We start from the raw sequence: 48246 nt of genomic DNA, 5'->3' as shown, positions 1-48246 counted from the left end.
ATATTGGCGCGGTCTCGATTTGAATCCGTCGGCAGCGTCTGAAGCGGCTGTACTTGAGGTCACCGTTGATGCTTGATTGTGCGCCATGGCCGTAGGTGGCTGCGCCTGGACTTGTGCTGTAACACCGGTTTTCGGTGTGGGTTTACTTAGCCGACGAAAACCGACACAGCGGTCTCGTAGCTGCGGTGGCGCCGATATCGGCGCTGTTCAGGTCGGCTATCCGGGCGCGACCGGCGACGGGACCCGGCGTGTAGGCGGCGGCGCTCTCCGGGGCTCGGCCGCAGGGCGAGGTGGTTTTCGGCGTGCCCGATCAGATCAGCTAGACGCCACGAGCGTGGTCAGCGTGTGGTCAGCAGCCGGGACGGAACTCGTGCGAAGCGGGAATTACTCGCATGTATTTCCGCATTTCAGCGGCTTGCGAGGTGCCGCGGATCGAACTCCTAAAGCGGGTGACGGCAGTTCGAATCTGCCCAGGCGCACAGTGTGTCGTTGCAGGTCAGAGCATTCGCCGCTGCTCGTCGTAGGACCCGCGACCCGGGCGTAAAGCCGTCGGTCGGGGACGTCGGATGGCTCGTCGGCGACCATCAGTACCAACTAGGGGCTGACCGTCGTCGGGTACTTCCACGTCGAGACCGCCGACGAGCGCCGACGAGCGCTCGCCCCCTGTGCAGCGGCGGACATCCCAGACCCCGGCTCCGTCGCAGGGTCAGCCAGTCTCGTCGGTCCTTACCGCCGGAAGTATCCGTGCGCACCAGCCCCCGGGCGGTACGTCGAGCGGCGGCGGCTAAATGGCCGGATACGCCTGATCAGGCTCGCGCGGCCACAAGACCTGCAGCGTCTCGACCGCAGCTCGAAGCGCTTCGGCATCCACGGTGAGACTCGACCCGTCCACGTCGAGGCCGGGTCGGCCACGACGAGCACCGGGTCTCCGGGCCGCGGCGCTGGGGCCAACCACAGAGTGCTCGACCACTCGCAGCCAGCACCACCGCCCCAGTGGGTGAGCACCCTCTGGTCTGCTGTGGGCCCGTTGTTCCGGCTGTAGCGCCCGCCTCCGGCGGCGGCGTGTCCATCGGGGAACTCCACTCCGGCGAGCAGTCCTGCGTCGACTGTCGAGTGCATGCGATCGCCGAGGTCGGGATCGATACGACACCGGGTTGCCAGCTCGATCTGGAGCCCGGTGGTGTAGCGAGCAAGGCCGACCAGGAGGATCGCCACGTCAGTGGATCGTCCGACGACGCCAACAGCGGAGGCGGCCTCGTCGTTGAGCGGGCCGAATCCGGATCTTCCCTGGGCAACGTCGTCCACGTCGCCGGAGAAGCCCATGGCCGAGTACATGAGCCCGACCCTCGTCCGCATCCGTCAGCCGGTCAACGGCTTTCCTGGCGACTCCGGCGCGTCTACTCGCCTGAGTCACGTGCTGCTGGCACGGCTTGTCAGCCGAACCCGGCGATAGCCCGGCTCGGTCAAGGCATGGGCACTGCCGGGCGCCGCAAGGGCGCACGTGCGTCGTTCCACGTCAGCCGGGCATTCGACGCAGAGCCGGCCTCTCCTTCTCAGTACCGTGGTGCGCGATCGCGCCCGACCGGGGCGCGACGTGCAGAGGAGGCCCCGTGGTGGAGACCGGCGCAATTCTTTCGTGGACCTTGCAGAAGGAGATCCCGGTACCTGACGACGTGCAGCAGCTGCTCGTGGAGGGAGAGACAGCGGTGGCGTCCTTCAAGACATTCCGTGACTCGGCGACTTTCACGACGAAGCGGCTCATTGTCAGGGACGCGCAGGGCCTCACGGGGAAGAAGGTCGAGATCCACTCGCTCCCCTACAGCTCGATCGAGATGTGGTCCTCGGAGAACGCAGGCGGGATGCTCGACCGCGATGCAGAGATCGAGCTCTGGACCAAGGTCGGCCACATCAAGGTGAAGCTCACCAAGGGCGCGGACGTCCGTCGCATCGACACCCTCCTCGCCTGGGCGATTCTCAAGGGCCACTGACGGCACCGCGGCCGGAGTCCGATGAGCAGATCTGAGCGTCAGTGGCGCTCGGTCGGGTCTCCCCGGAATCGTCTGACGGCGTTCTCGATCGGTTGCGGTGATGTCGAGTCCGAGGACGCGATGGGGCCGGGGAATGCCGCGCGCTCGTCGCGGTGCCACCGGACTGCTGGTCAGGGAGCCATGAACGCCGATGGCGCGTGAGCCTCCGGGCCCACGCGCCACCGGCGCCTCCACCGAGCGGTCTTACTTGTTCAGGCCCGGTGCCGTGCGCGGCGACTTGCCGGGCGTGGCGTCGGTGAGGCTCTCGAGAAGCGCGTAGTACGCCGGCTTCTTCACGAAGTCCTCGGTCATGATCGTCGCGTAGCCCTCGGGGAAGACGCCCGGGACCCAGGAACGCCCGTCGTCGAAGCCCCAGACCGTGAAGCTCTCGCAGGCGGGAACGTTGAGGCACGCCTGGAGCATCTTGTCGTACCGCTCCGCCTGGAGCGCGATCTGTGCGGCGTCCGGCTCCCCGTCCTCGCCGAGCGGCATGCGGACGTCGGCCTCGGTGACGGCCACCTTCAGCCCGAGCGCGGCGAACCTCTCGAAGTTCGCCTGGATCGACTCGTCGAAGCCGTACATGAGGCTCAGGTGGCCCTGAGCGCCGAAGCCCTGCAGAGGCACGCCGTCGGCGAGCAGCTCCTGCGCCAGGGCGTAGTAGGCGTTGGTCTTGTTGTTGATGCCCTCGGCGTTGTAGTCGTTGAGGAAGAGGACAGCCTCGGGGTCTGCCTCGTGCGCCCACCGGAAGACGTCACCGATGAGGGCGACGGGGTCCGCGGCGCACGCCTTGAGGAACGGGTTGGCCTCGGTGCGCAGGCGCACACCGCCGGCGTCCCAGTCGTCCTGGAAGATCTCGTTGGCCACGTCCCACTCGTAGATCTCGCCGGCGTAGCGGCCGACGACGGTGCGGACGTGGTCCTCGAGAACGGCGCGCGCCTCCTCGCAGGTCCAGTTGGCGCTGGCGTCGATCACCCACTGCGGGTTCTGGCTGTGCCAGAGCAACGTGTGCCCGCGGACCTCTTGGTGGTTGGCCTGCGCGAAGGCCACGACGGCGTCCGCACCCGAGAAGTCGTAGACGCCGGGCTCCGGGTGGACCTCGGCCCACTTCATGTCGTTCTCGGGCGTCAGCGAGCTGAACTCGGCAGCGAGGATGCGCTGGAACTCGGTGGGGTTCTTGCGGTCGTAGTCGAGGAGGTCGCGCTGACCCCACACGGCGCTGCCGATATGGAGATCGCGCGGCGCCTCGGAGCGCAGGGTCGCCTCCGGGGCGGCGGCCTGCGCGAAGGGGGCGGAGAGTGCGAGGGCGGTGAGTGCCGACGCCGCGACGGCGGCGACACGCCTCATGGTTGGTGGATGGGACATCGTTGTTCCTTCCGAGCGGGTTCCGAGGGCTCTTTCCCAGCCATCGGTAACCGATCCGAGCACGATAACGATGTCGATAACGTTCTCGCAATGGGGCGCGGTGCTTTCGTCGGCGGCTCCTCCCGCTCCGCCTCGGTGCGCCGACGACCAGCCTCACACCACCGCTCCGCCGTCGTGGCCCGCGCGATCACCCGTCTGTCATCAATGCGACGACGGAGGACACCTAGCCCGCCCGTGCAATCCAGGCGAGCGCGAGCGCGGTGACCTCGCTCGGGGCGTCGTCGGTCACGAAGTGTGCGGCGTCGTCGACGAACGCGAGCTCGTAGCGGTCGGCGTAGCGCGTGAGATCCCCGCAGAGGCGGCGGATCACGGGCTCGTCCCAGGGGTGGTCGAGCCGCCCGAAGACGGCGAGGGTCGGCGGCTGGAGTCGCTGCTTGGCGAAGGTGCCGCGCGCGAGCTGCAGGGACACCGGAATGACGAGGCCGCGGAACAGCCGCCGGACGGCGCCGTCGATCTCGGGGCGGGCCATCGGTGCGAGGTAGGCGTCAATCGTCTCGGTCGGCAGCGGGTGGGCGATGTGGCTGGGGTCGAACAAGCCCGCGAGCGAACGGCCGGGACGGTGCCAGATCAGGGCCGGCATGTGGCGGAACCCGCCGATGAGCTTGAGGCTGAACGGCATGAATATGGGCGGCACCGAGAGCTGCACCAGTGACCGCACCCGTTCGGGATGCGCGTACGCGAGCTGGTTCGCGCTGATCGCGCCCAGGTCGTGCGCGACGAGGTGTGCCCGCTCGATGCCGAGCGCGTCGAGCAGCGCGAGCAGGTCGTGATGGTGAGTCTCGCGCTCGATGCGGGGGTCGTCGGCCGTGGTCCATCCGGCGCCCCGCAGGTCGGGGCAGATGACGCGGTGGCCGGTGCGGGCGATGACGGGGGCGATCTCGCGCCACTGCCACCAGTGCGCCGGGAACCCGTGCAGCAGCACGACCGGGTCACCCTCGCCGATGGTCACGACATGGCTGCGCACTCCAGGCGTCTCGACGACGAGGTGCTCGACGCCGGACGCCTCGGGCATCGCCGGGTACCAGGTGGACGAGTCGGCAGCGACCTCGCGGACTTGGGGCGTGTTCATGGCGACTCCTCTGTCGCAGTGCAAATACTATGTTCATAGTTGCACTACGTTCATAGTAAGACTGCGTGGGAGAGGTGTCCATGCCGACGACGAAGGAGCGCGCGCTCGACGCCGCCGTCGAGCTGCTCGGCGCCGAGGGGGTACGGGCGCTGAGCCACGCGCGCATCGACGCGCGGGCGGGGCTGCCGGCCGGCTCGACGTCGAACTGGTTCCGCACCCGCCGGGCGCTGCTCGCCGGCATCGTCGACTGGATGGCCGAGCGTGAGCGTGCCGACTTCGATCCCTCGGGCCACAACGGCGCAACCGACGTGGACGGGCTGATCGAGGGTATGTGCGCGATGGCCGAGCTGGAGACCGGCCCCTTCGCGGCGCGCACGAGGGCGCGCTACGCGCTCTTCCTCGAGCTCGCCTCGGACCCCGAGCTCGGGGCGCCGCTGAGGCGGCAGCGGCACGAGTTCGAGCGCTGGACCGAGCAGCTGGTGACCGCGGTGGGCATCCCCGACCCCGTTCCCGCCGCCCGCGCGCTGATGGCGCTCGGCGACGGACTCGTGCTGCACCGGCTCACCGTCGACCCCGCGCTCGACATGAGGCCAGCCGTCGAGCGGGCAGTGCGCGCACTCATGGGGACGACGTAGCGCGCGAGGGCGGCGTTCTCCCCCACGCGACTGACCGACTCGGTGGCTCCGCTCGCACGGGTCGAGGCGCCCGGCGGTAGGCTCCTGGTTCGTCGGCAAACACGCCGGCCTCGATGAGTCCCCGGTGATTCAACGAGACCCCCGGCGGCGTGTCACCATCAGCGTGAGCACGGGGTGCGGGCGGCGCAGACCGAGAACGTCGCGGCCATCAGGCAGGCACCCCGGTCGGGCGGCCCTGCCCGCATGTCAAGGGGCCCGGGTCCGGTGACCTGAGCCTGACGAGTTTCGGGTGCGCGCCCGGCGCACTGCGCCGCGGTCGCGGCGCGGAGCGACGAAGGAGGAGATGTGGCACGAGGCGGCCAACGCGGGTCCGGTCGCGCGCGCACCGATCCCGGCGCCCAGCGCAGCCGCGCCCCGCGCCCGTCCGAGCAGGGGATCATCCCGGTGCTTGCCGAGGTCGCCCGCGATGTCGACCGAGCGGTGCAGCGACCGCCGACGCGCCCGGCGGTCCGCACGAAGTTCCAGGTCGTGGCGCTGCTCGTGCGCGAGGAGCGGGCTCGCGTCAAGGACGACGCCGGCCTGACCGCGTCGCGACGCGGCGAGCAGCTCAAGCGGCTCGACGGGGTGGCGACGCAGCTGGCCAGGACCGCTGCCCGGGACACCTCGCTGCTCGAGCTGCTCGCCGACGATGCCCGGGTCTCCGACGCGGCGCGCGCCTACAAGGCCACGCTCATGCGCGCCGGCGGGCTGGAGCCGCCGGAGGAGCCCGCGCCCGCCGCGCCGACGGCGCCCGCGACCACCGCCGCGCCGCGGGTGGTTCCCCGGTCCGTGATCTCGCGCCAGCTGGCCAACCCGTTCCTGGCCCCGGACTACGAGGCTGCGGCCGAGCGGACCGCGACGAAGGCCCGACGCCTGGCCGGCTGGGAGCTGCTCGAGCCGCTCTTCTCGTCGTTCGAGCGGGCCGCGACGGGCGCGCCCGCCTGCATGGCGCTGCCCGAGCCCCGGCGGGTGCCCACGCCCGCCGGCCGCGAGCTCATGCCGCACCAGGCCCAGGTCGTCGCTGCGACGGCAAACGGCCATCGCACGTTCCTGCTCGCCGACGAGCCAGGCCTCGGCAAGACCGCCCAGGCCCTGCTCGCCGCCCAGGCGGCCGACGCCTACCCCCTGCTGGTCGTGGTGCCCAACGTGGTGAAGACGAACTGGGCGCACGAGGTCGGGCTGTGGACGCCGTTCCGCCGACCCACGGTGGTCCACGGCGACGGCGACCGGATGGACGGCTTCGCGGACGTCGTGATCGTGAACTACGAGCTGCTCGACCGGCACGTCGGCTGGCTCGGCGACCTCGGCTTCCGCGGCATGGTCGTCGACGAGGCGCACTTCATCAAGAACAAGACCTCGCAGCGCTCCCAGCACGTCCTGACGCTCTCCCGGCGGATCCGAGAGCGCACGGCCCGACCGCTGCTGATGGCGCTCACCGGCACCCCGCTGATCAACGACATCGAGGACTTCCGGGCGATCTGGCAGTTCCTCGGCTGGATCGACGACGAGAAGCCGCTCGGACCGCTGATGGCCGCCCTCGAGGAGACCGGGCTCACCCCGGCCGAACCCGGGTTCTACGCCGCCGCGCGGGCGAGCGTGATCGACATGGGCATCGTGCGTCGCCGCAAGATCGACGTGGTCGCCGACATCCCCGCCCGCCGGGTGGCGGACCTGCCGGTCGAGCTCGACGGCGCGGTCGGCCGCTCGATCCGCGCCGCCGAGGCCGCGCTCGCCGGCCGGATGGTCGGGCGCTACCGGGCCGCGGTGGAGATGCGCGGTGCCGACGAGGACGGGATCGACCCCGAGCTCGTGCGCCGGGTCGCGGCGGCGGAGCTCAAGGACTCGAGCTCGAAGGCCGGTGGCGAGAACGTCTTCACGATGGTCCGTCGGATCGGGCAGGCCAAGGCCGGGCTGGCGGCCGACTACGCCGCGCAGCTCGCCCGCAACGTCGGCAAGGTCGTGTTCTTCGCGAAGCACGTCGACGTGATGGACCAGGCCGAGCAGACCTTCGCCGACCGCGGCATCCGCTTCGCCTCGATCCGTGGCGACCAGACGACGAGGACGCGCAACAAGAACATCGCCTCGTTCGTCGACGACCCCGAGGTGCAGATCGCCGTGTGCTCCCTGCTGGCCGCCGGCGTGGGGCTGAACCTGCAGGTCGCGTCCAACCTGGTGCTGGCGGAGCTGTCCTGGACCGATGCCGAGCAGACCCAGGCCATCGACCGGATCCACCGGATCGGCCAGGACGAACCCGTCACCGCGTGGCGGATCATCGCCGCGCAGACCATCGACGCCAAGATCGCCGAGCTGATCGACAGCAAGTCGGCGCTGGCTGCCCGGGCGTTGGACGGTGCGTTGGACGAGGACGTCTCGTCGTCGACGGACGTCCAGCTCGACACCCTGGTCGGGCTGCTCACCGATGCGCTCGCCGCGGAGGGCGTGGGCTGACGCGTGGTGCGCGGTACCGACGGAGCGGTCGCGTTCCGGCTCTGGCCGCCGGTCGCGATCGGCGCGCCGCTGCTGATCGGCTGGCTATCCACGCAGGCCTGGGGCGACCCGGTCGACCTCGGCGCGTGGCGGATCCCGCTCGGTGGGGCGCTAGTGGTCGGGTTCGTCGGGTGGAACGGCTGGTCGTTGTGGCTGTTCGGCCGGCACGCGACCGGTCTGCTGCCGGGGCAGGCGACGCGCGTGATGATCGAGGAGGGGCCGTTCCGGCTCTCCCGCAACCCGTTGTACGTGGGCCTGCTGGCGCTCTACCTCGGCTTGGCTCTGCTGGCACCGACGTTCTGGGGACTGGTGCTCTTCCCGGCCGCTGCGCTGCTCGTCCTGTGGGGCGCGATCCTGCCCGAGGAGCGATTCCTGCACGAGCAGTTCGGAGCGCCGTACGACGACTACCGGCGGCGGGTTCCTCGCTGGCTGGGCCGTGTGCGGCGTTGATCCGGCGCGCGCTCCGGGTTGCCCGCGTTCACCGAACACGCTGGGGTAGGCCTGGACGCCACACCGATCCATCTCTGGAGGCATCGTGAAGCTGCTCCTCACGTCCGCGGGCGTCACGAACCGGAGCATCCGCGAGGCGCTTGTCGATCTCCTGGGCAAGCCGATCGCCGACTCGACCGCGTTGTGCATCCCCACCGCGCAGTACGGCCACCCCTGGGTCGGCCCGGGCGTCAAGGCCTGGGAGTTCATCAGCGGGAACTCCACGAACCCCATGGTCGACCTGGGCTGGAAGTCCGTCGGGGTGCTGGAGCTCACCGCGCTGCCCAGCATCGACGAAGAGCGCTGGGTGCCGCTGCTCCGCGAGACGGACGTGCTGCTGGTGGCGGGTGGCGACGCCCTCTATCTGCACCACTGGATGCGGGAGTCCGGGCTGGCCGACCTGCTCCCGTCGCTGCGCGACACGGTCTGGGTGGGGCTGAGCGCCGGGAGCATGGTGATGACCCCCAGGATCGGTGAGGACTTCGTCGGGTGGAGACCGCCGACCGGCGACGACGGCACGTTGGGCGTCGTGGACTTCTCGATCTGTCCGCACCTGGCCACCGACGGCATGCCGGGCAACTCCATGGCCGCGGCGGAACGATGGGCGGCGCGCATCGCAGGTCCGGCGTACGCGATGGACGACCAAACGGCGATCATGGTGGTCGACGGCGCCGTCGAGGTCGTCACGGAGGGGCAGTGGCGGTACTTCCCCGCCTGAGCTCTCGGAGCGCGCACCTGACGCGGGGCGAGGATGGACACGGCCGAACCACCGCCGCAAGACTGGACGCTCGCATCCGACGGCAGCACCGGCCCGCCGAGCCGCTCGACGAGGAGAAGCCATGGCAGACACCCCGGAGCTGTTCGTCGGCCGCAACCTGCGGGGGGCCCGCTTCGTCGCCAGCGACCTCTCCGACGTCGTGATGCGCGGGGTTGACGCCTCCGGAGCGGACATCGACGCGCCGTGGCTGCTCGACGGCGAGAGCTCGTTCCGCGTGAACGGGGTCGACGTGGTCCCGTTCGTCGAGGCCGAGCTCAACCGGCGCTTCCCCGGCCGCGCCGACAAGCGCGCGGGCGATCCCGACGGTCTGCGGGCCGCGTGGGCGATCCTGGAGAGCACGTGGGCGGGCACGCTCGAGCGCGTGTCGGCGATGCCGCCCGGCACGGTCGACGAGTCCGTCGACGGCGAGTGGTCGTTCGCGCAGACGCTGCGCCACCTGGTGCTCGCCACGGACATGTGGTTGGGCAAGGCGATCCTGGAGCGCGAGCAGCCGTTCCATCCCCTGGGGCTGATGGACGCCGGATCGGCGGGCGAGGACGGCGTCGAGATGTCGATCTTCCGGACGGACACGCCGCCGTACGCCGAGGTGCTCGAGGCCCGCGCGGGCAGGGTCACGATGGTGCGCGACTTCCTCGCGACCGTCACCCCGGAGCTGCTGGCCGAGGCGCGGAAGAACCCGCACGCTCCCGAGTACCCCGAGAGCGTCCGCTCGTGCCTGCACGTGATCCTCGAGGAGGAGTGGGAGCACTACCGGTTCGCCGTCCGCGACCTCGACCTGATCTCGACCGCCGACTAACCCTCGACGAGCCCCTCCAGCAGGTCCGCGGCCGCGGACGTCCCGCCGAGCGACCGCAGCTCGGCCCCGAGGCGGGCGGCCGTGGCCCGGTAGCTCGGGTCGGTGGTCACGCTGCGATAGGCGTCGGCGATCGCCGCCGGCTTCGGGCGGCCGGTACGCAGGTTGACGCCCGCGTCGTGCCAGCCGATGCGCGCGGCGACCTCGGGCTTGTCCAGATCCCCGCCGGCGACGATGAGCGGCAGGTCGTGCCGCAGGGCCTGCAGGACACCGCCGTAGCCGCCGTTGGTGAGGACGACGGACGTCCGGGGGAGCAGGTCCGGGTAGGGGATCATCGGCGCGACCCGGGCATTCGTCGGCAGCGGGCCGGGCAGGGGGCCGGTGCGRTCGCCGAGCCCGACGACGACCAGGACGTCTTCGCCCGCCAGGGCCTCCAGCGCAGGCAGGATCAGGTCGTGGGGATCGACGTTGGCCGTTCCCTGGGTCACGTGCACGACCGGCACGGCCGCACCCGCCACGTCGGCCCACCAGTCCGGCAGCGTCGACGTGGTCGGGCTGCCGTCATCGGTCAGGTCGCCGACGAAGTGGATGTGGTCGGGCAGGTCCGTGCGCGGGTAGTCGAGGCCGGGGGAGCCCGCGCCGACGACGAGCCGCGGCGAGTACCACATGGTCGCGAACGTCTCCCGGTCGGGCGCGAGCCCGGCGTCGGTGCGCGTGCGCTGGTAGAGGCGGGTGAGCCGCGCGGTCCCGGCGCGGGAGACGGTGCCGAGCACCGCGTCCCGCGTCCGCCCGAGCGCGCCGCGCCCCGGCGTGAGGCCCAGGCCCGTCGGCGGGATGCCCTTGCCGGGCAGCCACACGGCGATGGGGGAGACCGTGGCCCGGGGCGAGCCCAGCTGCTCGGCGGCGAACCGGGTGCCGATCGCCATCGGGTCGCCCGCGAGGAGGTCCCACGGCTCGCGCGCGTGCTCGGCGCGCAGGTCGGCCGCCTGCGCGGCGGCCGTGCCCAGGAACAGGTCCTGCAGGTTGACGAGGACCTGCCGGAACCCCTTCTTCCCCCGCAGGCGAGGGAACGTGGCCTGCAGATCGCGCTCGTCGAAGTCGGGGGCCTCCCGCCACGGGACGGCCCGCGCGCCGACGGCCTCGAACATGCCCGCGGCGGACCGACCGGTGTAGACGCGCACGTCGTGCCCACGCCGGACGAGCTCGCCGGCGACCGCGCGGATCGGCCGGGTGTGGCCCGAGAACGGCATCGCCGTCAGCATGATCGAGGCCATGTGCCGCACGATAGCCAGGCCGGCCGGACGGGTCGACGGCCGGCCGCTGCGGTGCCGCGATGCGGTTCCCCGACGAGCTCGGCGCCTTCCCCTGCTCTTCGTCCCGCTCGCCGCCGCGATCCTCGTCCTCATGGTGTCGACGGACGGCCGGGCCCGGATCACGCTGGCCGGCGTCGTCGGCGGCATCTGGTCGCCGGTGTGCGCCGCGGGGCGTCGCGTGGCCCGCGCGGCCGACCGGCTCGCGGTGACGCACCCGGGCTGGCAGTCGTCCACCGACGCGCGGGTCCCGCGCCCACGCCAGGAGCGGACGGAGGATGAGCGGCTAGGGGCGAGGCTCTGTGCGCGGCTCCTCGACCGGCGCCCGCGGCTCCTCGACGGTCGCCCGCGGCTCTTCGACGGTCGCCCGCGGCTCTTCGACGGTCGCCCGCGGCTCTTGGGCGGCCGCGCGCGGCTCCTCGACGGTCACGTCGGGGTCGATCCGGTCCGCGGTGCTCAGCCGCTCGTCGAGCTCCGAGCGCGCGCCGGTGGCCTCCGCACTGCGGGCTCGGGCCTCGTTCTGGAGGGCTGCCGCGTCGGCGGCACGGGCATCCGCCTCGGCCTGTGCCAGGCGTGCCTGCGCGTCCAGTCGCGCGGCCTCGGCCTCGCGCCTCTGCACCTCGACCTGGTCGGCGGCGGCCTTCTCGCGGATCTGCTGCGCCTTCGCCCGTTCGGCGTCGGCACGGCGCGCGCCCCCGCGTCGGGTGAGCGCGACGGCCACGACGACCACCAGCACGACAACCACGATGGCCACGATGATCCAGCCGGTCTGATCCATGGTGAGCTCCTCCTCGGGGACGGCCCCCTCGCAGGAATTGGACTGCCGTCTGGGTCCGGTCGCAACCGGAGAAGGGGGGCGCCCGAGAACCGGCGCCCGGCCCGCGCGTGTTCATCCCGTGGGCACGCGTCGCTCGCTCCGCGTTCGCGCCCCTCGAGCAGAGTCGACGACGTCGCACCCCACGAGCGAGCGGGAGCGGCGTCCCTCATGTCGACATTCGCCCCCGCCAGCGGTCGACGTGCGCCTGCCGCCAGTGAGAAGGTCGAGCGAGGAAGTACCGCGGAGGGGCACCAGTGCTCGTGTCACGACGGAAGACCACCGGCCGTCATCGCGCGCGCCCGCAGCCCGGGAGGCGGCGGCGGGAGTCCGTCGCGGTCGTGTCGTCGGTGGCGATCCTCACGGCGGCGCTCGCAGCCACCCCGTTCCTCCCCTCCCGGTCGGCCGACGCCCAGCAGGTGGCCGCACCCCCTGCGGTCAGCCAGAAGCAGGTCCCGCCGGAGCCGTCACGCGGGGCGCACCGGTCGGCGCTGGACCGGCTGCACGAGCGGGTGACAGCCGTGGAGACCGCGACCGTCACCCTGGTCGGCAGGCCGCTGGGGCTGGTCGAGGCGCCCGAGGTGGCCGCCGGACCGGCGTCGCTGCCGGTCGACTCCGACATCGTGGGGCCGGTGTTCGCCGCCGTGCCGGCGACCGCGCCGGAGCTCACGGTCGAGCGGCTGCCGACCCGCGTGCTGGACGCCCGCCAGGAGGTGGCCTTCGGCGACGTCTCCACCGCCGCGCGAGCGGTCAAGGGCGTCGAGACGGACGTGCTGCTCGTCGCGCTCGACCTTGCCGACCAGTCGGCGCAGAACGCGGCGCTGGCCCGGCTGCTGGTCGGCGCGGACCCGAACGTCGCTGCCCTGGACGCGGCCGTGGGCGCCGCGCACACGGCGGCAGCCACGCGCGACGTCGTCGCCACTGCCTCGGCCGCGACCCAGGCCCGCGACGCCGCCGCCGGCATCACGGCCGCCGCTCAGCAGGCGGCGACGTCCGCGGACGAGACGACGAAGGCGGCGATCGCGAAGGCCGAGCAGCAGGCGCACTCGACCGACGGCTTCACCAACGGGAACATCCCGCTCGAGGCGCTCTGCGCGGTCGAGTTCGCGCCCCAGCAGCACCTGCGATGCGACGCCGCCGAGGCGCTCGTGCGGATGAACGCGGCGTACCGCGAGGAGTTCGGCCACGACATCGTGATCAGCGACTCGTACCGCAGCCTGGCGGAGCAGGTGACGACCAAGGCGGCCAAGGGTGGGCTCGCCGCCGTGCCCGGAACGTCCAACCACGGCTGGGGCCTGGCGATCGACCTCGGCGACGGCGCGGGCAGCTACCGCTCGGCGCAGTACGCCTGGCTGAAGGCCAACGCCGCGCTCTTCGGCTGGCACCACCCGACCTACATGGACGAGGGCGGTCGCGGGCCCCATGAGCCGTGGCACTGGGAGTTCGGCACGACCGACGACCGTGGCAACGGCACCTCGACGCCGATCCTGGTGAACGGCCAGCCGAACGCCTCGACCCCTGCTGTCCCGCCGGCGCCGGTGGCCGAGCAGCCGGCACCGACGAACACGCCGACGCCAGACCCGAGCGCGACCGCGACGCCCACCCCGGAACCGACGCCGTCGCCGACCGAGACGCCGACCGCGACGCCGACGCCGACAGAAACGTCGACGCCGACCGAGACGCCGACGCCGACGCCGACCGACACGCCGACCCCGTCGTCGACACCGCCCGAGACGCCCGCGCCCAGCCCGACGGACTCCGCCAGCCCGACGGAGACGTCCTCTGCCGGCTGACCTACAGCAGCAGCGCGACGCCCACGCCGGCGAGCCACAGGGACCACGCCACGTAGACCACCGGCACGAGCGTCCCCGCCAGGCGCCACCCGACCGGCTCGAACCGCCCCACGAACTCGAGCGAGCACATCATCAGCAGGGCACCGACGGCGATGCCCAGGACCCCGAGCCACGTCGGCGCGGTCGATCCCTGCGTGAGGGCGACTCCGACGAGCACGCTCCACGCGCCGGTGAGCAGGTAGCCGAGGTGCTCGCCCACCGCGACGCCGAGGTAGCGGTGGAAGGCCTGGAAGACGATGTCGACGGCCTCGCGCCGTGCGGGGGAGGCGTCGACGTCCTCGCGCGCGAGGTAGGGCACGAGGAACGGCCAGCGCAGCAGGCCGAGCAGCTGGACGAGGCCGGCGAGCACCCCGACGGCGGCGGCGAGGCGCAGGACCGTGGGGTTGCCGTCGACCACGTCGGAGACGAGCACGGCCACGGGGACGAAGGTGAGGGCCGTCATCGCGAACGCCCACCAGAGCGTGACCAGCCGTGAGCCGCCGGCGCGGAACCGGTCGAGGATCTCGCTGGTCGGGCGGCGCAGGATGTCGGGGTAGTCGAACGCCTTGGCCAGCGCCGCGAACGCCACGTTGAACGCGACCGGCAGGACGATCAGCAGGATGCCGGTGAGGGTGGTCATGAGACGGCCACGACGGGCGCCCAGGGGCGGACTGCGCGGATCACGCGGCCCTGGGTCGCGCCGGCGATAGCCCCCGAGCGCGCACCAAGGGCGGGGGAGTCGATCGGTCCGAGGGCCACGGCCACGAGCAGCCCGGCCGGCGGGAAGGCGAGGAAGGTGGGCAGCCACCGGATCAGGTACCGGGCCGTGGTCATGGGCGTCGCTCTCGTGTCGTCGGAAAGCGTACTTAGTACGCCACGCGATAACGTACGCTGTACACCATGACGACGTCAACGCCCCGTGCCCGCCGCGCGCGTGGCTCGCTGACGGCGGACGCGATCCTCGACGCCGCCGAGCGCGCGGCCGCCGGTGGCATCGAGGCGATGACGGTCCGCACCATCGCGGCCGAGCTCGACGCCTCCCCGATGTCGCTCTACCGCTACTTCGCGACGAGGGACGAGCTGGTCGACGGCCTGCTGGACCGCGTGCTCGGCCGGTTCGTCGCCCCCGCCACCACGGACGACTGGGTGGCGGACCTCGGCGCGTTCGCCCAGGCGCACCGCGCGGTCCTCGTCGCGCACCCGTGGGCGGTCCCGGCCCTGTTCACGCACCCCAGCCCGGGCCAGAACGCGACCCGGATCGGCGAGGAGGCCCTCGCGATCGTCGGGCGCGGTGGAGTCACCGGGACGGACGCGGTCGTACTGTTCAGCGCGGTCCTCGCGCTCAACTACGGCTGGAGCGCGTTCACGTCCGCCCGCTCCCGCGTCCCGCAGGACGCGCTCGCCGCGGGGCTCGCGGCGATCCCCGCCGACGTCTACCCGCGCACGGCAACCGTCGCCGCCGAGCTCGCCGACTACGGCAGCGACGCGCACTACGACGCGGCGCTGTCCACCCTGCTGCGGGGCGTCGCGACGCGCTGACCGGTCAGGGGCGGGTGGCGACCCAGAGCTCCTCGGCCGGCCACTGCCGCGCCCAGTCGGCCGAGACGATCTCGTAGAACGCGTGGTCCCCGCCGTCGGCAGGCGCGTAGATCTCGCGCAGGGCGTCGACCACGAACCCGGCCGCGCGAAGCAGCCGGACCCAGTCCCCGTGGGAGGGGTGGAACTCCACGCCTCCACCGGGCCACTGCACCTTGTAGGCCTCGCGCTGGCCGCGGAGCAGCTGCTCCTGGGCGACGCCCTCGTCGGCCGGGACGCAGAGCGCGGACAGGTGGCTGTTGGTGAGGAAGGCCAGCCGGCCGCCCGGCCGCAGGAGGCGGGCGGCCTCGGGCAGCCAGCGCTCGGGGTCGCACCAGGCGGCGGCGCCGTGCTCGCTGACGACGAGGTCGGCGCACCCGTCGGCGAGCGGGACCCGCTCCGCGTCCGCCTGCACGAGAGGAAAGGTCGGGCCGAGCTGGCGCTGGAGCCGGCGGGCGGTGACGAGCTGCTCGCCCGAGAGGTCCAGGGCCACGGTGCGCGCGCCGGCCCGGGCCAGCCAGGCCGAGAAGTACGCGGTGCCGCTCGCCAGCTCGACGACGTCGAGCCCGCGCACGTCGCCGAGGACGCCGAGGTCGCGCTCCGGGACGGCGAAGAGCCCCCACACCACCTCCGGCCGGACCCACATGTCCAGCGCCGCCGCGTCGGTGAAGCGCTCGTTCATCACCGCCCAGAGCGCTCGGTTCAGCGCAGTCTCGGAGGCTCGTCCGTCGGTCACGTGCCGACTCTAGGTGGCCTTGGCGAGCGGGACCGTTGGGCCGTCCGGGGGGACTGCCCGACGGGCCGTCGGGAAGCCGTTACGCTTCGCGATCACCATGGCAGCAACGATGCGTCCGACCCTGCGCCGCCCCGCGTCCCGTGCGGCCGTCGCCGCCGCGGCGGCCGTCCTCGTCCTCGTCGCGGCGCTGGCGGCGCTCGACCCGTCGGGCGGCCTGCTCGCTCCGGTCGGCGGCCACGGGCTCCCGCTGCTCGGCTCCGGTGGGGCATACCGCTGGGCACCGCTGGTGGTGGGGCTACCCGTCCTGCTCGCCGCCACGGCCGCGCCGGTCTACGCGATCGCCCGCCACCGACGTGCCGGGCGCGTGTTCGTCGTCACCTGGGTCGCCACGGTCGGCGCGACCGCCGTGGCCGCCGCGGCGACCGGCCTCGCCGCCGCGCTCCCGCTGGTCGGGCCGCACCTGTCGTTCGGGTCGGCCGTGCAGGACGCAGTCACGACCAGCGGCTGGGCGGGGCTCAAGGGCCTCGTCGTCGGTCCGCTCGTCGCGCTCGCCGCCGTCCTCGCGCACCGGTTCGGGCCGCGGACGGCGGCCGACGACGAGCCCGAGCCAGGGCCCCGGGCGACGGGGATCGCGCTGGCGGTCGTGCTCGGCGTCGTGGCGCTCGCGGCCGTGTGGTTCGCCGGCACGGTGTGGCGGGGCGGTCCGGTCGGCTACGCCTTCGCCGGGACCCTGCTCGCCCCGACGCCCGCCGCCGGGGTGCTCGGCACCCTGGCCGGGATCGCGGTGTTCGTCGGCACCTTCTTCCTCGCTGTCCGACGGGCGACCGGGCGCGTCGTCACCGTCGTTGCCGCGGTGTGGCTGGCCGCGATCGTGGCGGGCCTGGCCGTCGGGGTGGTCGGCGCCGTCGTCGCCGCGCTCTCGTCGGACCTGCCCGACGCCGGACCGGACAGCTGGTGGATCGCCACCACCCTGATCGGCGTCGCGACCGGCATCGGGTACGGCGTGGCCGTCGGACTCCTCGCGACGGTCGTCACGGCCGTCGCGTGGCGCTGGCGCGCCCGCCTGCCGCAGCCGCCGCACCCGCGGTCACGGCTCGTCGTCGGCGGCGTGCTGGCCGTGCTCCTGCTCGCGGTCCCCGTGCTGATCGAGGCGCCCGCCGCGGCCGGGCCGCCGGAGGTCGCCCCCGTCGCGGCGACCGGTGGGATGGAGCGCCTGACCGTGCTGCCCGCGCCGGAACCGGGCGGGCTGCCGGTCATCGGGGACGTCACCGGGCGGCAGGTGGTGCTGCGGGGCGTCAACATGAACCAGCTGGTCGACTACTACCTGCGGGACCCTGAGGTGCCGGCCACACGCCCGCCCACCGACGACGACTTCGCCGAGATCGCGGCGATGGGCTTCGACGTCGTCCGCCTGGGGCTGTCGTGGTCCCGGCTGGAGCCCACGCGCGGCGAGCTCGACCAGGGCTACCTCGACCAGATCCGTGCGGCGGTGGCGTCCGCCAAGAACCACGGCATCTACACCGTGCTCGACCTGCACCAGGACGCCTGGGGCAATGCCCTGGCCCAGCCCGAGCAGGAGTGCGGCGGCGGGACGTCGGCCACGACCGGCTGGGACGGCGCGCCCGCGTGGGCGACGATCACCGACGGCACCCTGCACTGCCAGTTCCTGGCCCGGGACCTGGCGCCGGCCGTCGCGACGGCGTTCGGCAACTTCTACACCGACCGCGACGGGATCCAGACCGCGTTGGTGCAGACGTGGGCCAAGGTGGCGACCGCCTTCGCCGACGAGCCCGCCGTGGCCGGGTACGACCTGCTCAACGAGCCGGGCATCGGCGCCACCCCGCCGATCAGCTCCGGCCTGCTGCTCGGGCGGTACTACTCCGCGGCCCTCACCGCGATCCGGGGCGCCGAGACGGCGGCGGACGGCTTCCACCACCTCGCGTTCTTCGAGCCGAGCGTCCTGTGGTCCGGGCTGGCGTTCGACGTGACGCCGCCGCCGGGCTTCACCGACGACCGCCAGCTCGTGTTCGCGCCGCACCCGTACAGCGAGTCGATCACGATGGACCAGAGCTTCGGCCTGACGATCGCCTCGATCGAGCGGAACCTCACGGTGTCCGCCCGCGCCGCGGCGAGCTACGGCGCCGCCCTGTGGCTGGGGGAGTGGGGCTGGTTCGGGGACCCGACGGTGGACGGTGCCAAGGTGCAGCGCTTCGTGACCGCGCAGAATCGGCTCGGCGTCGGCGGGGCGTTCTGGGTGTGGCGGCAGGGGTGCGGGTCCCCCGAGACCGGCTCGGACGCGACGTCGTCGGGGAACCTCGTCTCGGTGGACTGCGCGACGGGGGAGCTCACGCCGCCGCCCGCCGGTTTTGCCGAGCCGTTGATGCGGGCGTACCCGCGGGCGGTCCCCGGCCGGCTCGAGCAGCTCACGTCGAGCACGAGCGGGCGCGAGCTCGAGGTCGTCGCCACGTCCGGCGGGGACGACGTCAACTGCGCGATCGACGTCTGGGTCCCCGGCGACACCGAACCGGTCCTGAGCACGACGGGTGTCGACGACGCGGCGGCGGAGGCAGTGCCCGGCGGGTGGCAGATCACGGGCTGCGCGCACGGCACCTACACGATCTCGGTCACCGAGTAGCGGAGCTCGGCTGTTTGTCCGAGTCATCCTGATCCCGCGCGGAAACCGCGTGTGACCTGCGTCAATTCGTTTCGTCGGCACGGATCGTATCGATACGATCGAAGCGCGACGCGACCGGCACCACCGACACCGCGGACGTATCACCCTGTCCCTTCGGTTCCCAAGGTCTCGCTGTGCCCAAGGTCCTCACCGCCGGTCGCCCCTGGCGGGTCATCCTCCTGTTCGCCGTCCCCCTGCTCGTCGGCAACGTCGTCCAGCAGCTCTACCAAGCGGCCGACGCCGTCGTCGTCGGCCGCGTGCTCGGCGTCGACTCGCTCGCCGCCGTCGGTGCCACCGGCAGCCTGCTGTTCCTCCTGCTCGGGTTCGCGTGGGGAATGACGAACGGTTTCGCCATCCCGACGGCCCAGGCGTTCGGCGCGGGCGACCACGCCGCGGTGCGTCGGTCGGTCGTGGCCGGGACGCTGCTGACCGCCGCGACGAGCGCCGTGCTCACCGTCGGGGCGCCGCTGCTGGCCGGCCCGGCGCTGCGCCTGCTGAAGACGCCGGAGGAGCTGCTGCCGGAGGCGACGACCTTCGCGGTCGTCAGCTTCCTGGGCGGTAGCACCGTCATGTTCTTCAACTACCTGTCGGCCATCATCCGGGCGATCGGTGACTCGCGGACGCCGCTCGTGTTCCTCACGCTCAGCTGCGTCCTCAACGTCGTCCTGGTGGTCGGCGCTGTCGCCGGCCTGGGTATGGGCGTGGCGGGCGCGGCGCTGTCCACGGTCTTCTCGCAGGGTGTCTCGGTGATCCTGTGCCTCGCCTACGTGCGGGCGCGGGTGCCCGTGCTGCACGTGCGCCGCGGCGACTGGCGGCTCGACCGCGCGGACCTGGGTCGGCACCTGAAGCTCGGCCTTCCTATGGGGTTCCAGGCGTCCACCATCGCGATCGGCACGCTCGCCGTGCAGGTGCGGCTCAACGAGCTGGGCTCCGAGGCCGTCGCCGCCTACACCACGGCCACCCGGGTCGACGGGCTCGCGGTCGCGCTGCTGGCGTCGCTCGGCCTCGCCGTCTCGATGTTCGTCGCGCAGAACCTGGGCGGCGGCCGTCCCGACCGGATCCGGCACGGGGTCGTGCAGGGGATCGGGATGTCGCTCGCGGGCTCGGTCGTCCTCGGCGTCGTGCTCGTCGCCGGCGGGTCCGCGATCATCGGGCTCTTCGTCGGCGAGGGGGAGCAGCGCGTGGTCGACATGGCCGCGCACTACCTGCTGGTCAACGGGGTGCTCTACGCGGTGCTCGCCGTCCTGTTCGTGCTGCGCGGTGCCCTCCAGGGGCTCGGGCAGACCGTCGTGCCCACGGCGACGGGGGTCGTCGAGCTGGTGTGCCGGGTCGGCGCCGCGGCCGTGCTCGGCGCCGCGTACGGCTACGACGGCGTCGTCTGGGGCAACCCGCTGGCCTGGATCGGCGCGGTCGTCCTGCTGGTGCCGGCGTACCTGGCGGCGAGCCGCCGCCTCGCGCTGCGGTCCGTGAGCGGCACCGAGGCGGTCGTCGTCAGCGAGCCCGCGGACGAGCTCGCGATGGCCACGCACGCGCGCTGACGGCTGTCGTCAGGTGGCGCCGAGCGCTCCGTCGAACGTCGAGGCGTCGCCCTCGAACGGGCGGAGCGCGGCCGGCGCGGGGAACGGCAGCACATAGCTGCGGGTCACCACGTCGACCGCGCCGAAGTCGTCGCCCTTGACGACGACCCGGTCGGGCGTGACCTCCACGATGCGCACGCGCTCGCGGGTGCCGTCGGGCAGGTCGAGCTGCCACAAGTCGGCGAGCCAGTGCAGCCCGCGGTCCTCGAGCGCCTCCTCCGCGGCCAGCCAGTCGACCGTGCCCGTCACGGCGCGGCCCAGGGCGTCGAGCGCGACGAAGCCGTCGCCGTCCGGGCGGATCCAGCCGAGGCGCTCGCGGTCGCCCGGGCGGTGGTGCGCGATCCAGTCCTCGTGCGTCATCGGCTCGTGAGTGCGCGGAGCAGCCCCGCCGTGAGCCGGACGCGGTCGACGACGGTGTCCACCAGCACGTGCTCGGTGTCGGCGTGCGCACCGCCCCCGACCGCCCCGAGACCGTCTAGGGTAGGGACCCCCAGCGCCGCGGTGAAGTTGCCGTCGCTGCCGCCGCCCACGGCCACGCCCCGGATCCCCGGCTGCAGGCCCGCGGCCAGCGCGAACAGCTCCGTCGAGGCCGACTCGGGCATCGGCGGGCGGCCGATCGACCCGTGCACGCTCAGCGTCGCGCCGGGCAGGTGCGGTGTGAGCGTGGCGAAGGCCGTCTCGATGCGCGCCTTCTCGTCGACGTCCTCCACCCGGACGTCGACCACCACGGTCGCCTCCGCGGGCACGACGTTGCTCTGGTTGCCCGCGTGCCCGATGGTCGGCGTGACCGTCGTGCCGACCTCCGGCCGACCGAGCGCGGCGATCTGCAGCACCTGGTGCGCGGCCTCGACCAGGGCGTTGATGCCGGCCTCGGGCTCGAGACCCGCGTGCGAGGCCCGGCCCGTGATGTCCACCTCGAACGTGCCGGTGCCCTTGCGGCCGGTCTTGAGGTCGCCGCCGTCGGCGCCGCCCTCGAGGACGAGGACCGCGCCGCACGCGAGGGCGCGCTCCTCGAGGATCGCCCTCGACGCGGCGCTGCCGTTCTCCTCGTCGGAGGTCACCAGGATCTCGACGCCGGACCGGTCCTCCAGCGTGGCGACGGCGTGCACGGCCTGCACCAGCCCGCCGAGCATGTCGAACACGCCGGGCCCGGTGACCCGCCCGTCCGCGACGGCGAACGGCCGGCGCGCCAGCGTGCCGAGCGGGAACACGGTGTCGTGGTGCCCGAGGACCAGGACGCAGGGATCGCCGCCGCCCGACCAGTGGACGTGAGGTCCCGCCTCGCTCTCCAGCAGCACGGCGTGGCCGCCCAGGCGGCGCTCGAGGAGGTCGGCGACCGCCGCGGCCGAGGCGGCCAGCGCCACGACGTCGCCCGACGGGGACTCGACCTCGACCAGGGTCCGGAGGTCCTCGAGGATCGCGTCGAGGCTCACGTCCAGGGTGCTGTCCAGCGTCATGGGGACACGATAACCAGCGGTCCGCGGGCCTCCCGTGACACATTCGTCCCGTGACCGAGATCCCGGCGGACGTCCGAGCGGCCGTGGCGCCGGCGCTCGAGGGCCTCGACGGCGCCCGGCGCGAGCTGTTCGAGCTGCGGCTCGAGCGCTGGTGGCCCGACCTGCGCGACGGCATCGCGACCGTCTACCCCGGCGCCACCACCCTCCCGGCGAGCCTCGTCGCCTCCGCGGCGCGTGCCTACGCCGAGCGGGACCCGGAGCTGCACCGGCTCGACCAGCAGCGCACCCTGGCGCCGGACTGGTTCCAGGACCCGCGGATGCTCGGGTACGCCGCATACGCCGACCGGTTCGCCGGCGACCTCGACGGCGTGCGGGGGTCGGTCGACTACCTGCGCGAGCTCGGCGTGACGTACCTGCACCTCATGCCGCTGCTGCAGCCGCGCGAGGGCGACAACGACGGCGGCTACGCGGTGGCCGACTACCGCACGGTCCGCGCCGACCTGGGCAGCATGGCCGACCTGCGCGCGCTGGCCGCCGAGCTGCGGCAGGCGGGCATCAGCCTCGTGCTCGACCTCGTGCTCAACCACGTCGCGCGCGAGCACGAGTGGGCCGGCCGGGCGCGCGCCGGCGAGCAGCGCTACCGGGACTACTTCCACGTCTATCCCACCCGCACGCTGCCCGACGCGTACGAGCGGACGCTCGCCGAGGTGTTCCCGGACTTCGCGCCGGGCAGCTTCACCTGGGACGACGACCTCGACGGCTGGGTGTGGACCACGTTCCACTCGTGGCAGTGGGACCTGGACTGGTCGAACCCGCAGGTGTTCGCCGAGCTCATGGACGTCGTGCTGCACCTGGCCAACCAGGGCGTCGAGGTGGTCCGGCTCGACGCGATCGCGTTCCTGTGGAAGCGGATGGGCACGTCGTGCCAGAACGAGCCCGAGGTGCACGCGATCACGCAGGCCATGCGCGCGGTCGCCCGGATCGCCTGCCCCGCGGTGGTGTTCAAGGCGGAGGCGATCGTGGGGCCGGCGGACCTGGTGCAGTACCTGGGCGCGGGCCGGCACCACGGCAAGGTGAGCGACCTTGCGTACCACAACAGCCTCATGGTGCAGGTGTGGTCGATGCTCGCGGCCAAGGACGCGACGCTGGCCAGCCACGCGCTGCGCGCTCTCCCGCCCATCCCGTCGACCACCGCGTGGGTGACGTACGTGCGCTGCCACGACGACATCGGCTGGGCGATCGCCGACGAGGACGCCGCCGCGGTCGGGCTGGACGGGTACCGGCACCGCCACTTCCTGTCCGACTGGTACGCGGGGGTGTTCCCGGGTTCCGACGCCCGCGGCCTGGTGTTCCAGGAGAACGCCGCCACGGGAGACCGACGGATCAGCGGGACGACCGCGAGCCTGGTCGGGCTGGCGGCGGCGCGCGCGGCCGACGACCCCGCGTGGGTCGACGCGGCCGTCGCCCGGCTGCTGCTGGCGCACGCCGTCGTCCTGGGCTGGGGCGGCGTGCCCGTGCTCTGGTCCGGCGACGAGCTGGCCCTGCCGAACGACCCGGGGTGGGCCGACGAGCCCGGGCACGGCGACGACAACCGGTGGGCCCACCGGCCCCGGCTCGACCCGGCCGTCGCGGCGCGGCGGCKGGACGTCGGCACGGTCGAGGCGCGGGTGTTCGAGGGGCTGCGGCACCTCGCGCGGAGCCGGGCGTCGCTCCCGCACCTGCACGCCTCCGTCGCGAGCGAGGTGCTCGGTCCGGACGACCCGGGGGTGCTCACGGTGGTCCGCCGGCACCCGCTCGGACCGTTGCTCGCCGCCTACAACGTGACCCCCGACTGGCGACCGGTGCCGGGGTGGCGGCTGCGCGAGCTCGGCGTGACCCACGACGCGCTGACCGGCACGGACGTGCGTCCGGGCGACGACGACAACCTGTGGCTGGAGCCGTGGCGGGCCGTCTGGCTGACGTGACGGGCGTCAGGGAGCGACGGGCGCGAGCCGCACCGGCACGCTCTCGACCCCGAAGACCAGCGAGAGCGGCCGGTACTCGAGCTCGCTCTCGGGGACGGCGAGCGTGAGGTCGGGGAAACGCCGCGCGAGGCGGCTGTAGGCCGACCGCAGCTCCAGGCGGGCGAGCTCGGCGCCGACGCACCGGTGCACGCCGTAGCCGAACGCCAGGTGCGCGGGCATCGCGCGCCGCGGGTCCAGGTCGTCCACGGGCGAGGACTGCCCGGCGATCCGTGGGTCGCGGTTGGCCAGCGACAGGGAGACGAGCACGACGTCCCCGGCGCGGATGCGGCGGCCGCCGACGGTCACGTCCGCCCGGGCGAACCGGGGGAACGCCACCTGGACCACCGTGAGGTAGCGCAGGAGCTCGTCCACGGTGGCCGCACAACGCTCGGGCGACGCCCCGACCTCCGCGAGGGCGCCGGGGGAGCGGAGCAGCACGACGGTCCCGAGCGCGAGCATCGCGGCCGACGTCTCGAGCCCGCCGGTGAGCAGCCCGTCGGTGAGGCCCGCCAGCTCGCGGTCGGTGAGCTCGTCCCCGTGGTCGACGACGAGCCGGCCGAGCAGGCCGTCGCCCGGGTTCTCACGCTGGCGCTGGACCACCGGGACCAGCGCCTCGACGGAGACCGACACCGCCGCGAGCGCCCCGCCGGCGCCGGCCGTGGCGTCGAACCGGGCGGCGCTGAGGGCGGCGAGCGCGGTGTGCTCGGCGGGGTCGACGCCCAGCAGCTCGGTGATGACGCGGGTGGGAACTGGCCACGCGAGGTGGCGGGCCAGGTCGACCACGCCGTCGGCGTCGGCCGCGGCGGCCATCGCGTCGAGCTGCTCGTCGACGATCGCGTCGATGCGACCGGTCAGGCGTGCGAGGCGGTGGCTGGTGAACTCCGGCATGAGCAGCCGACGCAAGCGGGTGTGGTCGGGGGCGTCGGCCATCCCGAGGCCGCCCGGGTCGCGCTCCGGGGCCGCGCCGACGGCTCCGACCACGTGCGCGTAGTCGTTGCTGAACGACGCGGTGTCCGCGAGCACCGCGCGGGCCTCGTCGTACCCCGCGACGAGCCAGCCGCGCAGGCCGAACGGCAGCCGGAGCGCGCTGACCGGCTCACGGTCCCGCAGGGCAGCCATGGCCGCGCTCGGGGCGACGCCCTCGCGACGCAGGGGCGCGAGGGTCGACTCGGGGAGCTGGGCGAGCAGCGCCGACGGGTCGCTCGAGCCGCCGGGTCGCGCGCGCAGGGCGAGCCCGAGCAGCCACCGTCGGACGGCGGCAGGCAGGCGCTCCAGCATCCGGCCACGGTCGCACATGCGCGCGAGGATCGGGTCAAATGCGGACGAAACGTTTCCGAACGACCCACTCGGGCGGCATCATGGCGAGGTGGGCACCGGCGCCGACCTGGTCGTCGAGAACGTGAGCGTGACTTACCAGTCTGGCGGCGGGGTCGTCCGGCCGTTCCCGCGCGTCGACCTGGTGGCCCGCGACGGCCAGCTGCTCGCGCTGCGCGGGCCCAGCGGCAGCGGCAAGACGACCGTGCTCTCGGTGCTCGCCGGCCTGCTCACGCCCGCGTCCGGCACCGTGACGTTCCGCGGAGCACCCGCGACCGGCCTCGTGTACCGGCAGCGCACGGTCGGCCTCGTGTTCCAGGCCTTCAACCTCCTGCCCAGCCTGACGGCCGCGGAGAACGTGATGGCGCCGCTGGTCCTCACCGGCACCTCCCGCCGCGCGGCGCGTGCGCGTGCGCTGGCGCTGCTCGACACCCTCGGGCTGTCCCACCGAGCGGGCCACCGACCCGGCACCCTGTCGGGCGGCGAGCAGCAGCGGGTCGCGTTCGCCCGGGCCCTGGTCCAGGACCCGCCTCTGCTCCTCGCCGACGAGCCCACCGCCCACCTCGACGGCGACCACGTGCACACCGTCCTCGACCTCCTGCGCGACCTCGCCCGGTCGGGGCGCCTCGTCGTCGTCGCGACCCACGACGACCGCGTCAGCGACCTCGCCGACGTCGTCGTCCACCTCGGCGACCCGGTGGTCGTACGGTGACAGCCGGCCTCGCCCGTGGCACCCCGCCGTGGCTCGCACTGGTGTGGGTCGCGGTCCTCCTGCCGCGGCGACCATTCCTCCGCGTGCCGGCCGTGCTGGTCGCCGCCGCCTGCACCTGGTTCTTCCGGGACCCCGATCGGCGTCCCGCCGACGCCGCCTTCGTCTGCGCCGCCGACGGCCGCGTGACGCTGGTCGAGCGCCACGGCGAGCGCTGGCTCGTCTCCACCTACCTCGACCTGCGCGACGTGCACGTGACCCGCAGCCCGTGCGCGGCGACGGTGCGGGTGCGGGTCCGCGTCGACGGCGGGCACGTGCCCGCGTTCCGGCCCGCCGCCCGCGGGAACGAGCGCGTGCACTGGGACCTGGACTCGCCGCACGGTCCCGTGGTGCTCACCCAGCTGGCCGGCGTGCTGGCCCGGCGGATCGTCCCGTACGCCGGCGTGGGCGACGCGCTCGCGGTCGGCGAGCGCGTCGGGCTGATCCGCTTCGGCTCCCGCGTCGACGTCCTGCTGCCGGCGGGGGTGCGGCCCGTCGTCGCGGTCGGCGACCGGGTGCGCGCCGGCCGCACGACCCTGGCGGTGGCCTGACATGGTCGGCATCACGCGCCCGCGGGTCGCCGACCTGCTCACGCTCGCCAACGCGCTGTGCGGGGCGGCGGTGATCCTGCTGGTGACCACGGTCGAGGCCGACCCGGTCGGCCTGCTGCGGCTGGTCGCCGTGCTGCTGCTGTGCGGGACGGTCCTCGACACCGCGGACGGGCCCGTCGCGCGCCGATGGGGCGGATCGCCGCTCGGTGCCCCGCTGGACAACCTGGCCGACGGCGTGACCTTCGGCGTCGCACCCGCGGTCGCGCTCGCGGTGCTCGCGTCGTCCGGCGCGACGCCGCTCGAGAACGGCCTGCTCGTCGTCGGCGCGCTCGTGTACGTCGCCGGCGCGCTGCTGCGGCTCGCCGACTTCAGCGCGGTGCGCCACGACCAGCCCGGGTTCACCGGACTGCCGTCACCCCTGGCTGCCACGTGCGCGATCGTGTTCGGCTTCCTCTCGCCGACGCCGTGGGCCGCGGCGCTGGCTCTCGTGGTGCTCGGTGTGCTCATGGTCAGCCGCGTGCACTACCCCGCGCAGCGTGGGGCCGCCCTCGGCATCTCGTCCGTCGGCTGGGCGGTGTGGCTGGGCGGCGCGATCGGGCTCTACCCGATGCGGGTACCGGCCATCGCGGGCCTCGCGGTGATCCTCGTCGCGGTCCCGGTCGCCCACGGTGTGCGGTGGAGCGGCCGGCAGCCGGTCGTGGTCCCGGCGAGCGTCGACCCGTGATCTGGCTGACCCTGCGCGACCTGCGGTGGCGTGCTCGCCGCGTCGTCCTCGGCGTGCTCGCGACCGCGTCGGTGCTGGCCATGACCCTCCTGCTCGGCGCGGTGCACGACGCGTTCCTGGCCGAGACCACCAGGACGGTCGCGTTCTTCGGCGGAACGACGTGGGTGGTGCCGACCGGCGTGGCGGGTCCGTTCACCACCAACTCCCCGGTACCCGCCGACCCGGCCCCGGTCGGCGGGACCCCGGTCGCGATCTTCCGCCACGTGGTCGTGCGGGACGGTGCACCGAGCGACGTCAACGTCATCGCGTACCGGCCGGGCGGCGTCGTCTCCCCGGACCCGGTCCTCGGGTCCGCGCCGCGCGGGCCGGGCGAGGTGGCCGTCGACGAGACCCTCGGCGCCCACCTCGGGGAGCGGCTCACGCTCGCCGGTCGCGAGCTCGAGGTCGTCGGCGTGCTGCGCGGGCTCACCTACAACGGGGGGACGCCGGCCGTCGTCGTCACGCTCGACGAGGGCCAGCAGGTCGCGTTCGACGGCCGCGACCTCGCGGGCGCGTTCGTCGTCGAGGGGACGCCCGCGTCCGTGCCAGACGGTTTCACGACGATGACCGCGGCGCAGGTCTCCGACGACATGCGCCGGCCGCTGGAGGTCGCGACCCGCACGCTCGCGCTCCTGTCGGCGCTGCTGTGGGTGGTGGCGGCGGGGATCGTGGGGTTCGTCTGCTACGTCTCGGGCCTCGATCGGCGACGCGACGTCGCGGTGCTGAAGTCCATCGGCGTGCCGACGTGGCGGCTGGTCGGCGGGGTCGCGCTGGAGGGGGTCCTGCTCGCGGTCGCCGCGGCCGGGATCGCCGTCGTCGCCGCCGTGGTGCTGGTCCCGCTGTTCCCTCTGCCGGTCGGCGTGACCGTCGGGCAGTGCGCCGCGGCCCTCGGGGTCGCGGTCGTGATCGGCGTCGTCGCGGCGGCCGCGAGCGTGCGCCAGGTGGTCACCACCGACCCCGCGCTGGCGTTCGCCAGCACCTGAGGCTCAGGAGCGGCCGGTGGCCAGGGGCAGGATCACGGTGTCGATCATCTGCACCACGAACTCGTCGTCGACGCGCTGCCCGGCGACCATCTTGCGGTAGGCGATCATGGCCGGCGCGACCGCGGCGACCATGTCGAGGTCGATGTCCGGGCGCAGCTCGCCGCGGGCCTGGGCGCGCTCGAGCAGGCCGCGCATCAGGCTGACGCGGGAGCGCACGAACTGCTCGTGGAAGACCGCGGCGACCTCGGGGTTCTCCTTGACCGCGGACATCAGCCCCGACATCAGCTCGGAGTCGTCCGTGCGCGGCCTGCCGAAGCGGACGGCGAGCAGGTCCGAGCGCAGCGAGCCGGTGTCGGGGACCTGGTCGACGGTCGGGGCGACGCCGCGCATGCAGACGACCGCGTCGACGGTGAGCTGGACCTTGGACGGCCAGCGGCGGTAGACGGTGGCCTTGCCCGCGCCCGCGCGGTCGGCGACGGCGTCCATGGTCATGCCGTCGAAGCCGCGCTCGGCCAGCAGCTCGCGCGTGGCCAGGAGGATCGCGTCGTCCTTGGACTCGTCGCGGCGGCGGCCGGCTTTCCGGGGCGTCGTCGTCCCGGTCAGGTCGTCCACGCTCATTCGTCGCCCTTTCGTCGTGGGACACACTCTAGCTGCACAAATCGATACTGGGGGGTTCCGGAACTGGCAAGTTCCGTATTACTGTCGTTCCACCGACCACGACGTCCCAGGAGCATCCCCATGTCGTCACCCCTCCAGACCGCAACGGACAGCCGGCACCGCTGGTTCGTCCTCGCGACGGTCGCCCTCGCCCAGCTGATGGTCGTGCTCGACGCGACCATCGTGAACATCGCGCTGCCCTCCGCCCAGGCGGACCTCGGGTTCAGCGACAACGACCGCCAGTGGGTGGTCACCGCCTACGCCCTCGCCTTCGGCAGCCTGCTGCTGCTCGGCGGCCGCCTCTCCGACATGTTCGGCCGCCGCCGCATGTTCCTCATCGGCCTCGTCGGCTTCGCCGTCGCTTCCGCCCTCGGCGGTGCGGCGCAGAGCTTCGAGCTCCTCGTCGGCGCTCGCGCCTTGCAGGGTGCCTTCGCCGCCGTCCTCGCACCGGCTGCCCTCTCGGTGCTGACCACGACGTTCACGATCGCCAAGGAGCGCGCCCGCGCGTTCGGCGTCTTCGGGGCCATCGCCGGCATGGGCGGGGCCATCGGCCTGCTGCTCGGCGGCTACCTCACCGAGAACTTCAACTGGCGCTGGAACCTCTACGTCAACGTGTTCATCGCCGCGATCGCGTTCGTCGCCGGCACCGTGCTGCTCTCGCGCACCGACACCAAGCACGACACCCGGATCGACGTGCCCGGCGTGATCCTCGCCTCGACCGGCCTGTTCGCGCTGGTGTTCGGCTTCTCGCAGGCACAGCCTCAGGGCTGGGACGCGCCGGCCGTGTGGGGGTCGCTGCTGGCCAGCCTCGTGCTGCTCGTCGGCTTCGTCCTGCGGCAGCGCACCGCGGAGCACCCGCTGCTGCCGCTGTCGATCGTCCAGGACCGCGACCGCGGCGCCGGCTTCTCCGCGATCCTCGTGGCCGGCACCGGGATGTTCGGGGTCTTCCTGTTCCTCACCTACTACCTGCAGCTCACGCTGGGGTATTCCCCGATGCAGACCGGCACCGCGTTCCTGCCGATGGTCGTCTTCATCGTCATCACCGCGCAGATCCAGTCGAACATCCTGGTCCCGCGGTTCGGCCCGAAGATCCTGGTCCCGATGGGCATGACGATCGGGGCGGGCGCGATGCTCTGGTTCACCACCCTCGGCCTCGACAGCGGGTACGGGCCGGTGCTCGTCGGCCTCATCGGGATGGGCATCGCGATGGGTTCGATCATGCCCGCGTCGTTCCAGATCGCCACCCTCGGCATCCCGCCGCGGCAGGCCGGCGCCGCCTCGGCGATGGTCTCCACCAGCCAGCAGGTCGGCGGGGCCATCGGAACCGCGGTGCTCAACACGCTCGCCGCGACGGCCGCCACGGCGTACGTCGCGGACCACGTCCCGGCCACGCCTCAGGTGCTCGCCGACGCGGCGCTGCACAGCTTCTCGGTCGCCTACACGTGGGCCGCCGGCATCTTCCTGCTCGGGGCGATCGTCACCGGGGCGCTGTTCCGCACCCGCGCGGACCGGGCGGCGCGTGCCGCCCTCGCCGCACCCGTGGCGCACGACGAGGCGCCGGTGCTCGCGCACTGACCTCGGGGCCGGCGGCGGCGTGACGTCGCCGCCGGCCCGCGGAGGTCAACCGGGTCGTCGAACGTGCCGATGGCCCCAGGGTGATCGCCGACCTGCTGCTGGACCTCCCGCCGGGCACGGTGCTCACCGACCCGGTGCGCCCGGTGCTCGACCTGCTGGTCACGCTCGGCATCTGGGCGGCGGTGATCCTGGCGCTCTGGTACCTCCGGTTCGTCTGGTGGCGGGAGCGGATGATCCGCAAGGTGGCCAAGGCCTACCCGGAGAGCGCCGACCAGCTGCGCAAGGGCGCCCGGTCGGTCTCGCTGTTCACCTCCGCGCCACCGCCGCCCGCTGATCCGTACGTCCGGACGCACCGCGTGGTCGTCGCACCGCTGGGCGACGGTCGGCCGGGGGAGTCCTTCCAGGGGCCCGGACCGAACGTCGCGTACTCCGAGCTCGGGCCCGACGGCTCGCGGCAGGACGTCCGCGTCGTGCTCGCCGAGCGGACCCATCTGCTCGTCGTCTGCCTGGGCCGGGTCGGGCAGCGCACCGGCGAGCACGAGCTGCGGCCCGCCGCCGAACGCGTCCACCTGGTCCGGGAGCACTACGTCGCGCCGCAGGCGCCCATCGGCCCCGTCGACCGGGTCGACTCCGCGCTCGGCGTGGGGTGGCGGACCACCTGCACGTTCGGCGGGGCGGCGACCCTGACCGACACCCACGTCGACCACGGCGGGTGGGCGTTCGTCGTCGGCGTCCTGTCGTACTCCTGGCACGCGCGCGCCGTCGAGGCGGCCGACGGGATCCTGGCCACCTGGCAGTGGCTCGACGACGACGCCGCCGATCAGCCCGCCAGCTGACCGATCCACCCGTCGACCGCGGCCTCGTCGAGGTCGGCCGGCGACGCGATCTTCAGGCTCCACCGCGACCCGTCGCCGGACGCGGTGAGCGCGTCCGTGGAAGCGGTCACCTCGGTGCCGTGCCACAAGAGCAGGGTGACCCAGCGCGGGAACGCCTTGAACCCCGCGACGGGGTCGTCGCCGCGCATCCAGACCGGGTGGCCGTGCCAGACGCGGCCCTCCGCGCCGGGCAGACCGGCGTCGAGACGTGCGCGCAGGGTGGTCGCGATCGCGACCTGGTCGGCGGGCAGCCCCGCGATGTAGTCGTCGATGGTCATGGTGCTGCCTCCCTATGCTGCGACCGCGTCGAGCCAGCCCTGCCAGGCAGCCGTCGCGCTCGTCTCGTCGGTGGTGCTGAACAGGTGGTGGCCCACGCCGGGGGCGTAGAAGCCGCGGAAGAACCGGTAGAGACCGTCGGTGCCGCGCACGCCGACGACGTCGGGTGCGGCCCAGTCGACGACGCCCTCGATCGGGTCGAGGCCGGTCGGGGTGAGCGTGACCGCGTCGCCGACCTTGATGTCGTCGCCGAGCCCGAGGTCGGCTGTCATCGCGGCCCAGCTCCGGTCCGCGTCGCCTGGGGCGGCCGACGGTGTCACCGCGATGCCGGGCCGGCCGGCGAAGTGGTGGAGGTACTCGGAGAGCGTGTGCAGGTACATCGCGCCGCCGCTGACCATGGCCTCGTACTCGTCCTCCCAGTCGTCGGCGGGCAGGAACCCGCTCGACACGACGCGCAGCACGGTCGAGCCGCCCGCGCGGGCCTCGAGAAGGAACTCCATCGCGAAGAACCGGCCGTCGGTGTCCTCGACGCCCTTGAAGGCGAAGTGCGTGCCGGGCTCGTAGGCGACGATCGCCGACTCCTGCGACCAGCCACCCATCCGGGTGGTGATGACGCCGTCCTGAGGGGACACCTCGGTGGCCCCCATGAACCAGGAGCTGATCCCGGGGCCGGTCGCGATGGCCTCCCAGACCGCCTCGGGGCTCAGCTGGAACTCGAGCTCCTCGGGGTTCTCGTATGCGTGCGGCATGGTCATTCCCTCTCTCTGTCGATGCGTGACGTGGTGCTGGGATGGACGGCGACCACCAGCCGGAAGGCCCGGCCGGCGGGGGCGTCCTCGTGGTGGTACTTGGAGATGAGGGCGAGCGCGGCGCTGCTCAGCTCCTCGGCGAACGCGGCCCGGTCGGCGGCCGAGGCGAACCGGACCTCGCCGTCCAGCGCGAACGTGGCCAGCGCGCGGTTCTCGCGCGCGGCACCCGTGATCAGCGCGCCGACGTCCTCCACCAGTCGCCCGGCCAGCGACAGCAGCCACGCGGCGGAGAGCCGGTCGGGGGACCGCCGCGGCTCGGGCCGCAGCGCGGCGAGGGCCGCGGGGGAGATCACGTAGGACAGGGCGGTCGCGCGCATCACGCGCTCGACGACGTTGCCCTTGCGCCGCTCCTCGGCCAGCTCGATGAGCCCGTGCTGCTCGAGGGTGCGCAGGTGGTAGTTGACCTTCTGGCGCGGCAGCCCGAGCCGGTGCCCGAGGGCCGTCGCGGAGCTGGGCTCGGCCAGCTCGGCGAGCAGGCGGGTGCGCATGGGGTCGAGGGACGCCTCCGCGGCGGCCGCGTCCTCGATGACGGCGACGTCGAGCATGTCAGCCCCGCCTCGGACGGAAGGTGCTCACGACGACGCCGTTCGGGTACTCCGTCGACGCGACCCGGTCCAGCGCCCGTCGGTCCGCGAAGATCGGCAGCCCGCTGCCCAGGACCACGGGGTGGATGGTCAGCCGGTACTCGTCGACGAGGTCGTGCGACGTCAGGTAGCGCGCGAACGTCGCGCCGCCGGAGGCGCCGACCGTGCGATCGCCGGCCGTGAGCCGGGCGATCTCGACCTCCGGGGGGTCGGTCGAGACGCGGGTGTTCTGCCAGTCGGCGGACTCCAGGGTGGTGGAGAACACCACCTTCTCGACCCCGTTCATGATGTCCGCGAGCGGCCCCTGCGCCGTCGGCCACGTCTGCGCCTGGCCCTCGTAGTTCACGCGACCCATGAGGATCGTGTCGAACGCGCCGAGCAGGACCTCGGTGTCCGCCATGAGCTCCGGGCTGAAGTTCGGGAACATCCAGTCGAGGCCGCCGTCCAGCGTGGCGACGAACCCGTCGAGGGAGACGTTCATGCCCAGCTTGAGGATGCCCATCGGTCACTCCTCTCCTCCTGGCCGTCCCGGGGCGGTGGTCGCGCCCCGCCGGCGGATCCAGTCTCCAACCGATTGATCCATTTGTCTAGACAAGAATATTGATCGGTTGTCGACCCTGTCCTTCCGGTGCGCGCCACGGGTACCTATCGTGAGACCGTGCAACCGCTGAGCCGCCGCGTCCGCGACGCACGGGAGAAGGCCGGGCTGAGCCAAGGCGAGCTCGCCAACCTCGCCGGCGTGCACCCCACGTACGTCTCCCACGTCGAGCGGGGGACGCGCTCGCTCGGCGCCGACGCCCTCGCCCGGGTCGCCGCCGCGCTCGACGTCCCGATCGTGTACCTGGTCGACGGTGAGGGTGCGCCGCAGTACCGCTCCGCGGAGTCGGCGATCGTCGAGGCCCGCCGGCTGTCCCGCATGGGGTCGCCGAAGGCCGCGGCCGAGGTGCTGGCCGCTGCGGACGTCTCGGGGCTCGACGTGGACGCCGCGACGCGCGTGGGCCTCGCGCTCGCGGAGGCGCTCGACCTGGCCGGCGACCTCGAGGGGTCGGTCGAGGTGCTCGAGGGAGTCTGCGTCCGGCTCGTCGACGGGCGCCGGTACCCGCAGGCGGCCTATGCGGCGATGCGGATCGTCATGGCCCTGACCGAGCTCGGAGACCTGCAGCGCGCCGTCGCCCGCGGGGAGGACCTGCGGGCGAAGCTGCCCGCCTCGGTCGCGGGGGCCGACGAGGTAGTCCGGCTCGAGTCGACGATCATCTGGGCGTACGTCGCGCGGGGCRACTCCACGTACGCGCGCTTCCGTGGCAAGCAGCTGCTCGAGCACACCCGGGAGCACGGCTCGGCACGCGCGCTCTCGTCGGTGCACTGGAACCTCGCGTTCGTCGACGACGCCCTCGCCGATCCCGACGCCGCGCTCGACCACCTCGAGGCGGCGATGGCGCTGGCGGGCGCGGACGAGACCGACCGAGACCTGCCGCGTCTCCGACTGGACCGGGCGCTCCTGCTCGTGTCCGTCGACCCGCCCCGGCCGCGGGAGGCGCTCGCCGAGCTGGACGCCGCGCAGACCGCGCTGGAGATCGGAGAGTCGCAGGTCGAGCTGGCCCGCGTGGAGTCCGTCCGGTCCCGGGCGTGGCTGCTGCTCGACGAGGCCGACCGGGCCCAGCGGCACGCCGTGCGGGCCGTCGAGCTGCTGCGCGACGGCGTGCGGCGCGACGCGGCGGCGGCGCACGAGGCGCTCGGCGACGCCCTCCTCGCCCAGAGTGCGCGCACAGAGGCGGTCAAGGAGTACCGGTCCGCGGCCGAGCTGCTGGACATGATCGCGTCCGGTCGGTCGGCGGCGACGTTGTGGCGGCGCATCGGCGACCGCCTGCGGGTGGCCGGCGACGCCGACGAGCGCGTCGTGGAGGCCTACGGCCGGGCGCTCGCGGCGGCGGGGATCCGGGGATCGGTGCCGCTGCCACCGCGACGGTGACCGCCGGGGGATGTCTACCCCCGTGTCGTGCGCGTCATTGCGCCCACGACATGGGCTAGGGACCATCGCAGATGTACCGGAAAGTCCGGTGCATCTGTGGGAGAGGTCCGCCTCATGAAGAAGCTCAGCATCGCCGTCGTCCTGGTTCTCGCCGCCCTCACCGGGTTCGCCGGAGCCACCGCGTCCTCCGCTGGTTCAGTGGTGCTCGCCGAGCCGTGCTGCAAGATCCACTGACTCGGGAGCACGCGTCGCCGCACCCGCCCCTCGCGGTGCGGCGGCGCTGGGCCGGATGGTCGGCGGTGAGCGGTCCGCCTATGCCCGGCGCGACACGCCCCGCTCGTCTGCTGGCCTGCAGCCGGCGCCGACCGTCGCACCCGTTCAGCACCCTCCCGGAGCCGCTGATCGGTCACGAGAACCACGATTTTTGTCACGCAGATATAGACGTTGACCAGGTGCGCAGGATTCACCCGGACGAGCGGCTTGGACGTTTGACCAGCACCACATTCGTGTCGCACACTCGTCCTGACGGTGCGTATCGCCTGCCCCCTGCGCGGTGCGCACCGTCTTCACGTCCGGAGAGCGGGACGGGTCCCCTGACCCGCCCCGCTCTCTGTGTCTTTCGACCTCGCGCTCACGGCGCGCCATGCCCAGGATCACGCGGCTGCGCGGTTAGCGTTCCCAGGGTGACCGTCCCCGTGCGCACCACCGGCCCGGGGCCCGACCAGGCTCCTGAGACCGGCGCAGACCCCTCCGACCGCCCGGTGCTCGTCGAGCCCCCGACCAGTGCCGAGGTGCTCGAGGGCGCCGTCGCCACCTGGCGTGCGGCCCTGGTCGAGGCCGCAGGTGGGTCCACGCTGGTCGACGTCGAGCTGCTCGGCGAGGCCGCGCTCGACCTGTCCGCCGCGCACCCGTCGGGGATCTCGCAGCTGTTCGCCGGCCGCGAGACCCGCCTGTCCAACCTGATCCGCGAGGGGTCGGCCCTGTCGAGCGCGCGCCGGCGAGCTCGGGCCGTCAGCGCCCGCGCAGCCGTCTACGCGCAGCGGTACGGCATCGCACCCACGTCGCTCGCCATCGGCGTCGCCACCTGGACCGAGCGCACCACGCCCGACGTCGCCAGCGACGACGTCGCCGCCCTCGCCTCCGTCACGCGCCAGCGCACGCCGGAGGGCGAGCAGCAGGCCGACGCGGCACCGCGGACAGTCCGGGCCCCCGTCCTGCTGCGGCCCGTGACGCTGCGCGCCCGCGGTTCGGGCGAGAGCGACTACGAGCTCGCTCTCGAGCCTTCGCTCGAGGTCAACCCCGTGCTCGCGCGGGCCCTGCGGTCGCGGGGCGCGCTCCTCGACCCCGGCGCCGTCGCCCGCGGCACGTTCACGTCCAACGGCTTCGACCCGCGCGGCGCGCTGCAACGACTGGCGTCGCTGGGAGAGGCCGTGCTCGACGACTTCTCGATGAGCGAGCGGGTCGTCGTCGGCACCTTCGTGCACCCCGGCCAGATCCTGGTGGACGACCTCGACAACCTCTCGGGCACGCTCGAGCGGCACGAGGTGGTCGCGGCGCTGGCGGGGGTCGACGAGTCCCGCGCGCGGCTGCGTCGCACGCTGCCCGCGCCGGTCCGTGGCGACCGCGACCCCGGGAACGAGCGTGGCGTCGGCGATCTCGACCCCACGCAGCAGCACGTCCTCGACATGGTGGCCTCCGGCACGCACCTGTTCGTCGACGCCCCGGCCGGAGCCGACGTGACCGGCACGCTCGCCGCCGTCGTCGCGGACGCCGCCGCGACCGGCCGCACGGTCCTCTACGTGCCCGGCCACCGCCGCGCGGCCACCGCGCTCGCGGACCGGCTCAGCGCGCTGGGTCTGGGTGACCTGCTGCTCGACGTCGCCCCCGACGCCGGCTGGCGGTCGGCGATCTCCCGGCGGCTGCTCGGCGGCATGACGCTCGAGGCGCCCGCGGTGGACGCGCACGGCGTCGTCGCCCTCCGCGGCGAGCTCGTCGCCACCCGGGAGCGCCTGCGGTCCTACGTCGACGCGCTGCACGCCGAGCGCGCGCCCTGGGGAGTCTCCGCGTACGACGCCCTGCAGCAGCTGGCGCGCCTGACCGCCGCACGGCCCGCCCCGAAGACGACCGTGCGGCTCACCCCGGACGTCGCGCGCGTGCTCGACGCGCCGCGGCGGGCCGACCTGACCGCCGACCTGTTCCGCGCCGGGGAGCTGGGTGCCTTCCGTATCCGGCCGGTCGACACGCCCTGGTACGGCGCGGACCTGCGCACGCGTGCCGACGCCGACAACGTGGTGCGCCGTCTCGCGCGCCTGCTCGACCAGACGCTGCCGGCGCTGGTCGAGCGCACCTCGCAGGTTGCCACCGAGACCGGGCTGACGCAGGCGACGAGCGTCGTCGCGTGGGCCGAGCAGCTGACCATGCTCGACGGCGTGCGGGCGGCGCTCGACGTGTTCTCGCCGATCGTCTTCGAGCGCACCGCCGCCGACCTCGTCGCCGCCACGGCGACCAAGGAGTGGCGCGCGGAGCGCGGGCTGGACATGGGCTACTGGCTGCGGCGCCGGCTGCGCAAGCAGTCGAAGGACATGGTGCGCCCCGGCCGCCCTGTGGCCGACCTGCACGCGGCGCTGCTCGAGGTCCAGGCGCAGCGGGAGACCTGGCAGGCGCACTGCCCGTCCGGCGGGTGGCCGCGGCTGCCCGACGGGCTCGAGCACATCGAGGACGAGTTCGCCGCCGTGCGCGCCGACCTCGACGCCCTCGACGAGGTGCTCGCCACGACCCCCGGCGGCGCCGGCCTGTCGAGCCTGCCGTTCGCCGCGCTGACCGAGCGCCTGGCCCGGCTGCGGTCGGACACCGACGCGCTGGTGGACCTGCCCGACCGCACGGGGATCGTGCACCGCCTGCGGTCCGCGGGTCTCGGCGCGCTCGTCGACGACCTGGCCATGCGCCGGGTCGAGCCGGCGCTCGCCCCGGCCGAGCTGGACCTGGCCTGGTGGAGCACCGTCATCGAGCAGATCCTCGGGGAGGACCCCGCCCTCGCCGGTTACGACGGCAGCGCGCTCGGTGCGCTCTCGGCGCAGTACGCGACGCTCGACCGCGCGCACGTGAAGAGCCTGTCCGGACCGGTGCTCGGCGCCGTCGTCGGCCACGTCTCGCACGCGCTGCGCCAGCACCGCGAGCAGGCAGAGGCGCTGTTCGCCGACCTCATCGAGGAGCGGCTGACCTCGCTGCGCGACACCGTTGTGCGGCACCCGGACGTCGCGCGCCGCCTGCGGCCCGTCATCGCCGCCAGCCCGATGCTCGTGCCGCAGGTGCTGCCGCCCACGCGCACGGTCGACCTGGTGGTGATCGACTCCGCCGCCCACCTGCCCATCGAGGTCGCGCTCGCCGCGGTCGCCCGCGGGCGCCAGGTGGTCGTCGTCGGCGATGCGCGCTGCGCATCCGGCACCGCGGTCCGCGAGCTCGCCGACGTCCTGCCCTCGGTCGCCCTGCGCGCCGACTCCTCGCGGCGTGACCCGTACCTGACCGCTTTCCTCGCCGCTCACGGCTACGCCGGCGTGCTGCGCCCGACGCCCCTGCCGCAGCACCTCCCGCTCGTTGCGCTGGACCTCGTCGACGGCACCGGCATGCCCCACCCCGAGTCCGGGTCCGTCGACTCGACGCGCGAGGAGGTCGAGCACGTCGTCGAGCTGGTGGTCACCCACGCGCTCCTGCGTCCCGACGAGTCGCTCGCCGTGATCACCGCGACCGCGACCCACGCCGAGGCGGTCCGCGAGTCCGTGCTGACCGAGGTGCGCGGCAACCCTGCGCTCGCCGCGTTCTTCGACTCCGGCCGCGTCGACCCGTTCGTCGTCACCGACCTGCCGAACGTCGCCGGGCTGCGCCGCGAGGCCATCATCCTGTCGCTCGGCCTCKGCYGGACCCCGCACCGCCGGGTGCTGCACACCTTCGGACCGGTCTCTGCGCCGGGCGGCGACGCGCTGCTGCTCGACGCCCTCGGCTCGACCCGGCACCGCCTCACGGTCGTGGCCTGCTTCGGGGCCGACGACCTCGACGCCGAGCGGCTGCGCGGCCCCGGCCCCCGGCTGCTGGCCGACCTGCTCGCGTTCGCCGCCCGCCGCGGCGCCGGGCAGGACGTCACCGACCTGGTCCGGCCCGAGCCCGCCGACCCGCTCCTGCGGTCGCTCTCCGCCGCCACCGCCGCCGCCGACGAGGCGCTCGCCGCCGCCACCGAGCCCGACCGCCTCCTGCTCGACCTCGCCGAGCGGCTCTGGAAGCACGGGCTGCTGGTCGAGGCCGACCACGGCATCCCCGGCGGCGACCGCATCCCGCTGGTCGTCGGCCACCCGGACCTGCCCGGCGAGATGCTGGTCGCCGTCCTCACCGACGACGAGTCGTATACCGCCGAGCCGAGCGTGCGCGTGCGCGACCGCCTCACCGCCGACCGCCTCGAGCGCGTCGGGTGGAGCGTCGTGCGAGTCTGGTCCGCCGCCGCGTTCATCGACCCGCAGGCCGAGGTCGACCGCATCCGCCGCGCGGTGCACGCCCGCGTGCCTGCGCCCGCCGCCCCGCGAAGCGCGCCGCTGCACCTCGGGCTCATCGAGGAGGTCGACGAGGCGGAGGAGCTGCCGACAGCGGCCGCCCCCTCGTCCGCGACGGGCGCGTGGTCGGCGGTCGCGGTGGTGGAGTCCGACGACGAGGCGCCTGCCGCGTCCTCGTCCGCCACTGCACCGACKACCGCTCCGGCGGCATCGCCTGCATCCGCGTCGCCGCCCGCCTCGGCGGCGTCCGGGCCCGCTACTGGGCMCACGCCCGCCTCGACGCCCGCACGGGCCTCCGCGTCCGGCGCCTCGTCCGCCACCGTCTCCGAGCCTGGCTCCGCCGCGGCGTCCACCGCTGCCTCGTCCGCGCCCGCCTCCGCGTCTGGCCCCACGCCCGCCACCGCCACCGCGCAGGCGACCGCCCCCGCCGAGGCGTCCGCGCCGAGCGGCGTGCGACCGTCGGGGCGCGACGCTCCTGCCGTCACGGCTCCCGTCCGGATCTCGACCCGCCGGGTGGCGGTTCCGCCGATCGTCACCTCAGCCACGTCGGCTGTTGCGCCGGCCGTTCCGGCAGAGTCTGTTGCTCCCGCTACCTCGTCCGACGCGCCCCGAGCGTCCGAGCCGACCGCGACACCCGCGACCCCCGCGGAGCCCGCCGCGCGCGAGGAGGCACCCGCCTCGGGGTCCGTTCGAGGGGCTAGCGGACCGTCGCCCGCCCCCGGGGACGACCCGCGGCCACCAAGCCGCCCGCTCCAGCTCGCGCTGGCGGTACCGACGCGGCAGCGCCCCGACATCCGCAAGGGTCTGCCGATCGGCGCCTACAGCGACGACCAGCTGGACGAGCTGGTGGCGTGGCTGCAGTCGGACGAGCAGGAGCGCACGCGCGAGCAGCTGGCTGCGGCGCTCCGGGACGAGCTCGGCGTCACGCGCCGCTCGTACCGCATCGACACGGCCGTCCGCAGCGCGATCGCTCGCGGCCTGCGCTGACCCGCCGGTCGCCCGACGCGACCGGCGACGGCGTACCGACCCGGCTCGTTCCCCATGGTGAGGGGATGGGATCATCGAGTGTGACCTCGACCGACAGCCCCGACGGCGCGCGCCGCTCGCGCCGCGTCGTGCGGCCGGCCGGAACCGTCGGCGGTGACGACGCCAACCTGCTCTCGACGCACCCTGCGGTCGCCGGAACCCCCACACAGCCGGAAGCCCCCGCGCCGGCGGCGCCTGGCCCGGACCCCGTCGTGGCCACGCGGAGCCTCGACGACACGGACGTCGGGTGGGGCGACCGCGACGGCGGCTCCAACGACGACAGACTGAGCCAGGACAAGCCGCCCCACTGGTAGCTGCGGCGTCGGGCCGCGGGTGTCGGTGCCGTGCGGGATGATCGCTGAGCCGCTCAGCCGCTCGATCGAAGGAGTTCCACCCATGGCCGAGGTACTGCTCTTCCACCACGCGCAGGGGCTCACGTCCGGCGTCCAGGAGTTCGCCGACCGGCTCCGGGCGGCCGGCCACACGGTCCACGTGCCCGACCTCTACGACGGGCACGTCTTCGACGACCTGGAGTCGGGCATCGGCTACGCCGACGAGGTCGGGTTCGGCACCGTGATGGAGCGCGGCCGGCACACGGTCGACTCCCTGCCGGATGGGGTCGTCTACGCCGGGTTCTCGCTCGGCGTGCTGCCCGCCCAGATGCTGGCGCAGACGCGTCCGGGTGCCAAGGGCGCACTGTTCTTCCACTCGTGCGTGCCCACCTCCGAGTTCGACACCCCCTGGCCGGCGGGCGTCCCGGTGCAGATCCACGGCATGGACAACGACCCGTTCTTCGTTGGCGAGGGCGACATCGACGCGGCGCGCGCGCTGGTCAAGGAGGCCACGGACGCGGAGCTGTTTCTCTACCCGGGCGACGAGCACCTCTTCGCGGATAGCAGCCTGCCGTCGTACGACGCCGAGGCCACCGACCTCCTGACGGAGCGCACCCTCGCCTTCCTGGCAGCGATCAAGTAGCGAACCGGCGCGGCTGCGTGCACGACAAGCCGCGAGAACAACATCAGGCCCGCTCTGGATGCCCAGAACGGGTCTGATGTTGTGCTCACAGGATTGCGGCCGGCAAGACCGACGACGAAGGTGCTCGCCGCGCGCGTCTGGTCGAGCGCCAGCACGGTCTGGGCCAGGATGAGCGAGCTCTCTTGCACCGCGTCGCCGAACAGCACGGGCTGCCGCGCGTCGCCGCGGCGGCCGTCGTGCGGCCCTGCTCAGGCGGGTGGTCGTGGCGCGCCGGGCCCCGGCGGGATCGAGGGGGGCGGGTCCGTACGCGGGTTCGGGACGTCCGGTGCGCCTGTGCCGGCGTCGTTGACGACTGCCGGCGTGAGGCGGGCGGCGAGCAGGTCGCGGATCTCCTGCAGCAGCAGGACGTCCTCGGCCGGGGCTGCCGGTTCCGCCTCCTCGCCGCGCTTGCGCCGCGACGCGAGGGCGTTCAGCGGCACCACGATAAGGAAGTAGACCGCGGCGGCAGTCAGGACGAACGCGAGCACCGCGTTCAGGATGGTGCCGACGCTGATCGGCGTCGCGTCCGGGTTGTCTCCCCACGTGTACGGGCCGATGTCCCACAGCTGGGTCAGGTCGGGTGCGCCGAAGATCCAGCCGATGAGCGGGTTGATGAAGGCGTCCTGGATCGACTTGATGACGGCGCCGAACGCGGCGCCGATGACCACGCCGACGGCCAGCTCGATCGCGTTCCCGCGCGAGATGAAGTCCTTGAACCCTTGGAAGACCTTGGCGGTTCCGTGCAGACCACGGCTTGCCCCGCGTACTCCGGCGTTGAGCTTGTCGGTCACGTCGCCCCTCGAGGTGGGTGGTCGGGCGGAGCCCTGGAGGTCGGTCGATCATGGCACGACCACCGCGGACAACAAGGCGGACGCCGCGGCGCCGGCGAGAGCGGGCGCCTCGGCGGGCGCGACGGCGAGGAGCACCGGAACCGAGGTGTCGCCCGACGTGCCCAGCCCGAGGGCGCCCTCGGACGAGGGCTGTCGGGCGACGGGCAGGACGAGCGCCCGGGTCGCCACGACGGCGCCCGGACCACCCTCGGCGGTCGCCGCGAGCACGTCGACGCGCACGCCCGGGGAGAGCAGCCCCGCGACCGCCGGGTCGGCGAACCGCACCGTCGCGACGACCGTGCCGGGCGGGCCGCGGACCTCGTCGTCGGCGAGGAAGCCGGGCAGCACGGGCGCTCCGGCGGCGATCAGGACGGCGGCCGACGCGCCGAGCACGGCGTCCGGGTTGGTGAGCGCACCGTCGGGTGCCAGGGCCTCCGGCATCCGCGCGATCCGGACGTCCGCGCTGGTCAGCGCGGTTCCGGCGTCGATCGGGCGCGCGGCGACGACGACCGCGGACGTCGGCGGGTCAGCGGGTCGGACTGCCTCGACGACGCAGGCCGCGGCTATGCCGAGGAAGACAGCGGCAACGAGGAACCGCGTGCGCCACAGGACGATGCGCATGGTGAGGGCGAGCGGGCGCCGGCGGTGCGGGAGGGGCGGGGGCCGACCGGCCGGCGAACGAGGGTGCATGGCCGCCGACGCTAGGTCGCATCGCGGACCGCGGACCCGCGTCCACGGCAGCCTGTGGACGGGCGTGCGGCGGGGCGTGCTGGGGGCGGCTCGCCGCGGGCGTCATGCCCCCGAACGAGAGCGGCGCCCCTCACCGCGGGGTGAGGGGCGCCGAGGGCTCAGTGCGTGTCAGGCGGACGCGGCCGGCTTGGCGGCGGTGCCGCCGCCGGTGGACGACGACGCGGCCGGCGCGGCCGCGGGCGCCGACGGAGCCGGGGTCGCGGCGGGGGTGGTGGCCGCGGGCAGCGACGACGACGACTTCGCACCGGCGCGGGCGTCGTTGCGGTAGAAGCCAGAGCCCTTGAAGACGACCCCGACGGAGGAGAAGACCTTGCGCAGCCGTCCTTCGCACTCGGGGCAGACGCTCAGCGAGTCGTCGCTGAACGACTGCACGATCTCGAAGGCGTGACCGCACGCCGTGCAGGCGTAGGCGTAGGTGGGCACTGATGATCTCCTGGCAGCTGATCGAGCAGAGGTACGGGGTCTAGCACTCGCATCGTCCGAGTGCCAATCTTAACCGCTCCTGCGCGCGGGACATTCCGCCCGCAGGTGCGGGACGCCGCGAGGGCCGCAGTCCGGAGGGCGAAGTACCCTCCGAAGCGTGTCTCGCGCTCACCTCGTCCGTATCAGCCTGCTCATCGTCGCCGCGGTGGTCGTCGTCGCGCTCGTGGCGACGGTGGTCATCGCGTTCGTCGTCGTGCGCCGCCCGCTCCCGGAGGTCTCGGGCGAGCAGCAGCTGCCCGGGCTGGACGCCGAGGTGACGGTGACGCGGGACGCGCGGGGTGTCCCGACGATCACGGCGACCACCAGCGACGACCTGTTCCGCGCCCAGGGCTACGTCGCCGCGCAGGACCGCTTCTTCGAGATGGACTACCGCCGGCACGTGACGGCCGGCAGGCTCTCGGAGCTGGTGGGCGAGAACGCCGACGCGCTCGAGGCGGACAAGGTGATCCGGACGTTCGGGTGGCGCCGCGTGGCCGAGCAGGAGTGGGACCTGCTGCAGCCCTCCACGCAGGCCGCCCTGCAGGCCTACGCGGACGGGGTGAACGCCTACCTCGCCGGCAAGGACCCGGGCGCGATCGCGGTGGAGTACAGCGTGCTCGGGCGGCAGGTGACCGTCGGGCAGCCGGACCCGTGGGACCCGGTCGACTCGCTGGCGTGGCTCAAGGCGATGGCGTGGGACTTGCGCGGCAACTACGACGACGAGCTCGCGCGCGCGGCGTCCTTCTCGTCCGTGGGCGACGTCGCCCGCGTCGACCAGCTGTTCCCGGCCTACCCGCAGGACGTCAACCAGCCCATCCTCACGGCCGGCGACCTGGCGACGACCGCGATCACGCAGACGTCCGCGGCCGTGCCGCTGGACCTGCACGACGGGGACCTCCAGGCCGCGCTGGCGTCGGCGAACGCGGCCCTCGCGGCCGTGCCGCACCTGCTGGGCGACGGCCACGGCGTGGGCTCCAACTCGTGGGCGGTCTCGGGCGACCTGACCCAGTCGGGCGAGCCGCTGCTGGCCAACGACCCGCACCTGGGGATCTCGGCGCCGGGCATCTGGGAGCAGGTCGGCCTGCGCTGCGCCGACGTCACCGCCGCGTGCCCGTTCGACGTCTCGGGCTTCGCGTTCGCGGGCATGCCGGGCGTCGTCATCGGGCACAACGCGAAGCTGGCCTGGGGCCTGACCAACCTGGGCGCCGACGTGACGGACTTCTTCCTCGAGCGCGTCGACGAGAGCACGACGCGGCTCGACGGCGCGAACGTGCCGATCACCGAGCGCACCGAGACGATCCGGGTCAACGGTGGGCCGGACGTGCGGCTGAAGGTCCGCGAGTCCGTGCACGGGCCGATCGTGTCCGACGTGCTGGACCTGGTGGGGGTCGCCGGCGGGCCGGTCCCCGACGACGCCCCCGGGCGCCGGTTCGAGGTCGCGCTGGCCTGGACCGCTCTCCAGCCGGGCCGGACCATGGACGCCGTGCTCGCGATGAACGTCGCGTCGGACGCCGACGACGTCCGGGACGCGGCGGCGTCGTTCGACGTGCCGTCGCAGAACATCGTCTTCGCGACGACGGACGGCCACATCGGCTACCAGGCGCCGGGCCGCATCCCCGTCCGCGCGGACGTCTCCGGCCCGGTCCCGTCGAACGGCACCTGGCCGCGGCCCGGCTGGGACAGCCGCTACGAGTGGAAGGGGTTCGTCGACCCCGCCGACATGCCGCGCGCGCTCGACCCGGCCGGCGGGATGATCGTGGCGGCGAACCAGGCCGTGACCCCGGCCGGGACGGGGCCGTTCCTCACGAACGACTGGGACTACGGCTACCGGGCGCAGCGCATCCGCGACCTGCTGACCACCGCCACGGCGGACGGCAAGGTCGACGCCGCGGACATGAGCCGGATCCAGTTCGACCAGCACAGCGCGTACGCCGACGTCCTCGTGCCCGTGCTGCTGACGCTGCACATCGGCGACTCGTTCTATGACGACGGCCAGGAGCTGCTGCGCACGTGGGACCGGGTTCAGTCCTCCGACTCCGCCGCGGCGGCCTACTTCGCGGCGGTCTGGGTCGACGTGCTCCGGTCCGCGTTCGCCGACGACCTGCCGGACGGGTTCGGGCCGGACGGCGACTCGCGCTGGCTCGAGGTGGTCCGCACGCTCATCGACGAGCCCGCGTCGCCGTGGTGGGACGACAAGTCGACCCCGGGCGTCGTCGAAGGTCGCGACGAGGTGCTCACCCGCGCGATGGTCGCGGCGCGCCGGCAGCTCACCGCGCAGCAGGGCCGCGAGCCGACGGACTGGCGATGGGGACAGGTGCACACGGCCGCGCCGGAGCACCCCGTGCTGGGTGGCTCGTCGATCCCGGCCGTCGTGCGCAACCTGGTCAACCCCGACCCGATCGGTGTCGGCGGGGGGTCTTCGATCGTGGACGCGACCGCCTGGGACGCCAGCTCGGGCTCGTTCACGGTCACCGCCGCGCCGTCCATGCGCATGGTCGTGGATCTCGGCGACCTCGACGCGTCGACGTGGGTGACCCTGACGGGCACCTCCGGGCACCCGGCGAGCGTCCACTACGCGGACCAGTTCGGTCCGTGGTCGCGTGGTGAGACGTTCCCGTGGCCGTTCACGCAGGCCGCGACCGAGGCGGACGTGCGGGACCGGCTGACGCTCACGCCGTGATGCGGTGCCACTCCAGCGGMGTCGCGACCGCGTCGACCAGCCGGTCGTGGCGCTCCCGGGGCAGCGGCCGGCTGCCGGCGTCGTAGAGCTCCTCGGGGAAGACCAGCGCGACCACGGGGACGCCGGGGCGGAGATGCTCGAGCGCGCGGTCGTACCACCCGCCGCCCTGACCCAGCCGTGCGCCCGTGGTGTCGATCGCCAGGGCGGGGGCGATGACGACGTCCGCGTCGGCGAGCGCCGCGGCGCCCAGGGTCGGGCCGCCCGGCTCGGGCGGGCGGCCGGGTGCCCGTTCGCGCAGGTCGTCGGGACCCGCGTACTCCGCCCAGTCCCGCTGGAGTCCGCTGCCCAGCACGGGCATGAGCACCCGGACGCCGCGCGCGGCGAGGGCCTCGAGCAGGGGGCCGGTGCCGGGCTCGGTGACGCGCGAGGCGTACACGGACACGCAGCTGGCGTCGACGACGGCCGGGATCGTCAGGACGACGTCGGCCAGCGCGTGCGCGGCGGCCTCCCGGAGCCGGACGGAACGGGCCTTGCGGGCCTCGCGGATGGCCATCCGCAGCCGTTCCTTGACGTCCTCGACCTCGTCCCCCTCGGACACGCGCGGGTACGGCTGGGCGACGCTGCTCATGGGTCCAGTGTCGCCCACCGGGCGACTCTCCGACGACGCCCTGGCGGAGCGAGTGTGAACATCTCCCTGTGGTGACGCACGCCACTGCGCACGCCGGGCGTGCGCGGCTAATGTCCGGTCATGACGATCCACAAGGCAGTCATTCCCGCCGCGGGCCTGGGGACCAGGTTCCTGCCCGCCACGAAGTCGACGCCGAAGGAGATGCTCCCGGTCGTCGACAAGCCGGCCATCCAGTACGTGGTCGAGGAGGCCGTCAAGGCCGGTCTCGACGACGTCCTGCTCATCACGGGTCGATCCAAGCGGACGCTCGCCGACCACTTCGACGCCGTCCCGGAGCTCGAGGCGGCCCTCGAGGCGAAGGGCGACCTCGAGCGGCTGGCCAAGGTGCGTGAGTCCACCGAGCTCGGGCACGTGCACTTCGTCCGGCAGGGCCAGCCCAAGGGGCTCGGGCACGCGGTCCTGCAGGCCAAGCACCACGTCGGGCACGAGCCGTTCGCGGTCCTGCTCGGTGACGACCTGATCGACGAGCGCGACGAGCTGCTGAGCACCATGCTCGCGCTGCAGGAACGGACCGGCGGTTCGGTCATCGCGCTGCTCGAGGTGCCGCCGGCCCAGATCTCGATGTACGGGTGCGCGGCGGTGGAGCCGTTCGAGGGTGCGGACGACGCCGATCAGGTGAAGATCACCGGTCTTGTCGAGAAGCCCCCGGCCGACGAGGCCCCGAGCAACCTGGCGATCATCGGCCGGTACGTGCTGCACCCCTCGGTGTTCGAGGTGCTCGAGCGCACGGAGCCGGGCCGCGGCGGCGAGATCCAGCTGACCGACGCGCTCGCGACGCTCGCCGACCTGCCGGCGTCCGAGGGCGGCGGCGTGTACGGCGTGGTGTTCCGGGGGCGGCGCTACGACACCGGCGACCGGCTCGACTACCTCAAGGCCGTTGTCCAGATCGCGGTCGACCGTCCGGATCTCGGACCCGACTTCCGGGCCTGGTTGTCGGACTTCACGGGGTCGCTGGCCGACTGACCGGCCCGGGCGGGGCAGAATGCCCGCATGAGATCGGTCCAGGACCACCTAGCGGCCGTGCTCGCCGCAGTCGGACCGGTCGCACCCCTCGACGTCGTGCTGCGCGACGCCGTGGGCTGCATCCTCGCCGCCGACGTCACGGCGACGCACGACCTGCCGTCGCTGGCGGTCGCGGCGCGGGACGGCTACGCCGTGGCCGCGCACGAGACCGCCGGCGCCGGGTACGCGAGCGCGCAGTCGCTGCCGGTCGCGCACGACGTCCGACCGGGGCAGCCCGGGCCGTTGCGCCTCGTGCCCGGGACGGCGGTGCGGATCGCGTCGGGCGCCCCCCTGCCGCTGGGGGCCGACGCCGTCGTGCCGCTCGAGGAGACCGACCGCGGGACGGCCCGCGTCGCCATGCAGCGGCCCGCGGTGGCCGGGCAGCACGTGCGCGCCGCCGCGTCGGACGTCCGCGCGGGGGACGTCGTGCTGGCC

The 48246-nt window shown here is 73.7% G+C and carries 42 protein-coding genes, 1 tRNA gene and 1 pseudogene; 25 read left to right on the top strand and 19 right to left on the bottom strand.

What is annotated here, in order from left to right; all coding sequences use genetic code 11:
• The first annotated feature begins 372 nt into the window (after positions 1-372).
• Together ACXJKA_RS16855 and ACXJKA_RS16850 are read left to right on the top strand one after the other, a co-directional pair.
• Positions 373-479, top strand: a tRNA-Ser gene (locus tag ACXJKA_RS16855).
• 1134 nt (positions 480-1613) lie between these two features.
• Entirely contained in the window at positions 1614-1988 is a 375-nt protein-coding gene (locus ACXJKA_RS16850; RefSeq protein WP_456826370.1) for a PH domain-containing protein, read from the top strand.
• A 243-nt stretch (positions 1989-2231) separates the two neighbouring features.
• Here ACXJKA_RS16850 and ACXJKA_RS16845 read toward each other — a convergent pair whose 3' ends face one another.
• The gene (locus ACXJKA_RS16845; protein ID WP_456826369.1) at positions 2232-3371 is read right to left on the bottom strand and encodes an endo-1,4-beta-xylanase; all 1140 of its coding nucleotides are present in this window, start codon (positions 3369-3371) and stop codon (positions 2232-2234) included.
• A 241-nt stretch (positions 3372-3612) separates the two neighbouring features.
• The gene (locus ACXJKA_RS16840; protein ID WP_456826368.1) at positions 3613-4518 is read right to left on the bottom strand and encodes an alpha/beta fold hydrolase; all 906 of its coding nucleotides are present in this window, start codon (positions 4516-4518) and stop codon (positions 3613-3615) included.
• Between the two features lie 65 nt (positions 4519-4583).
• Here ACXJKA_RS16840 and ACXJKA_RS16835 point away from each other — a divergent pair, with 65 nt between their 5' ends.
• The 5 genes from ACXJKA_RS16835 (at position 4584) to ACXJKA_RS16815 (ending at position 9742) form a co-directional block, all read left to right on the top strand.
• Entirely contained in the window at positions 4584-5153 is a 570-nt protein-coding gene (locus tag ACXJKA_RS16835; protein WP_456826367.1) for a TetR/AcrR family transcriptional regulator, read from the top strand.
• Positions 5154-5498: 345 nt separating this feature from the next.
• Positions 5499-7640: a DEAD/DEAH box helicase gene (locus ACXJKA_RS16830; protein ID WP_456826366.1), complete on the top strand. Its 2142-nt coding sequence runs from the start codon at positions 5499-5501 to the stop codon at positions 7638-7640.
• 3 nt (positions 7641-7643) lie between these two features.
• Positions 7644-8129 carry a methyltransferase family protein gene (locus ACXJKA_RS16825; protein WP_456826365.1) on the top strand — a complete coding sequence of 162 codons (486 nt, stop codon included), beginning with the start codon at positions 7644-7646 and terminating at the stop codon, positions 8127-8129.
• 85 nt (positions 8130-8214) lie between these two features.
• Positions 8215-8886 carry a Type 1 glutamine amidotransferase-like domain-containing protein gene (locus tag ACXJKA_RS16820; protein WP_456826364.1) on the top strand — a complete coding sequence of 224 codons (672 nt, stop codon included), beginning with the start codon at positions 8215-8217 and terminating at the stop codon, positions 8884-8886.
• Positions 8887-9007: 121 nt separating this feature from the next.
• Positions 9008-9742 carry a DinB family protein gene (locus ACXJKA_RS16815; protein ID WP_456826363.1) on the top strand — a complete coding sequence of 245 codons (735 nt, stop codon included), beginning with the start codon at positions 9008-9010 and terminating at the stop codon, positions 9740-9742.
• Here the strand turns inward: ACXJKA_RS16815 and ACXJKA_RS16810 are convergent.
• Entirely contained in the window at positions 9739-11013 is a 1275-nt protein-coding gene (locus tag ACXJKA_RS16810) for a glycosyltransferase (RefSeq protein ID WP_456826362.1), read from the bottom strand. The two genes, ACXJKA_RS16815 and ACXJKA_RS16810, sit on opposite strands and share 4 nt — an antisense overlap.
• A gap of 322 nt (positions 11014-11335) precedes the next feature.
• Entirely contained in the window at positions 11336-11827 is a 492-nt protein-coding gene (locus tag ACXJKA_RS16805) for a hypothetical protein (protein WP_456826361.1), read from the bottom strand.
• A gap of 386 nt (positions 11828-12213) precedes the next feature.
• Here ACXJKA_RS16805 and ACXJKA_RS16800 point away from each other — a divergent pair, with 386 nt between their 5' ends.
• Positions 12214-13656 carry a D-alanyl-D-alanine carboxypeptidase family protein gene (locus ACXJKA_RS16800; RefSeq protein WP_456826360.1) on the top strand — a complete coding sequence of 481 codons (1443 nt, stop codon included), beginning with the start codon at positions 12214-12216 and terminating at the stop codon, positions 13654-13656.
• Position 13657: 1 nt separating this feature from the next.
• Here the strand turns inward: ACXJKA_RS16800 and ACXJKA_RS16795 are convergent, their stop codons facing one another.
• Complete coding sequence (locus ACXJKA_RS16795; protein WP_456826359.1) at positions 13658-14335, bottom strand: DUF4386 domain-containing protein; 678 nt, start codon at positions 14333-14335, stop codon at positions 13658-13660.
• A complete protein-coding gene (locus ACXJKA_RS16790; RefSeq protein WP_456826358.1) occupies positions 14332-14529 on the bottom strand; it encodes a hypothetical protein in 198 nt (65 codons plus the stop codon). The genes ACXJKA_RS16795 and ACXJKA_RS16790 overlap by 4 nt, the downstream gene beginning before the upstream one ends.
• A gap of 66 nt (positions 14530-14595) precedes the next feature.
• Between ACXJKA_RS16790 and ACXJKA_RS16785 the strand changes: the two genes are divergently transcribed.
• Entirely contained in the window at positions 14596-15234 is a 639-nt protein-coding gene (locus tag ACXJKA_RS16785) for a TetR/AcrR family transcriptional regulator (RefSeq protein WP_456826357.1), read from the top strand.
• Between the two features lie 4 nt (positions 15235-15238).
• Here the strand turns inward: ACXJKA_RS16785 and ACXJKA_RS16780 are convergent, their stop codons facing one another.
• Positions 15239-16006 (bottom strand): class I SAM-dependent methyltransferase, encoded by a 768-nt coding sequence (locus tag ACXJKA_RS16780; protein WP_456826356.1) that lies wholly within the window; start codon positions 16004-16006, stop codon positions 15239-15241.
• A 97-nt stretch (positions 16007-16103) separates the two neighbouring features.
• On the opposite strand from ACXJKA_RS16780, the gene ACXJKA_RS16775 reads away from it, so the two are divergent.
• Complete coding sequence (locus ACXJKA_RS16775; protein ID WP_456826355.1) at positions 16104-18641, top strand: glycoside hydrolase family 5 protein; 2538 nt, start codon at positions 16104-16106, stop codon at positions 18639-18641.
• 173 nt (positions 18642-18814) lie between these two features.
• Complete coding sequence (locus ACXJKA_RS16770; RefSeq protein ID WP_456826354.1) at positions 18815-20218, top strand: MATE family efflux transporter; 1404 nt, start codon at positions 18815-18817, stop codon at positions 20216-20218.
• Positions 20219-20227: 9 nt separating this feature from the next.
• On the opposite strand, the gene ACXJKA_RS16765 is transcribed toward ACXJKA_RS16770, so the two are convergent.
• Together ACXJKA_RS16765 and ACXJKA_RS16760 are read right to left on the bottom strand one after the other, a co-directional pair.
• Positions 20228-20617: a hypothetical protein gene (locus ACXJKA_RS16765; protein ID WP_456826353.1), complete on the bottom strand. Its 390-nt coding sequence runs from the start codon at positions 20615-20617 to the stop codon at positions 20228-20230.
• A complete protein-coding gene (locus ACXJKA_RS16760) occupies positions 20614-21714 on the bottom strand; it encodes a M20/M25/M40 family metallo-hydrolase (RefSeq protein WP_456826352.1) in 1101 nt (366 codons plus the stop codon). Before ACXJKA_RS16760 ends, ACXJKA_RS16765 begins: the two co-directional genes overlap by 4 nt.
• A 50-nt stretch (positions 21715-21764) precedes the next feature.
• On the opposite strand from ACXJKA_RS16760, the gene ACXJKA_RS16755 reads away from it, so the two are divergent.
• The gene (locus tag ACXJKA_RS16755) at positions 21765-23678 is read left to right on the top strand and encodes an alpha-amylase family protein (protein ID WP_456826351.1); all 1914 of its coding nucleotides are present in this window, start codon (positions 21765-21767) and stop codon (positions 23676-23678) included.
• A gap of 6 nt (positions 23679-23684) precedes the next feature.
• On the opposite strand, the gene ACXJKA_RS16750 is transcribed toward ACXJKA_RS16755, so the two are convergent.
• Positions 23685-24995: a cytochrome P450 gene (locus ACXJKA_RS16750; protein ID WP_456826350.1), complete on the bottom strand. Its 1311-nt coding sequence runs from the start codon at positions 24993-24995 to the stop codon at positions 23685-23687.
• 88 nt (positions 24996-25083) lie between these two features.
• Between ACXJKA_RS16750 and ACXJKA_RS16745 the strand changes: the two genes are divergently transcribed.
• The 4 genes from ACXJKA_RS16745 to ACXJKA_RS16730 are packed head-to-tail and all read left to right on the top strand — an operon-like array spanning position 25084 to position 28076.
• A complete protein-coding gene (locus tag ACXJKA_RS16745; protein WP_456826349.1) occupies positions 25084-25743 on the top strand; it encodes an ABC transporter ATP-binding protein in 660 nt (219 codons plus the stop codon).
• Complete coding sequence (locus ACXJKA_RS16740) at positions 25740-26330, top strand: phosphatidylserine decarboxylase (RefSeq protein ID WP_456826348.1); 591 nt, start codon at positions 25740-25742, stop codon at positions 26328-26330. Before ACXJKA_RS16745 ends, ACXJKA_RS16740 begins: the two co-directional genes overlap by 4 nt.
• A gap of 1 nt (position 26331) precedes the next feature.
• On the top strand, positions 26332-27054 hold the full coding sequence (locus ACXJKA_RS16735) for a CDP-alcohol phosphatidyltransferase family protein (protein ID WP_456826347.1): 723 nt from the start codon (positions 26332-26334) through the stop codon (positions 27052-27054).
• Complete coding sequence (locus ACXJKA_RS16730; RefSeq protein ID WP_456826346.1) at positions 27051-28076, top strand: FtsX-like permease family protein; 1026 nt, start codon at positions 27051-27053, stop codon at positions 28074-28076. The genes ACXJKA_RS16735 and ACXJKA_RS16730 overlap by 4 nt, the downstream gene beginning before the upstream one ends.
• Positions 28077-28079: 3 nt before the next feature.
• Here the strand turns inward: ACXJKA_RS16730 and ACXJKA_RS16725 are convergent, their stop codons facing one another.
• Positions 28080-28694, bottom strand: coding sequence for a TetR/AcrR family transcriptional regulator (locus ACXJKA_RS16725; RefSeq protein WP_456826345.1), 615 nt, complete (start codon positions 28692-28694; stop codon positions 28080-28082).
• A gap of 120 nt (positions 28695-28814) precedes the next feature.
• Here ACXJKA_RS16725 and ACXJKA_RS16720 point away from each other — a divergent pair, with 120 nt between their 5' ends.
• A complete protein-coding gene (locus tag ACXJKA_RS16720) occupies positions 28815-30308 on the top strand; it encodes an MFS transporter (protein ID WP_456826344.1) in 1494 nt (497 codons plus the stop codon).
• 80 nt (positions 30309-30388) lie between these two features.
• Positions 30389-31144 (top strand): hypothetical protein, encoded by a 756-nt coding sequence (locus tag ACXJKA_RS16715; protein WP_456826343.1) that lies wholly within the window; start codon positions 30389-30391, stop codon positions 31142-31144.
• On the opposite strand, the gene ACXJKA_RS16710 is transcribed toward ACXJKA_RS16715, so the two are convergent.
• From ACXJKA_RS16710 to ACXJKA_RS16695, 4 genes are read right to left on the bottom strand one after another with little or no spacing between them, the layout of a single operon-like run.
• Positions 31129-31461, bottom strand: coding sequence for a hypothetical protein (locus ACXJKA_RS16710; protein WP_456826342.1), 333 nt, complete (start codon positions 31459-31461; stop codon positions 31129-31131). The genes ACXJKA_RS16715 and ACXJKA_RS16710 overlap by 16 nt on opposite strands.
• A 12-nt stretch (positions 31462-31473) precedes the next feature.
• A complete protein-coding gene (locus tag ACXJKA_RS16705; protein ID WP_456826341.1) occupies positions 31474-32208 on the bottom strand; it encodes an SRPBCC family protein in 735 nt (244 codons plus the stop codon).
• A 2-nt stretch (positions 32209-32210) separates the two neighbouring features.
• Positions 32211-32813 (bottom strand): helix-turn-helix domain-containing protein, encoded by a 603-nt coding sequence (locus ACXJKA_RS16700; RefSeq protein WP_456826340.1) that lies wholly within the window; start codon positions 32811-32813, stop codon positions 32211-32213.
• A 1-nt stretch (position 32814) separates the two neighbouring features.
• A complete protein-coding gene (locus tag ACXJKA_RS16695) occupies positions 32815-33354 on the bottom strand; it encodes a dihydrofolate reductase family protein (protein ID WP_456826339.1) in 540 nt (179 codons plus the stop codon).
• A gap of 156 nt (positions 33355-33510) precedes the next feature.
• Between ACXJKA_RS16695 and ACXJKA_RS16690 the strand changes: the two genes are divergently transcribed.
• The 4 genes from ACXJKA_RS16690 to ACXJKA_RS16675 all read left to right on the top strand — a co-directional run bounded on the left by ACXJKA_RS16690 (position 33511) and on the right by ACXJKA_RS16675 (position 41360).
• Positions 33511-34821 (top strand): helix-turn-helix domain-containing protein, encoded by a 1311-nt coding sequence (locus tag ACXJKA_RS16690; protein ID WP_456826338.1) that lies wholly within the window; start codon positions 33511-33513, stop codon positions 34819-34821.
• Positions 34822-35504: 683 nt separating this feature from the next.
• On the top strand, positions 35505-40346 hold the full coding sequence (locus tag ACXJKA_RS16685; protein WP_456826337.1) for a hypothetical protein: 4842 nt from the start codon (positions 35505-35507) through the stop codon (positions 40344-40346).
• 80 nt (positions 40347-40426) lie between these two features.
• Positions 40427-40699 (top strand): hypothetical protein, encoded by a 273-nt coding sequence (locus ACXJKA_RS16680; protein ID WP_456826336.1) that lies wholly within the window; start codon positions 40427-40429, stop codon positions 40697-40699.
• 82 nt (positions 40700-40781) lie between these two features.
• Positions 40782-41360, top strand: a complete 579-nt coding sequence (locus tag ACXJKA_RS16675; RefSeq protein WP_456826335.1) for a dienelactone hydrolase family protein — start codon at positions 40782-40784, stop codon at positions 41358-41360.
• A gap of 248 nt (positions 41361-41608) precedes the next feature.
• Here the strand turns inward: ACXJKA_RS16675 and mscL are convergent, their stop codons facing one another.
• The 3 genes from mscL to ACXJKA_RS16660 all read right to left on the bottom strand — a co-directional run bounded on the left by mscL (position 41609) and on the right by ACXJKA_RS16660 (position 43402).
• Entirely contained in the window at positions 41609-42190 is a 582-nt protein-coding gene (mscL, locus tag ACXJKA_RS16670; RefSeq protein ID WP_456826334.1) for a large conductance mechanosensitive channel protein MscL, read from the bottom strand.
• Between the two features lie 48 nt (positions 42191-42238).
• A complete protein-coding gene (gene cpaB, locus ACXJKA_RS16665) occupies positions 42239-42919 on the bottom strand; it encodes a Flp pilus assembly protein CpaB (RefSeq protein ID WP_456826333.1) in 681 nt (226 codons plus the stop codon).
• A gap of 168 nt (positions 42920-43087) precedes the next feature.
• Positions 43088-43402 (bottom strand): FmdB family zinc ribbon protein, encoded by a 315-nt coding sequence (locus ACXJKA_RS16660; RefSeq protein ID WP_456826332.1) that lies wholly within the window; start codon positions 43400-43402, stop codon positions 43088-43090.
• Positions 43403-43559: 157 nt separating this feature from the next.
• On the opposite strand from ACXJKA_RS16660, the gene ACXJKA_RS16655 reads away from it, so the two are divergent.
• A complete protein-coding gene (locus ACXJKA_RS16655; RefSeq protein ID WP_456826331.1) occupies positions 43560-46121 on the top strand; it encodes a penicillin acylase family protein in 2562 nt (853 codons plus the stop codon).
• Here ACXJKA_RS16655 and ACXJKA_RS16650 read toward each other — a convergent pair.
• Complete coding sequence (locus ACXJKA_RS16650) at positions 46111-46749, bottom strand: 5-formyltetrahydrofolate cyclo-ligase (RefSeq protein WP_456826330.1); 639 nt, start codon at positions 46747-46749, stop codon at positions 46111-46113. The genes ACXJKA_RS16655 and ACXJKA_RS16650 overlap by 11 nt on opposite strands.
• Positions 46750-46869: 120 nt before the next feature.
• Between ACXJKA_RS16650 and galU the strand changes: the two genes are divergently transcribed.
• On the top strand, positions 46870-47772 hold the full coding sequence (gene galU / locus ACXJKA_RS16645) for a UTP--glucose-1-phosphate uridylyltransferase GalU (RefSeq protein WP_456826329.1): 903 nt from the start codon (positions 46870-46872) through the stop codon (positions 47770-47772).
• 27 nt (positions 47773-47799) lie between these two features.
• Positions 47800-48246 (top strand): annotated as a pseudogene (locus tag ACXJKA_RS16640) (gephyrin-like molybdotransferase Glp); the annotation flags it as partial.

Source organism: Cellulomonas sp. P5_E12, assembly GCF_054049315.1.
Note: the sequence above shows the minus strand (reverse complement) of the source record. Positions and strands in the feature narration are given on the sequence as shown.

Coding starts and splice junctions, on each gene's coding strand:
- ACXJKA_RS16845 (WP_456826369.1), bottom strand. CDS start 3,371: ATGAGGCGTGTCGCCGCCGTCGCGGCGTCGGCACTCACCGCCCTCGCA.
- ACXJKA_RS16840 (WP_456826368.1), bottom strand. CDS start 4,518: ATGAACACGCCCCAAGTCCGCGAGGTCGCTGCCGACTCGTCCACCTGG.
- ACXJKA_RS16815 (WP_456826363.1), top strand. CDS start 9,008: ATGGCAGACACCCCGGAGCTGTTCGTCGGCCGCAACCTGCGGGGGGCC.
- ACXJKA_RS16805 (WP_456826361.1), bottom strand. CDS start 11,827: ATGGATCAGACCGGCTGGATCATCGTGGCCATCGTGGTTGTCGTGCTG.
- ACXJKA_RS16795 (WP_456826359.1), bottom strand. CDS start 14,335: ATGACCACCCTCACCGGCATCCTGCTGATCGTCCTGCCGGTCGCGTTC.
- ACXJKA_RS16790 (WP_456826358.1), bottom strand. CDS start 14,529: ATGACCACGGCCCGGTACCTGATCCGGTGGCTGCCCACCTTCCTCGCC.
- ACXJKA_RS16785 (WP_456826357.1), top strand. CDS start 14,596: ATGACGACGTCAACGCCCCGTGCCCGCCGCGCGCGTGGCTCGCTGACG.
- ACXJKA_RS16775 (WP_456826355.1), top strand. CDS start 16,104: ATGGCAGCAACGATGCGTCCGACCCTGCGCCGCCCCGCGTCCCGTGCG.
- ACXJKA_RS16765 (WP_456826353.1), bottom strand. CDS start 20,617: ATGACGCACGAGGACTGGATCGCGCACCACCGCCCGGGCGACCGCGAG.
- ACXJKA_RS16760 (WP_456826352.1), bottom strand. CDS start 21,714: ATGACGCTGGACAGCACCCTGGACGTGAGCCTCGACGCGATCCTCGAG.
- ACXJKA_RS16750 (WP_456826350.1), bottom strand. CDS start 24,995: ATGCTGGAGCGCCTGCCTGCCGCCGTCCGACGGTGGCTGCTCGGGCTC.
- ACXJKA_RS16735 (WP_456826347.1), top strand. CDS start 26,332: ATGGTCGGCATCACGCGCCCGCGGGTCGCCGACCTGCTCACGCTCGCC.
- ACXJKA_RS16725 (WP_456826345.1), bottom strand. CDS start 28,694: ATGAGCGTGGACGACCTGACCGGGACGACGACGCCCCGGAAAGCCGGC.
- ACXJKA_RS16720 (WP_456826344.1), top strand. CDS start 28,815: ATGTCGTCACCCCTCCAGACCGCAACGGACAGCCGGCACCGCTGGTTC.
- ACXJKA_RS16710 (WP_456826342.1), bottom strand. CDS start 31,461: ATGACCATCGACGACTACATCGCGGGGCTGCCCGCCGACCAGGTCGCG.
- ACXJKA_RS16705 (WP_456826341.1), bottom strand. CDS start 32,208: ATGCCGCACGCATACGAGAACCCCGAGGAGCTCGAGTTCCAGCTGAGC.
- ACXJKA_RS16700 (WP_456826340.1), bottom strand. CDS start 32,813: ATGCTCGACGTCGCCGTCATCGAGGACGCGGCCGCCGCGGAGGCGTCC.
- ACXJKA_RS16695 (WP_456826339.1), bottom strand. CDS start 33,354: ATGGGCATCCTCAAGCTGGGCATGAACGTCTCCCTCGACGGGTTCGTC.
- ACXJKA_RS16675 (WP_456826335.1), top strand. CDS start 40,782: ATGGCCGAGGTACTGCTCTTCCACCACGCGCAGGGGCTCACGTCCGGC.
- cpaB (WP_456826333.1), bottom strand. CDS start 42,919: ATGCACCCTCGTTCGCCGGCCGGTCGGCCCCCGCCCCTCCCGCACCGC.
- galU (WP_456826329.1), top strand. CDS start 46,870: ATGACGATCCACAAGGCAGTCATTCCCGCCGCGGGCCTGGGGACCAGG.